This is a genomic window from Streptomyces sp. SID14515 (assembly GCF_010548505.1).
Classification (GTDB): Bacteria; Actinomycetota; Actinomycetes; order Streptomycetales; family Streptomycetaceae; genus Streptomyces; species Streptomyces caviscabies.
Genome location: NZ_JAAGMH010000005.1, coordinates 1 through 57671, shown reverse-complemented (window position 1 = coordinate 57671; position 57671 = coordinate 1). Strand labels below are relative to the sequence as shown.

Below are 57671 nucleotides of genomic sequence, written 5' to 3'. Positions count from 1 at the left end.
GATGCCCTGGGTGGTCAGCCGGTGGCACTTGGTGGCGTCGAAGTAGCCCTTGTCGGCGAGCGCCTTGAAGGAGTTCGTCGTCTCCGGGGTCTTCGCCGCGTCCATCGAGAACGCGATGTCGCCCTGGCTCGTCTTGAGCGACATCGTGTACTTCGCCTTTTTGTCGATCTTCATCGGAGGCGTGGGAGCCTTGCTCTCGCTCTCCGAAGGCTCCGGAGCGGGGCTCTGGCTGGAGGCGGCCTCGGTCTTCTTGTCCTTGTCGTCGTCCTTGCCCGATACGACGAACGCGCTCACGCCCACGACGGCGACCACGGCCACCGAGGCCGCGACGATCGCGGTGATGCGCCTGGTCCTGCGGCGGGCCTCCTCCCGGCGCTTCTGCTGGCGCTCGAACTTTTCCCGGGCGAGCTGCCGCCGCCGCTGTTCGCTGCTGGACACCGGTTGGGCTCCTTGTTACGTCGTGAAATGAGGGCCTGAGTTGCCCGTACCGTATATGGGTTACCTGTGTCATGAGGAGCGCCGGTAGGCTCTGATCTGCTGCATCCTTCGCTGCGGCCGCATCCTCCGGACGAACATTAAGGACGATCGTGCTCATTGCCGGGTTCCCCGCCGGGGCCTGGGGGACCAATTGCTACCTGGTCGCCCCCGCCGCCGGTGAGGAGTGCGTGATCATCGACCCGGGCCACCAGGCCGCCCAGGGCGTCGAGGAAGCGCTGAAGAAGCATCGGCTCAAGCCCGTCGCCGTCGTGCTCACCCACGGCCACATCGACCATGTCGCCTCGGTCGTCCCCGTCTGCGGCGCCCACGACGTCCCCGCCTGGATCCACCCCGAGGACCGCTACATGATGAGCGACCCGGGGAAGGCGCTCGGGCGCTCGATCGGGATGCCGCTCATGGGCGAGCTGACCGTGGGGGAGCCGGACGACGTCAAGGAGCTGGCCGACGGCTCGAAGCTGACCCTGGCCGGTCTGGAGTTCGGCGTCTCGCACGCGCCCGGCCATACCAAGGGGTCGGTGACGTTCGGGATGCCCGAGGCCGCGGACATTCCGCCGGTCCTCTTCTCGGGCGACCTGCTCTTCGCCGGCTCCGTCGGACGCACCGACCTGCCCGGCGGCGACCACGCCGAGCTGCTCGAGTCGCTGGCCCGTGTGTGCCTGCCGCTCGACGACTCGACCGTGGTGCTGTCCGGCCACGGCCCCCAGACGACCATCGGCCGCGAGCGCGCCTCCAACCCGTTCCTGAACGGTCTGGACGCGGCGCCGCGCCGAGGAATGTAAACGAGAGACGTAAACGTGAGCACCTTCCAGGCCCCCAAGGGCACGTACGACCTGACCCCGCCCCGCTCCGCGACGTTCCTCGCGGTGCGCGAGGCCATCGCGGCCCCGCTGCGCGACTCCGGCTACGGCTACATCGAGACGCCCGGCTTCGAGAACGTCGAGCTCTTCGCGCGCGGTGTCGGCGAGTCCACCGACATCGTCACCAAGGAGATGTACACCCTCACCACCAAGGGCGGCGACCAGCTGGCGCTGCGTCCCGAGGGCACCGCTTCCGTGCTGCGCGCGGCCCTGGAGGCCAACCTCCACAAGGCGGGCAACCTCCCCGTCAAGCTCTGGTATTCCGGCTCGTACTACCGTTACGAGCGCCCGCAGGCGGGCCGCTACCGCCACTTCTCGCAGGTCGGCGCCGAGGCCATCGGCACCGAGGACCCGGTCCTGGACGCCGAGCTGATCATCCTCGCCGACCAGGCGTACCGCTCGCTGGGCCTGCGGCAGTTCCGCATCCTGCTGAACTCGCTGGGCGACAAGGAGTGCCGCCCGGTCTACCGCGAGGCGCTCCAGACCTTCCTGCGCGACCTCGATCTCGACGAGGAGACCCGCCGCCGCATCGAGATCAACCCGCTGCGCGTCCTGGACGACAAGCGGGCCGACGTACAGAAGCAGCTCACCGACGCCCCGAAGCTCCGCGACTACCTCTGCGACGCGTGCAAGGCGTACCACGAGGAGGTCCGGGCGCTCCTCACGGCCGCGGGCGTGGTCTTCGAGGACGACGAGAAGCTGGTGCGCGGCCTCGACTACTACACCCGCACCACCTTCGAGTTCGTCCACGACGGTCTCGGCGCCCAGTCCGCGGTGGGCGGCGGCGGCCGCTACGACGGACTGTCCGAGATGATCGGCGGCCCCGAGCTGCCGTCCGTCGGCTGGGCGCTCGGCGTGGACCGCACGGTCCTCGCGCTGGAGGCCGAGGGCATCGAGCTCGACCTGCCCTACACCACCAGCGTGTACGCGGTCCCGCTCGGCGAGGAGGCCCGCCGGGTGCTGTTCGGCGTCGTCACCGGGCTGCGCCGCGCGGGGATCGCCGCCGACTTCGCGTTCGGCGGCCGCGGGCTGAAGGGCGCGATGAAGAGCGCCAACCGCTCGGGCGCGCGCTACACCCTGGTGGCGGGCGAGCGCGATCTCGCCGAGGGCGTCGTCCAGCTCAAGGACATGGAGTCCGGCGAGCAGAACGCGGTGCCGCTGACCGAGGTCGCGGCCGAGCTGGCGAAGCGCCTCGGCTGACAGAGCCGTGAACGGGGCGCGGGCGGCAGGACTCCAGATCCTGCCGCCCGCGCCTTTTCCGTCCGCTCACAGCAGCCCGTGGCGCATCGCCCCGGTCACCGCGGCGGTCCGGTCGCCGACGCCCAGCTTGCCGAAGACCCGCAGCAGATGGGTCTTCACCGTCGACTCGCCGATGAACAGCCGCCGCCCGATCTCCGCGTTGGTGCACCCCTCCGCCACCAGCCGCAGCACCTGCGTCTCGCGCTCCGAGAGCCGGGGCACCTCCGGGGCTTCGCGCAACTGGTCCACCAGCCGGGTCGCCACCGTCGGCGCGAGCACGGTCTCGCCCCGGGCCGCGGCCCGGATCGCGTCCGCCAGCTCCGCCCGGCCCAGGTCCTTGAGCAGATAACCGGACGCGCCGGCCTCCACCGCGCGCAGGATGTCGCTGTCGCTCTCGTACGTGGTCAGCACGACGACCCGGCACGGCAGCCCGGCCGCCCGGATCCGGCGGATCGACTCGACGCCTCCGCCGCCCGGCATCCGCAGGTCCATCAGCACGATGTCCGGCAGCAGTTCGGCGCAGAGCGCCTCGGCGCGCGGACCGCTGGACGCCTCACCCACCACATCGAGGTCCGGCTCGGCGTCCAGCATCCCGCGCAGCCCCTCCCGTACGACGGGGTGGTCGTCGGCCAGCAGGACTCGGATCATCACAAACTCCTTCTAGGGGGCGCGGGTGGCGCCCGCGGACGGGGCGGCCGGGGGCAGCGGCAGGGTCACGGTCACGGAGGTCCCGGCGCCCGGCGCACTGCGGATCGCCGCGCCGCCGCCCGCCTCCTCGGCCCTGGCCCGTACGCCGTCGAGACCGTAGCCCTCGCGCGGCGCCCGGGGGTCGAAGCCGCACCCCTCGTCCCGTACGGAAAGGGTCAGGGCGTCGGAGGCGTACGTCAGCACGACGGTCACCGGGACGGACGGGCCCGCGTGTTTACGGGTGTTGGCGAGGGACTCCTGGCAGGCGCGCAGGACGACGACCTCGTACGCGGTCGGCAGCGGGCGGACGCCGCCGGCCACCGTCAGCCGGGCCGGGGCACCGGTCTGCGCGGTGTGCCGGTCGGTCAGCCGGTTCAGGGCGTCCGCCAGCGAGTTGCCGGCCAGATCGGCCGGAGAGCCACCGGCCACCAGCGCCCGTGCCTCGGCGAGGTTCTCCCGCGCGGTCCGGGTCATCAGCGCCACATGGAGCCGGGCCTGCGGCAGATCGTGGTCGAGCTCGGACTCGACGGCCTGGGAGAGCATCAGCAGGCTGGTGAAGCCCTGGGCCAGCGTGTCGTGGATCTCCCGCGACATCCGTTCCCGCTCCGCCAGCGCCCCGTGCGCCGTGGACAGCCGGGCGATCTCCTCGCGGCCCGCCTCCAACTCGGCGATCAGCGCGGCCCGGCCGCGGCTCTGGGCGATGATCCGCGTCGTCCACCGGCCCAGGAACGCGCTGAACGCGAAGGTCGCCACCGCCAGCAGCAGCCGGAACGCACTCTCGCCCGCCGTCGGATGCCACAGCAGCGTCCAGCCGACGAACGGCACCGCGCCCATGCCGCCGAGCACCCACAGCGCGTCCCGCAGCCGCAGCAGCATGAAGCACTGCGGGGCCAGCGCGAACGTGACGAGCTGCGTCTCGCCGACCAGCATCGCGGTGGGCAGGAAGAGCAGCAGCGCCCCCACCACGTAGCGGCGGGCCGGCCCCTCGGACCCGCTGTCGTCCAGCATGGCCGGCCGGCCGACCAGGACGTACCACGGCAGATTCAGCGCCACGATCGCGGCAGCCGTCACACGGACCGGCCACGACGGTTCGGCGGCCCCGAGCACCACGGCGAGGGTGACCGCCCAGACCACGGCGAAATACCCGTCCCAGGGAGGCAGCGACCGGACCCAGACGTCGGAGTCACGAGCCCCGCCCGCTCCGGTCAGCCGTCGCGCCGGCTCTTCCAGCGGAACGTCAGCAGACACAGCAGCAATCCTCCGATGCACCACGCGCCCAGCACCAGGGCGATCCGTCCGAACTCCCAGCCGCCCGCCTGCTCCAGCACGGCGGCCGACTCGGGCAGAAAGACCCCGCGAAAGCCCTGGCACATCCACTTCAGCGGGAACAGGGCGCCGATGTTCAGCATCCAGTCCGGGAGTTCGCTCGCCGGGATGTAGACGCCGGAGATGAACTGGAGCACCAGGAACGGCAGGATGACCACCGAGCCCGCGCTCCGGCCCGACCCGGGCAGGCTGCTGATCGCGATGCCGAGCAGCGCGCAGGCCGCCGTCCCGAGCAGGAAGATCCAGCCGAACGTCAGCCAGGTGGACACGTCCCTGGGCAGCTCAAGATCGTACAGTCCCACCCCGACCGCCAGCAGGACGGCCGCCTCCAGGGCCCCGGTGACCAGGACCAGCCACACCTTCCCCAGGAAGTAGGCGGCGGGCGGCATCGGTGTGGAGATCAGCCGGCGCAGCAGCCGCTCGTCGCGCTCGATCGCGATGGAGATGCCGAGCGACTGGAAGCTGGTCGCCATGATGCCCGCCCCGAGCATCGCGGCCACATAGATCTGCGAGACGGGGACCTCGCCGTCCGCCACCTCACCGCCGAAGATCGAGGCGAGCAGCACCAGCAGGACGACGGGGAAGGCGAGCGAGAAGACGACCTGGTCGCGCAGGCGGAAGAACTGCTTCAGTTCCAGACCGCCGCGCAGCAGACCCAGGCGCCACGCACCGGGCAGTCCGGTGGTGTCCGGGGCGGTCATCGGACGGCCTCCGACTGTCCGGTGAGCCGCAGATAGACGTCTTCGAGCGTGGGCCGGGTGACCAGCAGCCCCGGGACCTCGCCGCCGAAGCGGTCGGCGAGCGCGGTGACCGTACGGGTCGGCGTCCCGGTCTCCTCGGAGCGCGGCGATCCGTCGGGCCCCGTCCACCGGACCGTGGCGTGTGTGCCGTACCGGGCCCGTAGCTCCCCGGGAGTTCCCTCGGCGACCGCGGCGCCCGCGGCGACGACCACGAGCCGGTCGGCGAGCGCCTCGGCCTCCTCCAGATAGTGCGTGGTGAGGAGGATGGTGGTGCCGCCGTCCGCGAGCAGCCGGATCAGCTCCCAGAACTGCCGCCGGGCCGCCGGATCGAAACCGGTGGTCGGCTCGTCGAGCAGGAGGAGTTCGGGGGAGCCGATCACCCCGAGCGCCACATCGAGGCGTCGGCGCTGACCACCCGAGAGGGCCTTGGTCCGGGATCCCGCCTTGGCCTCCAGACCGACCAGGGCGATGGTCTCGTCGGGGTCGCGCGGGTGCGGGTAGTAGCGGGCGAAGTGCCGGACCGTCTCCCGTACCGTCAACTCGGCGGGCGTGGATTCATCCTGCCAGACGATCCCGACCCGGGAGCGTTGACGGCGGTCGGCCGTCGCGGGGTCGACGCCGAGGACCTCCACGCTGCCGCCGTCCCGGTCCCGCTGCCCCTGGAGCACGCCCACGCAGGTGCTCTTCCCGGCGCCGTTCGGGCCGAGCAGTCCGCACACCTCGCCGCGCCGGATGCCCAGGTCCAGGCCGTCCAGCGCGGTCACACCGCCGTATCGCTTGCGCAGTCCGCGCACGTTCACCACGAGTTCCGTCATGGGTCCGAGCATCCCGTGGGAGCGACGATCCGCTGCCCACCGGACGTACACCTTTATGTCCATCGAACGGTTGACCCGGACAGGGGTGCGGCACAATGACCTTGCCCGGCTGACCACTCGGTGACGGAACGGCGATATGACGACTGCTGCGGTAGACCACGACCTCTCCTCCGACCAGGACGAGGGCGGCGGCAAGCGCACCTTCGGGGCCGGACGCGGTCTCGCCCTGCTTCTGGTGATCACCGGCGCGGCCGGACTGCTGGCCTCCTGGGTCATCACGATCGACAAGTTCAAGCTGCTGGAGGACCCCTCCTTCACCCCCGGCTGCAGCCTCAACCCCGTCGTCGCCTGCGGCAACATCATGAAGAGCGAGCAGGCCTCGGCGTTCGGGTTCCCCAACCCGATGCTGGGCCTGGTCACGTACGGCATGGTCATCGCGATCGGCATGGGCCTGCTCGCCGGCGCCCGCTACCGCAGCTGGTTCTGGCTGGGGCTGAACGCCGGCACGCTGTTCGGCGTCGGCTTCTGCACCTGGCTCCAGTACCAGTCGCTCTACAACATCAACTCGCTCTGCCTGTGGTGCTGCCTGGCCTGGGTCGCCACCATCGTCATGTTCTGCTACGTGACCACGCACAACGTCAAGCACCGCATCCTCCCGGCCCCGGCCTGGCTGCGCAGCGGGCTCACCGAGTTCCCCTGGGTGCTCCCGGTGATGTGGATCGGGATCATCGGCATGCTGATCCTGACCCGCTGGTGGGACTTCTGGACCAGCTGACGGCCCCCTACCGATCTCGTGGGCGGTCTGCCCGCGGCGGCGCTGTCAGTGGGGTCGCTTAGGCTTCATGACGTGGAGCCCGACCTCTTTACCGCAGCCGCCGAAGACCGCCAGGAGAAGGACCCGTCCAGCAGCCCCCTCGCTGTCCGGATGCGTCCGCGCATCCTCGACGAGGTCGTCGGCCAGCAGCATCTGCTGAAGCCGGGCTCGCCGCTGCGCCGGCTCGTCGAGGGGAGCGGCGGTCCGGCCGGGGCGTCGTCGGTGATCCTGTGGGGCCCGCCCGGCACCGGCAAGACGACCCTGGCGTACGTGGTCAGCAAGGCGACCAACAAGCGCTTCGTGGAGCTCTCCGCGATCACCGCGGGCGTCAAGGAGGTCCGGGCCGTCATCGAGAGCGCGCGCCGCGCCACCGGTGGCTTCGGCAAGGAGACCGTCCTCTTCCTGGACGAGATCCATCGCTTCTCCAAGGCCCAGCAGGACTCCCTGCTGCCCGCCGTGGAGAACCGCTGGGTGACGCTCATCGCCGCCACCACGGAGAATCCGTACTTCTCGATCATCTCCCCGCTGCTCTCGCGCTCCCTGCTCCTCACCCTGGAGCCGCTCACCGACGACGATCTGCGCGATCTGCTGCGCCGGGCGCTCACCGACGAGCGCGGGCTCGGCGGAGCCGTCGCCCTGCCCGAAGACGCGGAGGCCCATCTCCTGCGCATCGCGGGCGGCGACGCGCGCCGGGCCCTGACGGCGCTGGAGGCCGCGGCGGGCGCGGCCATCGCCACGGGGGAGGCGGAGATCACCCTGGAGACGGTCGAGGCGACCGTCGACCGCGCCGCCGTGAAGTACGACCGCGACGGCGACCAGCACTACGACGTGGCCAGCGCGCTCATCAAGTCGATCCGCGGCTCCGACGTGGACGCCGCTCTGCACTACCTGGCCCGGATGATCGAGGCGGGGGAGGACCCGCGGTTCATCGCCCGGCGGCTGATGATCTCGGCCAGCGAGGACATCGGCCTGGCCGATCCCACCGCGCTGCCGACCGCCGTGGCCGCCGCCCAGGCTGTGGCCATGATCGGTTTCCCGGAGGCCGCGCTCACCCTCAGCCACGCCACCATCGCGCTGGCGCTCGCGCCCAAGTCCAACGCGGCGACGCTGGCGATCTCCGCGGCGCAGGAGGATGTCCGCAAGGGGCTCGCGGGCCCCGTCCCGGCCCATCTGCGCGACGGTCACTACAAGGGCGCGGCCAAGCTCGGCCATGCCCAGGGCTATGTCTATCCGCACGACGTGCAGGGCGGCATCGCCGCCCAGCAGTACGCCCCGGACGCGGTCCGCGACCGGCAGTACTACACCCCCACCCGCTACGGCGCCGAGGCGCGGTACGCGGACGTCGTCGAGCGGGTCCGCGAACGCCTGGGCCGCTCCGGCGAGAGCGGCGAGCAGACGTAGGGGTCTTCAAGCCGCCCGGTCAGGACGCGGCCGCCTCGAAGAGGGTGTGCATCGCCCGGCGCAGCTCGGTGACGTCGCGCACCGGCTCCGGGAATTCGAAGCGGGCGTCGAAGCAGGACCCCTGGCCCTCGACGAAGCGGACCCGCAGCCCGAAGCGGTCCAGCGCGACCGGCACGGCCCTGGGCTGGTGCGAGGAGCAGGCGCGGGCGGTGCGCTCGCCCAGCAGTCCGCACAGGGTGCGCATCTGCTCGTCGTGGGCGGAGTGCAGATGCTGGAGCAGCTCCGCCTCGTGGAAGGCCAGCGGGTCGGGGGCCGCGTCCCGGAAGTCCTCCGCCTCGATGTCCTCGGCGCCCCAGAGGTCGTCCACGTACGCCTCGCCGAACTCCAGGCGCAGCATCATCCGGCCGGGCTCGGCGATACCGGGCACGGAGGTGAGCCAGCCGGAGACCCACGCGCGGCCGCGGATCCGGTGCGGTACGGAGACCGGAGCGACGTCCGTGATCTCCAGCACGGCGGTCAGATCGTCGCCCTGCGCGTGCGTCGCGGCCCGGACCGCCGGGGAATCCGCGGGGAATTCGAGGAACAGATCGCCCTCGGGTCCCACGCTCCTGCTGTCCGGAACCAGTGGCTCCGCACGGGCCAGATCGAGCCCCGGTACGACGAGCAGCGCGGAGCAGGTACTCTGTACGAGAGTTCGTGTGCGCTCGGCTGCTGACGGCATCCGAGTGTTTTCAAGCCCGCTGGGACGCGGCTGACCACGATCAGATCGGCCTTCCGTCGTAGCAGCACCTTCTGGTGTGCTGCCGCTGTCTGTGCTGTCCGTGACGTGAGTGGTGTTCCCAGGGCGAGACATGCGATCTCCTTGAGTAAGGTAAGCCTAACCTAACCTACAACGGAGGTCTGGAGAACGTGCCTAACCAGTCGCGTCCCAAGGTCAAGAAGTCGCGTGCTCTCGGCATCGCCCTGACGCCGAAGGCTGTCAAGTACTTCGAAGCTCGTCCGTACCCGCCGGGCGAGCACGGCCGTGGCCGCAAGCAGAACTCGGACTACAAGGTCCGTCTGCTGGAGAAGCAGCGCCTGCGTGCGCAGTACGACATCAGCGAGCGCCAGATGGCGCGCGCCTACGACCGCGCCAAGAAGGCCGAAGGCAAGACGGGCGAGGCGCTGGTCGTCGAGCTCGAGCGTCGCCTCGACGCCCTGGTCCTGCGTTCGGGCATCGCCCGCACCATCTACCAGGCCCGCCAGATGGTCGTCCACGGCCACATCGAGGTCAACGGTGGCAAGGTCGACAAGCCGTCCTTCCGCGTGCGCCCCGACGACGTCGTCCAGGTCCGCGAGCGCAGCCGCTCCAAGGTCCCCTTCCAGGTGGCCCGCGAGGGTGGTTACGACACCGACGGTGAGACCCCGCGCTACCTCCAGGTGAACCTGAAGGCCCTGGCCTTCCGCCTGGACCGGGACCCGAACCGCAAGGAGATCCCGGTGATCTGCGACGAGCAGCTCGTCGTCGAGTACTACGCCCGCTGATCCAGGCGTAGCCGCTCTCACCAGCGCTCCGGCCCGCCCCTCCCTGTCATCCGGGAGGCGGCGGGCCTTCGAGTTCCCCCGGGCCCGCCCGGCACCCCGCCCGCGCCCGGCGTGTCCAACGCCGAGCCCGGACCGCCCGCCAGCGCCCGGGCCACCGCGGTGTCCGGATCCAGCCGCCGGCCCGCCCGCAGCCCCTCCTCGTACGCCGCGTTCCCCAGCTCCCGGCGCGCCTGCTCCTCGCACTCCGCCCGCGGCCGCCCGTAGAACGCCGAGCCGAACAGCTGCAGACCCACCGACGGCCAGATGCCCTCCGCCGCGCCCTGGAGCACGGCGGCCTCCCCGGCGTCCCCCTCCACCACCGTCACCAGGGCCAGCAGCTCCAGCGACAGCACCGTGCCCAGCAGATCGTTGAAGGTCCGGCCGATCGTCAGGCACTCCCCGAGCATCTGCCGCGCCCGGGCCGGCCGCCCCCGCCGCAGCGCCGCGTACGCCAGGACGTACAGCGCGTACGCCAGCGCCCACCGCTCCCCGTGGTCCTCGCAGATCTCCCGGACCTCGTCGCAGATCACCGCCGCCGCTTCCAGATCGCCGAGGAACGCCACCGCCATGGCCAGCTCGACCTGCGCCATCAGCACATTGCTGTTCAGCTCGCCGACCTCGCGGTACCGGCCGAGCGCGTCGCGGAGCAGCTCCTCGGCCCGCTCCATGTCGTCCGTCACGATCGCCAGACACCCCGTGCGGTGCACCGCGTACGCCAGCGCCGTCGCGTCCCCGGAGCGCTCGGCCTCCTCCCGGCACTCCTGGAGCGCCGAGATCGCGCCGACCGCGTCGCCCTGCAGCACCGCCACATAGCCCAGCACCCACAGCACCTTCAGCCGTGCGGCATCGTGCGGCGTCGGCTCCTCCAGGACGTGGTCCAGCCAGTGCCGCCCCTCGGACAGCCGGCCGCAGCCCGCCCAGTAGAACCACAGGGTGCCCGCCAGATGCTGCGCCAGATGCACCTCGTCGGGGCTCTCCATCGAACATTCCATCGCCCGGCGGAGATTGGGCAGCTCGCTGTCGATCCGCGCCGCCACCTCCGCCTGGCGCGGACTGAACCAGTCCAGCTCGCACCAGGTCGCGAGCCCCAGGAACCAGTCCCGGTGCCGTCGCCGCAGCCGCTGGGCGTCGCCGGTGGCCGCCAGCCACTGCGCCCCGTACTCGCTGACCGTGTCCAGCAGCCGGTAGCGGGCACCGGCCGGCCCGTCCTCGCGCTCCACCACCGACTGGGCGAGCAGCTCGTCCAGCACATCGAGCACCGCGTCGGCCGGCAGATCCGCCCCGCCGCAGATGTACTCCGCGGCCTCCAGGTCGAACTGCCCGGCGAACACCGACAGCCGCGCCCACAGCAGCCGCTGCTCGGGCGTGCACAGCTCATGGCTCCAGCCGATCGCCGTACGCAGCGTCTGGTGGCGCGGCGGCGCGCCGCGACGGCCGCCGGTCAACAGCCGGAACCGGTCGTCCAGCCGCAGGAGCACCTGCTCCACCGAGAGGGCGCGCAGCCGCCCGGCCGCCAGCTCCAGGGCCAGCGGGATTCCGTCGAGGCGGCGGCAGAGGTCCAGCACGGCCGTCCGCTCGCCCGCCGTCGGCTGCCAGCCCGGCCGCACCCCGCGCGCCCGTTCGGTGAAGAGCTCCACCGCGTCCCCGTCGGACATCGGGGCGAGCGGGTACGTCCGTTCCCCGTCCACCCGGAGCGGGCAGCGCCCGGCCGCGAGCACCTGGAGGCGCGGAGCCCGGCGCAGCAGTTCGGTGACGAGGTCGGCGCAGGCGTCGACGAGGTGCTCGAAGCCGTCGATCACCAGCAGCGTCCGGCGCTCGGAGAGGTGTTCGACGAGGACGGCGCGTGGCGGCCTGCTGGTGTGGTCGGTCAGGCCCAGTGCGTCGACCAGGGCGTGTTCCAGCAGGTCGGGATGGCGTACGGCGGACAGCTCGGCCAGCAGGACCCCGTCGCAGTACCGTTTCTCCCGGAGGGCGGCGACCCGGATCACGCACCGGGTCTTGCCCACGCCCGCCACCCCGGAGACGGTGACGAGCCGGGACTTTTCCAGCAGCTCGCCCAGCTCGGCCAGTTCGTCCTCACGTCCCACGAACGTGTTCAGTTCGGCCGGGAGGTTGCCGGGCGCGGCCGCGGCGCGGGCGTCCGGATCATCGGGATGGGGGGAGGGGTCCTGCAGGCGTCGCATGAAACACGCAGAGTACTGGCTTGAAAGCTCTCCGTACAATCTCGTCGGGCAACTCCCGCCCGGCCCGCGGGGAATGCGGTAGGGGAGGAGATGCGCGGCGCGATAGGCTCGTGGGACAAGGCCCGGTAGGGCCCGAGCGACGAGCAGAGAGCGGTGCACAGTGTCCGGTGGAGAGGTGGCCGGGATCCTCGTGGCCGTCTTCTGGGCGATCCTGGTCTCGTTCCTCGCCGTGGTGCTGGTGAGGCTCGCCCAGACGCTCAGGGCGACCACCAAGCTGGTGGCGGACGTGACCGACCAGGCCGTTCCGCTGCTGGCCGACGCCTCGGCGACGGTGCGCTCCGCGCAGACCCAGCTGGACAAGGTCGACGCCATCGCGAGCGACGTCCAGGAAGTCACCTCCAACGCCTCGGCGCTCTCCACCACCGTCGCCTCCACGTTCGGCGGCCCCCTCGTCAAGGTCGCCGCCTTCGGCTACGGCGTACGGCAGGCCCTCGGCCGCCGCACCACGCCCGAGCCCGAACCGGAACCGGCACGGGGCCGTGGCTCCGCCCGCCGCACGGTGATCGTCGGCCGGACCGTACCCTCGGCGCGCGGACGCAGGCGCGAACGCCGAAACGCCCGCGGACAGAAGGACTGATCCAGCGATGTTCCGCCGCACGTTCTGGTTCACCGCCGGCGCAGCCGCCGGCGTGTGGGCCACCACCAAGGTCAACCGCAAGCTCAAGCAGCTGACCCCCGAAAGCCTCGCGGCGCAGGCCGCGGACAAGGCGGTCGAGGCCGGTCACAAGCTCAAGGACTTCGCCCTCGACGTACGGGAGGGCATGGTCCGCCGCGAAGCCGAACTGGGCGGCGCCCTGGGCCTGGACGCACCGGTAGACCCCGACCTTCCCGTACAGCGGCACTTCGCCGTCGAAGCGGCCGAGCCCGCGAACACGTACCGCACGCTTCCCTACAAAACGAACAACCGGAATGAGGACCACTGATGGAGTCGGCTGAAATCCGCCGCCGCTGGCTGAGCTTCTTCGAGGAGCGCGGTCACACCGCCGTGCCTTCGGCGTCGCTCATCGCGGACGACCCGACTCTGCTGCTGGTCCCCGCGGGCATGGTCCCCTTCAAGCCGTACTTCCTCGGCGAGGTCAAGCCGCCCGCCCCGCGCGTCACCAGCGTGCAGAAGTGCGTGCGTACGCCGGACATCGAAGAGGTCGGCAAGACGACCCGCCACGGCACCTTCTTCCAGATGTGCGGCAACTTCTCCTTCGGGGACTACTTCAAGGAAGGCGCCATCCAGCTCGCCTGGGAGGCGCTGACCAACTCCGTCGAGGACGGCGGCTACGGCCTCGACCCCGAGAAGCTCTGGATCACCGTCTACCTCGACGACGACGAGGCCGAGCAGATCTGGCGCGACAAGATCGGCGTCCCGGCCGAGCGCATCCAGCGCCTGGGCAAGAAGGACAACTTCTGGTCCATGGGCGTCCCCGGACCCTGCGGCCCCTGCTCCGAGATCAACTACGACCGCGGCCCCGAGTTCGGCGTCGAGGGCGGCCCGGCCGTCAACGACGAGCGCTACGTGGAGATCTGGAACCTGGTCTTCATGCAGTACGAGCGCGGCGCCGGCGACGGCAAGGAGGACTTCCCGATCCTCGGGGACCTGCCGTCGAAGAACATCGACACCGGTCTCGGCCTCGAACGCCTGGCGATGATCCTGCAGGGCGTACAGAACATGTACGAGACCGACACCCTGCGCGTCGTCATGGACAAGGCCACCGAGCTGACCGGCGTGCGCTACGGCGCCGAGCAGGGCACCGACGTCTCGCTCCGCGTCGTCGCCGACCACATCCGTACGTCGGTGATGCTCATCGGCGACGGCGTCACCCCCGGCAACGAGGGCCGCGGCTATGTGCTGCGCCGCATCATGCGCCGCGCCATCCGCAACATGCGCCTGATGGGCGCCACCGGATCGGTCGTCAAGGACCTGGTCGACGTCGTGATCGACACGATGGGCCTCCAGTACCCGGAGCTGATCACCGACCGCAAGCGCATCGAGACGGTCGCGCTCGCCGAGGAGGCCGCCTTCCTCAAGGCCCTCAAGGGCGGCACCAACATCCTGGAGACCGCCGTCACCGAGACCAAGGCCGCAGGCGGCCAGGTCCTCGCCGGCGACAAGGCGTTCCTGCTCCACGACACCTGGGGCTTCCCGATCGACCTGACCCTGGAGATGGCCGCCGAGCAGGGGCTCTCCGTGGACGAGGACGGCTTCCGTCGCCTCATGCAGGAGCAGCGCGACAAGGCCAAGGCCGACGCCCGCGCCAAGAAGACCGGTCACGCCGACCTGTCCGCCTACCGCGAGGTCGCCGACACCTCCGGCGCCACCGAGTTCACCGGCTACACCTCCACCGCCGGCGAGTCCACCATCGTCGGTCTGCTGGTCGACGGCGTGCCCTCGCCCGCCGCCACCGAGGGCGACGAGGTCGAGGTCGTCCTCGACCGCACCCCCTTCTACGCCGAGGGCGGCGGCCAGCTCGCCGACACCGGCCGCATCCGGCTCGACACCGGCGCCGTGATCGAGGTCCGCGACGTCCAGAAGCCGGTCCCCGGCGTCCATGTCCACAAGGGCGTCGTCCAGGTCGGCGAGGTGACGGTCGGAGCCTCCGTCTTCGCCTCCATCGATAACACCCGCCGTCGCGCCATCGCCCGCGCCCACAGCGCCACGCACCTCACGCACCAGGCGCTGCGCGACGCGCTCGGCCCGACGGCCGCCCAGGCCGGTTCGGAGAACTCGCCGGGCCGCTTCCGCTTCGACTTCGGTTCGCCCGCCGCCGTTCCCGGCACGGTCCTCACCGACGTCGAGCAGCGGATCAACGAGGTCCTCTCGCGGGAACTCGACGTCCAGGCCGAAGTCATGTCCATCGACGAGGCCAAGAAGCAGGGCGCCATCGCCGAGTTCGGCGAGAAGTACGGCGAGCGGGTCCGCGTCGTCACCATCGGCGACTTCTCCAAGGAGCTGTGCGGCGGCACGCACGTCCACAACACCGCCCAGCTGGGTCTGGTGAAGCTGCTCGGCGAGTCCTCCATCGGCTCCGGCGTGCGCCGCATCGAGGCCCTCGTCGGCGTCGACGCGTACAACTTCCTCGCCAAGGAGCACACGGTCGTCGCCCAGCTCCAGGAGCTGGTCAAGGGCCGCCCCGAGGAGCTTCCGGAGAAGATCGCGGGCATGCTCGGCAAGCTGAAGGACGCCGAGAAGGAGATCGAGAAGTTCCGCGCGGAGAAGGTCCTCGCGGCCGCCGCCGGGCTCGTCGAGTCCGCCAAGGACGTCCGTGGCGTCGCCCTGGTCACCGGCCAGGTGCCCGACGGCACCTCCGCCGACGACCTGCGCAAGCTGGTCCTGGACGTGCGCGGCCGCATCCAGGGCGGCCGGCCCGCTGTCGTGGCCCTGTTCACCACGGCCAACGGCCGCCCGCTCACCGTCATCGCCACCAACGAGGCGGCCCGCGAGCGCGGCCTCAAGGCCGGTGACCTCGTGCGTACGGCCGCGAAGACCCTCGGCGGCGGTGGCGGCGGCAAGCCGGACGTCGCCCAGGGCGGCGGCACGAACCCGGCCGCCATCGGCGACGCCGTGGCCGCCGTCGAACGCCTCGTCACCGAGACGGCGTGACGAGCGAGATGACAGCGATGCGCCGAGGCCGACGGCTCGCCGTCGACGTCGGGGACGCCCGGATCGGGGTCGCCTCGTGCGACCCCGACGGGATCCTGGCCACGCCGGTGGAGACCGTGCCGGGACGCGATGTCCCGGCCGCCCACCGGCGGCTCCGCGGACTCGTCGAGGAGTACGAGCCGATCGAGGTCATCCTCGGTCTGCCGCGCTCCCTCGGCGGCGGCGAGGGCCCCGCGGCCGCCAAGGTCCGCGAGTTCGCGCAGGTGTTCGCTCGTTCGATCGCGCCCGTTCCGGTGCGACTGGTGGACGAGAGGATGACCACAGTGACGGCTGCTCAGGGGATGCGCGCCTCGGGCGTGAAGTCCAAGAAGGGCCGGTCTGTCATCGACCAGGCTGCCGCTGTGGTGATCCTTCAGAACGCTCTGGAGTCCGAACGGGCGTCTGGCAATCCCCCCGGTGAGGGCGTCGAAGTGGTTGTCTGATCGCGATACGGTAACGTTCCGCGCGATGCGGCGGTGTTCGAACAAACACCGCACAGCGAAGCGAAGAGACGGAACGTCGTCTCGCGGCTCTAGGGGATCGATGACTGAGTATGGCCGGGGCCCCGGCTCCGAACCGTGGCATCCCGAGGACCCCTTGTACGGGGACCAGGGATGGGGAGGCCGGCAGGCCGCCCACGGCCAGGGCCAGTACGGCGACCAGCAGCAGTCCTATCCGCAGGACCCGTACGCCCAGCAGCACCAGAACCACCAGCAGTACCCGCCGCAGCCGTACGACCAGCAGCAACACCAGCATCAGCAGCAGTACGGGCAGCAGCCGCAGCAGAATCATCAGCAGCAGTACGGCACGCCCCAGCAGGACCCGTACGCCCAGCAGTCGGGTGCCCAGCCGCAGTACAACGGCGGCTGGGGCACCGGGCAGCAGGCCGCCATGCCGTACGGGGCCGAGCCCCAGGACCCGTACGCGCAGCAGTCCGGCGGCTACGACGCGACGCAGGACTACTACGGCACCCCCGAGGCCTACCCCCCGCCGCAGCCCCCGGGCCGCCGCGAGGCCGCGCCCGAACAGCAGGAACAACACCAGCACCAGCAGCAGCCGTCGACGGACTGGGACCCGGACGAGCCGCAGGAAGAGACGCATCCTTTCTTCACCGGTGCGGACGATCCGGCCGGCCGTGAGCCGCGTGACGGCGACGACGACCCGGACGACGACGGATCGCGCGCCTCGCGCCGGGGCGGCAAGGGCAAGAAGAAAAAGAGCCGCAGCGGCTGTGCCTGCCTGGTGGTCTCCGTCGTCCTGCTCGGCGGCCTCGGCGGAGTCAGCTACGTCGGCTACACCTTCTGGAAGAAGCAGTTCGGCGCTCCGGCCGACTTCGCGGGGTCCGGCACCGGTGAGGTCGAGGTCGAGATCCCGGAAGGCTCGCTCGGCTACGACATCGCCAACATCCTGCGCAAGAAGGGCGTCATCAAGTCCTCCGACGCCTTCGTCGCGGCGCAGAACGACAACCCCAAGGGCAAGCTGCTCCAGGCCGGCGTCTACCTCATGAAGAAGGAGATGTCCGCCGCCAGCGCGATCGACCTGATGCTCGACCCCAAGAGCCAGAACGCGTTCGTGATCCCGGAGGGGACCCGTAACATCAAGGTCTATGCCGAGATCGACAAGCGGCTGGAGCTGGAGAAGGGCACCACGGCGAAGATCGCCAAGACCAAGGCGGAGTCGCTGGGCCTGCCCGACTGGGCGGACGACAACCCGGATGTGAAGGACCCGCTGGAGGGCTTCCTCTACCCGGCGGCCTACCCGGTCGCCAAGGGGTCGAAGCCCGAGGACGCGCTGAAGCGCATGGTCGCGCGGGCCAACAAGGAGTACGAGAACATCGACTTCAAGGCCACGGCCAAGAAGTACAACCTCGACGGCCCGTGGCAGGTGCTCACGGTGGCGAGCCTGGTGCAGGCGGAAGGTCTCACGCACGACGACTTCCGCAAGATGGCCGAGGTCGTCTACAACCGGCTCGAACCCGACAACACGATCACCAATCGCAAGCTCGAATTCGACTCGGCGTTCAACTACCTCAAGAACCAGAGCAAGATCACGATCGGCTCCAAGGAGATCCGGACCAACCCGGACCCCTACAACACCTACTACCACACGGGTCTCCCGCCGGGGCCGATCGGCAACCCGGGCATGGACGCCATCAAGGCGTCGCTCAACCCGACCGGGAAGGGCTGGATGTTCTTCATCTCGCTCGACGGCAAGAAGACCGAATTCACGAAGACCGTCGAGGAACACGAGAAGCTGAACGAGAAGTGGAAGGAACAGCAGGGACTTGGCTGATATTCGCCGCCGGGCCGCCGTCCTCGGCTCGCCCATCGCCCACTCCCTCTCCCCGGTCCTGCACCGCGCCGCGTACGCCGAACTCGGCCTCGACGACTGGTCCTACGACCGGTTCGAGGTCGACGAGGCGGCGCTGCCCGGATTCATCCAGGGGCTGGACGGTTCCTGGGCCGGGCTGTCGCTGACCATGCCGCTCAAGCGCGCGATCATCCCGCTGCTCGACGAGATCAGCGCGACGGCCGCCTCCGTGGAGGCCGTCAACACGGTCGTGTTCACCGAGGACGGCCGACGGGTCGGTGACAACACCGACATCCCCGGCATGATCGCGGCCCTGCGCGAGCGCGGCGTCGACAAGGTCGAGACCGCCGCCGTCCTCGGCGCCGGCGCCACCGCCTCCTCCGCGCTGGCCGCGCTCGCGGCGATCTGCGCCGGACCGGTCACCGCCTATGTACGCAGCCCCGAGCGCGCGGCCGAGATGCGGGCCTGGGGGGAGCGGCTCGGCGTCGACGTCGTGATCGCCGACTGGGCGGACGCGGCAGCGGCACTGAGCGCGCCACTGGTCATCGCCACCACCCCGGCCGGCGCCACCGACGCCCTGGCCGGATCCGTACCGGAAGCCCCGGGCATCCTCTTCGACGTGCTGTACGAGCCGTGGCCCACCGCGCTCGCCGCCGCCTGGTCGGCGAACGGCGGGGCGGTGGTCGGCGGGCTCGACCTGCTGGTGCACCAGGCCCTGCTCCAGGTCGAGCAGATGACCGGCCGCGTTCCTGCCCCGCTGGCCGCCATGCGGCAGGCCGGGGAAGCGGCTCTCGCCGCCCGCTGACGGGCCGCCCACCGGGCGTTCTCCGTCCGTCTGCTGGACCGGCGGCCGGATCGTGCCCCGGGTCGTGGGAGGATCGGAGGCGGCGGGCCAGGGCCGCGCACCCGGTGGCGCCGTTGGATTTCAGGCGCGAGCATGAGGAGCACCGTTGAGCAGGTTGCGCTGGCTGACCGCAGGCGAGTCGCACGGCCCCGCACTGGTGGCGACGCTGGAGGGGCTTCCCGCCGGTGTCCCGATCACCACGGAGATGGTGGCGGAGGCGCTGGCCCGGCGACGGCTCGGTTACGGCCGCGGTGCGCGGATGAAGTTCGAGAAGGACGAGGTCACCTTCCTCGGCGGCGTACGCCACGGCCTCACCATGGGCTCCCCGGTCGCCGTCATGGTCGGCAACACCGAGTGGCCCAAGTGGGAGCAGGTCATGTCGGCCGACCCGGTCGATCCCGACGAGCTGGCGAAGCTCGCCCGTAACGCCCCGCTGACCCGGCCGCGCCCCGGCCACGCCGACCTCGCGGGGATGCAGAAGTACGGTTTCGACGAGGCCCGGCCGATCCTGGAGCGCGCCAGCGCCCGGGAGACCGCCGCACGCGTCGCCCTCGGGACCGTCGCCCGCTCCTACCTCAAGGAGACCGCGGGCATCGAGATCGTCAGCCATGTCGTCGAGCTGGCCGCCGCCAAGGCGCCCTACGGCGTCCTCCCGGTCCCCGCCGACGTGGAGAAGCTGGACGCCGACCCGGTCCGCTGCCTGGACGCCGACGCCTCCAAGGCGATGGTGGCCGAGATCGACCAGGCCCACAAGGACGGCGACACCCTCGGCGGCGTCGTCGAGGTGCTGGCGTACGGCGTGCCCGTCGGGCTCGGCTCGCACGTCCACTGGGACCGGCGCCTGGACGCCCGGCTCGCCGCCGCGCTCATGGGCATCCAGGCCATCAAGGGCGTCGAGGTCGGCGACGGCTTCGAGCTGGCCAGGGTCCCCGGCTCGAAGGCGCATGACGAGATCGTCGCCACCGACGAGGGCATCCGGCGCACCTCCGGGCGTTCCGGCGGCACCGAGGGCGGCCTCACCACCGGCGAACTGCTGCGCGTCCGCGCCGCGATGAAGCCCATCGCGACCGTGCCGCGCGCGCTGGCCACCGTGGACGTCACCACCGGCGAGGCCACCAAGGCCCACCACCAGCGCTCCGACGTCTGTGCCGTCCCGGCGGCGGGCATCGTCGCGGAGGCGATGGTCGCCCTGGTGCTGGCCGACGCGGTCGCGGAGAAGTTCGGCGGCGACAGCGTGGCCGAGACCCACCGCAACGTCCAGTCGTACCTCGACCACCTCCAGATCCGATGAGCGGCCCCCTGGTCGTCCTCGTCGGCCCGATGGGCGTCGGCAAGTCCACCGTCGGCGAACTGCTCGCCGCACGACTCGGCACCACCTACCGGGACACCGACGCGGACGTCGTCGCCGAGGCGGGCAAGCCGATCGCGGAGATCTTCTACGACGAGGGCGAGGAGCACTTCCGCGCCCTGGAGCGCCGGGCCGTCGCCGCGGCCCTCACCGGGCACACGGGCGTCCTCTCCCTCGGCGGCGGGGCCGTCCTGGACGGGGCGACCAGGGGGTTGCTGGCAGGCCGGCCGGTCGTCTACCTCTCCATGGACGTGGACGAGGCCGTCCGCCGTGTCGGCCTCGGCGCCGCCCGCCCGCTGCTCGCGGTCAACCCGCGCCGGCAGTGGCGCGAGCTGATGGACGCCCGCCGCCACCTCTACGAAGAGGTCGCCCGTACCGTCGTCGCCACCGACGAACACACCCCCGAAGAGGTCGCCCAGGCGATCATCGACGCACTGGAACTGCCGGAGGGCCAAGCCGCCCCCGGCGTGGAGAACACCGGTATGACGCAGCAGGGCCCCACCCGTATCCAGGTCGCAGGCTCCGCGGGCTCCGACCCGTACGAGGTCCTCGTCGGCCACCAGCTCCTCGGTGAGCTGCCCCAGCTGATCGGCGACCGCGCCCGGAGGGTCGCCGTGCTGCACCCCGAGGCGCTCGCCGAGACCGGTGAGGCGGTCCGCCAGGACCTCGCCGACCAGGGGTACGAGGCCATCGCCGTCCAGCTGCCGAACGCGGAGGAGGCCAAGACCGTCGAGGTCGCCGCCTACTGCTGGAAGGCGCTCGGCCAGACCGGCTTCACCCGCACCGACGTCATCGTCGGCATCGGCGGCGGCGCCACCACGGACGTCGCCGGGTTCGTCGCGGCCAGCTGGCTGCGCGGGGTCCGCTGGATCGCGATCCCGACCACCGTGCTCGGCATGGTCGACGCGGCCGTCGGCGGCAAGACCGGCATCAACACCGCCGAGGGCAAGAATCTGGTGGGCGCCTTCCACCCGCCCGCCGGGGTTCTCTGCGACCTCGCCGCGCTGGACTCGCTGCCGGTCAACGACTACGTCTCCGGCATGGCCGAGATCATCAAGGCCGGCTTCATCGCCGACCCGGTCATCCTCGACCTGGTCGAGGCCGACCCCGAGGGCGCGCGCACCCCGGCCGGTCCGCACACCGCCGAGCTGATCGAGCGCTCCATCCGGGTCAAGGCCGAGGTCGTCTCCAGCGACCTCAAGGAGTCCGGACTCCGCGAGATCCTCAACTACGGCCACACCCTCGCCCACGCCATCGAGAAGAACGAGCGCTACAAGTGGCGCCACGGCGCGGCCGTCTCCATCGGCATGGTCTTCGCCGCCGAGCTGGGCCGGCTCGCCGGCCGCCTCGACGACGCCACCGCCGACCGGCACCGCAGCGTCCTGGAGTCGGTGGGCCTGCCGCTCGCCTACCGCGGCGACCAGTGGCCCAAGCTGCTGGAGAACATGAAGGTCGACAAGAAGTCCCGCGGCGACCTGCTGCGCTTCATCGTCCTGGACGGCATCGGCAAGCCCACCGTCCTGGAGGGCCCCGACCCGGCCGTGCTGCTCGCCGCCTACGGGGAGGTCTCCGCGTGACCCGCAGGGTCCTCGTCCTGAACGGCCCCAACCTCGGCCGGCTCGGCTCGCGCGAGCCCGACGTCTACGGGGCCACCTCCTACGCCGGACTCGTCGAGACCTGTACCGCACTCGGCAAGGAGCTCGGCTTCGACGTCGAGGTGCGCGAGACCAACGACGAGGGCGAGCTGATCCGCTGGCTCCACGAGGCGGCGGACGGATCAATTCCGGTCGTTCTCAACCCAGGCGCCTTCACGCACTACTCGTACGGGATGCGGGACGCGGCGGCCCAGCGCACCGCCCCGCTGATCGAGGTGCACATCTCCAACCCGTACACCCGCGAGGAGTTCCGGCACACGTCCGTGGTCGCCGCGGTGGCCACGGGTACGGTGGCCGGGTTCGGCATCGGCTCCTACCGGCTCGCCCTGCGCGCCCTGGCCGACGAACTGACGGACTGACCGACACCTTCGCGATTCCCGTCGGCCCTCAGGGCGGCCGGCGGGCACTTCGCACCCTCCTGGGCCGTTCACCCGAGGGCGGCCCGGGAAGGTACGGTAGCCGTCCCATCAGCGTCAGTTGCGGTTACGAGACGGAGTGGCACCGGATGCAGCACGCAGTGGGGGCCCCGCTGCCGCCGCCCCACGGACCCGGTATCGGGCACGTCGGACGGCCGTACCAGGCCCAGCACCCCGGCCGGCCCCCGATACCCCCGCCGCCCCCGGCCCCCGGCCAAGGCCCGCCGCCTCCCGCGCCCGGCCAGGCCCCGCCTCTCCAGGGTCCCGGCCAGACGCCGCCTGCGGCTCCGGGCCAGGCGCCGCCTCCGCAGGCTCCCGGCCAGGCCCCGCAGCACGGCTGGAGCGGCACCGGCCCCACGCCCCCCGCCATGGAGGCCGTCGGGCACACCGGGCATGTCCAGCTGCCCCCGGGCGGCCCCGTACCGCTGCCCGCGCTCCCCGCCGAGCCCGGCACCGGCGGCGCGACGCTCGCCGTGCTGCTCATCGGCCCGGCCGGGGCGGGCAAGACCACCGTCGCCAAGCTCTGGGCGGCCCGCCGCCGGGTGCCCACCGCGCATGTCTCCCTCGACGACGTCCGCGAGTGGGTCTGCTCCGGCTTCGCCGACCCACAGGCCGGCTGGAACGACCACTCCGAGGCCCAGTACCGCCTGGCCCGCCGCACCTGCGGCTTCGCCGCCCGTAACTTCCTCGCCAACGGCATCTCCTGCATCCTCGACGACGCCGTCTTCCCCGACCGCCCGGTCGTCGGCCTCGGCGGCTGGAAACGCCATGTGGGCCCCGGCCTGCTGCCCGTGGTCCTGCTGCCCGGCCTGGAGATCGTCCTGGAGCGCAACGCCGCCCGCAGCGGCAACCGCAGGCTCTCCGACGAGGAGGTCGCCCGCATCCACGGCCGGATGGCCGGCTGGTACGGCTCCGGCCTCCCGATCATCGACAACTCCACGTACGACGTCGAGACCACCGCCCGCGTCCTGGACGACGTGCTGGCCCGCTCCATCGCGAGCCCGCCCGCCTGGTAGCCGTCCGGAGCCGGTAGCCGCCGGGGCGGGCAGGAGACCGCCCCGTGCCAGTCGCGGGACCGGCCTGTGGCCGTCGCGCTCCGGCGTCCCGGCCCCCCGGTCGGGTGCGCTGGCCGGGCGGGCCTCCGCCCCCGCTCGTACGCTCGAACCATGTCAGAGGTGCACGCCGTCCGACGCGGGCTGCTCCGCGACCGGTGCGCCGCCGCGGGCTCCGCGGCCGCCCTGGTCTCCCGCCCCGCCAACGTCCGCTATCTCGCGGGCGGAGCGCCCCCCGGCGCCGTGCTGCTGCTCGGCCCCGGCGAGGACGTTCTGCTCTGCCCGCGCGCCCCGACCGGTGAGTCCGCCCACGGGCGGCCCGACGAGGCGCTCCGGATCGACCTTCTGCCCGCCCCGGACGGGGACCCGGTGGTCGCCGCCGCGGGCCTCGCCGCCGCGTCCGGCGCGGGTTCGCTCGCCGTCGAGGAGCACGATCTGACCGTGGCCCGGCACCGCGCCATGGGGAAGGCCGCCCCGCGCCTGGACCTGGCCGATCTGGGCTTCACCGTGGAGCAGCAGCGGATCGTCAAGGACGAGGAGGAGATCGGCTGCCTCCGGATCGCCGCCGAGATCACCGACCAGGCCCTCGGCGAACTCCTCGAATCGATCCTGGTCGGCCGCACCGAGCGGCATCTCGCCCTCGAACTGGAGCGCCGCCTGGTCGACCACGGGGCGGACGGCCCCGCCTTCGCCACCTCCGTGGCCACCGGCCCCAACTCCGGCCAGGGCCGCCACCGGCCCTCCGACCGCAGGGTGGAGGAGGGGGATTTCCTCTCCGTCCGCCTGGGCGCGAGCTACCACGGCTACCGCTGCGAGATCGGCCGGACCTTCGTCATCGGCACCGCGCCCGCCGAGTGGCAGATCGAGCTCTACGACCTCGTTTTCGCCGCTCAGCGGGCCGGCCGGGAAGCCCTGGCGCCCGGGGCCGCCTACCGGGACGTGGACCGCGCCGCCCGGCACCTGCTGGAGTCCGCGGGGCACGGAGAGGGCCTTCAGCCGAGGACCGGGCACGGTGTGGGGCTCGAAATCGAGGAGGACCCGCAACTGGCACCGACAGCCATGGGTAAACTGGACGCTTGTGTGCCGGTCACCGTCGAACCGGGGGTCCACCTCCCGGGCCGGGGCGGTGTCCGGATCGATGACACGCTCGTCGTGCGCCCCGAGGCGGACGGCGGACCCGAGCTACTCACCATGACGACCAAGGAGCTGCTCGCGCTCTAGCGCGCATCCTCGGTCGTTCCACCAGCTTCAGTCCAGGAGATTCCGCAACCGTGGCTTCCACGAACGACCTCAAGAACGGCCTGGTGCTCAAGCTCGACGGAGGCCAGCTCTGGTCCGTCGTCGAGTTCCAGCACGTCAAGCCCGGCAAGGGCCCCGCCTTCGTGCGCACCAAGCTCAAGAACGTGCTCTCCGGCAAGGTCGTCGACAAGACGTTCAACGCCGGCGTGAAGGTCGATACGGCCACCATTGACCGCCGTGACATGCAGTTCTCGTACATGGACGGCGAGTACTTCGTCTTCATGGACATGGACACGTACGACCAGCTCATGGTCGACCGCAAGGCCGTCGGCGACGCCGCCAACTTCCTGATCGAGGGCTTCACCGCCTCCGTCGCCCAGCACGAGGGCGAGGTGCTCTACGTCGAGCTGCCCGCCGCCGTCGAGCTGACGATCCAGCACACCGACCCGGGCGTGCAGGGCGACCGCTCCACCGGCGGCACCAAGCCCGCCACCCTGGAGACCGGTTACGAGATCGGCGTGCCGCTCTTCATCAGCACCGGCGAGAAGATCAAGGTCGACACCCGCTCGGGCGACTACCTCGGCCGGGTGAACAGCTAACCGTGGCTGCCCGGAACAAGGCCCGCAAGCGCGCCTTCCAGATCCTCTTCGAGGCCGACCAGCGCGGTGAGTCCGTGCAGAGCGTCCTCGCGGACTGGGTTCGGCACTCGCGGACCGACGACCGTCAGCCGCCGGTCGGCGAATTCACGATGGAGCTCGTCGAGGGGTACGCGCAGTACGCGGACCGGATCGACGACCTCATCGTCACCTACGCCGTGGACTGGGAGATCGACCGCATGCCGGTCGTCGACCGGAGCATCCTGCGGCTCGGTGCGTACGAGCTGATCTGGATGGACGAGACCCCGGACGCCGTGGTGATCGACGAGGCCGTCCAGCTCGCCAAGGAGTTCTCCACCGATGACTCCCCGTCCTTCGTGAACGGCATGCTGGCCCGTTTCAAGGACCTCAAGCCGAACCTCCGCCGGGAGCAGTAGCCCCCGGCCGCGGCGGTTCGGTCGCACACACCACGAAGGGCCCACGGTCAGCCGACCGTGGGCCCTTCGGTGTACGCGGGCGAGAACGTGGGGCACACGAACGCCGGGCGGGCGGGAACCCGAAGGTCCCCGCCCGCCCGGCGGCACGTTTCTGCTGTGGGGTCCGGCCCCGCTCGCTCAGCCCTCGTCGTGGGCGACCGCGCGGCGCGCGTCCGCGTCCAGCACGCCCCAGCTGATGAGCTGCTCCGTGAGCACGGAAGGCGACTGGTCGTAGATCACGGCGAGCGTGCGCAGGTCGTCCTGGCGGATCGAGAGCACCTTGCCGTTGTAGTCACCGCGCTGGCTCTGGATGGTCGCCGCGTAGCGCTGCAGCGGACCGGCCTTCTCCGGCGGGACGTGGGCGAGGCGCTCCAGGTCCAGGACGAGCTTCGGCGGCGGCTCGGCGGCTCCGCCCGGCGTCGTACCGGGCAGCAGCTCCTGCACCGGGACCCCGTAGAAATCCGCCAGCTCGGCGAGGCGCTGCACGGTCACGGCACGGTCGCCGCGCTCGTACGAACCGACCACGACGGCCTTCCAGCGACCCTGGGACTTCTCCTCCACGCCGTGGAGGGAAAGGCCCTGCTGGGTGCGGATGGCACGGAGTTTGGCCCCGAGCTGTTTTGCGTATTCGCTGGACATATGGCTCCCCGGACGCTGGAACAGTGTGCGGCTCCGCCGCGTGGCTGGTAACTCACTGTGAGGTTACGCAGCGTTACTTGGATGCGTCAAGCCGAATGGTCCGGACCGGCACCTCCCGGGGGCGGGGTCAGGGCCGAGCACAAGCCCTGGTAGCGTGGATGACGCAATTTCGACGTCCTTTAACGATCCGTCCCGTGAGGCGGAGAAGGAGGTCCGTTTCTTATGGACGCACAGCACGACGACACCGGCAACGCGGCGCGCCCCGTTCTCGAGGCCCCCGACATCGCCCGTGTTCTGACCCGTATCGCCCACGAGATCGTCGAACGCGCCAAGGGCGCCGACGACGTGGTGCTGCTCGGCATCCCGACGCGGGGCGTCTTCCTCGCCCGTCGGCTCGCCGACAAACTCGAACAGATCACCGGCCGGAAGACGCCGGTCGGATCGCTCGACATCACGATGTACCGCGACGACCTGCGGCTGCGCCCGGCGCGCGCCCTGGCCCGCACCGACATCCCCGGCGAGGGGATCGAGGGCAGCCTGGTCGTCCTGGTCGACGACGTGCTCTTCTCCGGCCGCACGATCCGCGCCGCCCTCGACGCGCTCGGCGACATCGGCCGCCCGCGCGCGGTGCAGCTCGCCGTCCTCGTCGACCGCGGCCACCGGGAACTCCCGATCCGCGCGGACTACGTCGGCAAGAACCTCCCCACGTCGCTGCGGGAGACGGTCAAGGTCCAGCTCGCCGAGGAGGACGGCCGCGACGCCGTGCTGCTCGGCGTCAAGCAGGCCGCCCCCGCGGACGCGCAGTAGCCCGAGCCCTCCCGTACGCCCTTGTGGGGGCGTACGGCGCCCTTCTGCGCGCCCGCATGCCTGAAACTCCCTCCAGCCACCCGGAGAACCCCCAGATGAAGCGTCACCTCATCTCGGCCGCCGACCTCACCCGCGACGACGCCGTCCTGATCCTCGACACCGCCGAGGAGATGGCCCGGGTCGCGGACCGGCCGATCAAGAAGCTCCCCACCCTGCGCGGCCGTACCGTCGTCAACCTCTTCTTCGAGGACTCGACCCGTACCCGCATCTCCTTCGAGGCGGCCGCCAAGCGGCTGTCCGCCGACGTCATCAACTTCTCCGCCAAGGGCTCCTCCGTCTCCAAGGGCGAGTCCCTGAAGGACACCGCGCTGACCCTGGAGGCGATGGGCGCCGACGCCGTCGTCATCCGGCACGGCGCATCCGGCGCCCCCTACCGGCTCGCCACCTCCGGCTGGATCGACGGGGCCGTGGTCAACGCCGGGGACGGCACCCACGAGCACCCCACCCAGGCCCTGCTGGACGCCTTCACGATGCGCCGCCGGCTCGTCGGCGCCGACGCCGGGCTCGGCCGCGACCTGGACGGCCGCCGCATCACGATCGTCGGCGACATCCTGCACAGCCGCGTCGCCCGCTCCAACGTCCACCTGCTGACCACGCTCGGCGCGCACGTCACCCTGGTGGCCCCGCCCACCCTCGTGCCGGTGGGCGTCGAACAGTGGCCCTGCGACGTCAGCTACAGCCTCGACGACGTGCTGGCGAAGTCGGATGCGGTGATGATGCTGCGTGTGCAGCGCGAACGGATGAACGCCGCGTACTTCCCGACCGAGCGCGAATACTCCCGCCGCTACGGCCTGGACGGCGAGCGGATGGCGAAGTTGCCCGAACACGCCATCGTCATGCACCCCGGCCCGATGGTCCGCGGCATGGAGATCACCGCCGAGGTCGCCGACTCCGACCGCTGCACGGTCGTCGAGCAGGTCGCCAACGGCGTCTCCATCCGCATGGCCGTGCTCTACCTGCTGCTCGGCGGCTCCGACACCGCGCTGTCCGCCGCCCCCGCCCGTACCGAGGAGAACAAGCAACCATGAGCAAGATTCTTATCCGCGGTGCGCGGATCCTCGGCGGCGAGCCGCAGGACGTACTGATCGACGGCGAGACCATCGCCGAGGTGGGCACCGGCATCGACGCCGACGGCGCCACCGTGATCGAGGCCGAGGGGCGGATCCTGCTGCCCGGCCTGGTCGACCTGCACACCCATCTGCGCGAGCCCGGCCGCGAGGACTCCGAGACCGTCCTCACCGGCACCAGGGCCGCGGCCGTCGGCGGCTTCACCGCCGTGCACGCCATGGCCAACACCTTCCCCGTCGCCGACACCGCCGGCGTCGTCGAGCAGGTCTGGCGGCTCGGCAAGGAGTCCGGCTACTGCGACGTGCAGCCCATCGGCGCCGTCACCGTCGGCCTGGAGGGCAAGCAGCTCGCCGAGCTCGGCGCGATGCACGACTCCGCCGCCGGGGTGAAGGTCTTCTCCGACGACGGCAAGTGCGTCGACGACGCGGTGATCATGCGCCGCGCCCTGGAGTACGTGAAGGCCTTCGACGGCGTCGTCGCCCAGCACGCCCAGGAGCCCCGCCTCACCGAGGGCGCCCAGATGAACGAGGGCATCGTCTCCGCCGAGCTCGGACTCGGCGGCTGGCCCGCCGTCGCCGAGGAGTCGATCATCGCGCGCGATGTGCTCCTCGCCGCCCACGTCGGCTCCCGCGTCCACATCTGCCACCTCTCCACCGCCGGCTCCGTGGAGATCGTCCGCTGGGCCAAGTCCAAGGGCTGGAACGTCACCGCCGAGGTCACCCCGCACCACCTCCTCCTCACCGACGAGCTGGTCCGCAGCTACAACCCGGTCTACAAGGTGAACCCGCCGCTGCGCACCGAGGCCGACGTCATGGCCCTGCGCGAGGCGCTCGCCGACGGCACGATCGACTGCGTCGCCACCGACCACGCCCCGCACCCGCACGAGGACAAGGACTGCGAGTGGGCCGCGGCCGCCATGGGCATGGTGGGCCTGGAGACCGCGCTCTCGGTCGTCCAGCAGACGATGGTGGACACCGGTCTGATCGACTGGGCGGGCGTCGCCGACCGCATGTCCTTCCGCCCCGCGGCCATCGGCCGCCTCGAAGGACACGGCCGGCCCGTCTCGGCGGGTGAGCCCGCCAACCTCACGCTGGTCGATCCGGCATACCGTGGAGCAGTGGACCCCGCGGGCTTCGCGTCCCGCAGCCGCAACACCCCCTACGAGGGACGTGAGCTGCCGGGCCGTGTCACCCACACCTTCCTGCGGGGCCGTGCCACGGTCGTCGACGGGAAGCTCGCGTGACAACTCTGATCCCCCTGTACCACCTGGCCGCCGAGCAGAAGTCGGCGGAAGTGACGGACTGGGCCGCCCGCATCGCCTGGGTGGTCGGCCTGTTCGTCTTCGTCGCCCTGGTCTACTGGCTGATGCGCCAGGGCTGGAAGTGGCGCGGCAGCCTCCAGTCGGACCTGCCGGAGCTCCCGGCCACCCCTGAGGGCTTCGCCGACGACGAGACGCTGCTGACCCTTCAGGGGCGCTACCACGCCTCCACCACCGCCGGGCACTGGCTCGACCGGATCGTCGCGCACGGCCTCGGCACCCGCAGCCGTACCGAGCTCAGGCTCACCGCACGCGGTCTGGACGTCGTACGCCCCGGAGCGGCCGACTTCTTCATCCCGGCCGCGTCCCTGCGCGAGGCCCGCCTCGACAAGGCGCTCGCGGGCAAGGTCCTGCCCGAGGGCGGCCTGCTGATCGTCACCTGGCAGCACGGGGAGACGATGATCGACTCCGGCTTCCGCTCCGACCGCGCCGCCGAGCACCAGGCCTGGGTCGACGCCGTCAACCAGCTCGCCGGCACCACGGAACTCACCAGCACCACGACGGAAGGCACCGCACGATGACGATCTCCACCCGGGGGACCCACACCCCCGCCGTTCTCGTCCTGGAGGACGGCCGCGCTTTCCGCGGCCGTGCCTACGGGGCCGTGGGGGAGACCTTCGGCGAAGCGGTGTTCTCCACCGGCATGACCGGCTACCAGGAGACGCTGACGGACCCCTCGTACCACCGCCAGGTCGTCGTCATGACGGCCCCGCACGTCGGCAACACCGGCGTCAACGACGAGGACCCCGAGTCCGGCCGCATCTGGGTCTCCGGCTACGTCGTCCGCGACCCCGCCCGCAAGCCCTCCAACTGGCGCTCGCAGCGCTCGCTGGACGAGGAGCTGGCGAAGCAGGGCGTCGTCGGCATCAGCGACGTCGACACCCGCGCCCTCACCCGCCACCTGCGTGAGCGCGGCGCGATGCGCGTCGGGATCTTCTCCGGCAACGCGATCCCCGACGAGGGCACCCTCCTCGCCAAGGTCCGCCAGGCGCCCGAGATGACCGGCGCCGACCTCTCCGCCGAGGTCGCCACCAAGAAGACCTACGTCGTCCCCGCGATCGGCACGAAGAAGTTCACCGTCGCCGCGATCGACCTCGGCATCAAGGGCATGACCCCGCACCGGATGGCCGAGCGCGGCATCGAGGTGCACGTGCTGCCCGCCACCGCCACCCTGGAGGAGGTGTACGCGGTCCAGCCCGACGGCGTCTTCTTCTCCAACGGCCCCGGCGACCCGTCCACCGCCGACCACCCGGTCGCCCTCATGCGCGGCGTCCTGGAGCGCTCCACCCCGCTCTTCGGCATCTGCTTCGGCAACCAGATCCTCGGCCGCGCGCTCGGCTTCGGCACCTACAAGCTGAAGTACGGCCACCGCGGCATCAACCAGCCGGTGCAGGACCGCACCACCGGCAAGGTCGAGGTCACCGCGCACAACCACGGCTTCGCCGTCGACGCCCCGCTGGACCAGGTCTCCGACACGGAGTTCGGCCGCGCCGAGGTCTCCCACGTCTGCCTCAACGACCAGGTGGTCGAGGGCCTCCAGCTGCTGGACCGGCCCGCCTTCAGCGTCCAGTACCACCCCGAGGCCGCCGCGGGCCCGCACGACGCCGCGTACCTCTTCGACCGCTTCGTTTCCCTGATGGAGGGCCAGCGTGCCTAAGCGCTCCGATATCCAGTCCGTCCTGGTCATCGGCTCCGGCCCGATCGTCATCGGCCAGGCCGCCGAGTTCGACTACTCCGGCACCCAGGCCTGCCGCGTACTCAAGGCCGAGGGCCTGCGCGTCATCCTGGTGAACTCCAACCCGGCGACGATCATGACCGACCCGGAGATCGCCGACGCCACCTACGTCGAGCCGATCACCCCCGAGTTCGTCGAGAAGATCATCGCCAAGGAGCGCCCCGACGCGCTCCTGCCCACCCTCGGCGGCCAGACCGCGCTGAACACCGCGATCTCCATGCACGAGAACGGCGTCCTGGAGAAGTACGGCGTCGAGCTCATCGGCGCCAACGTCGAGGCGATCAACAAGGGCGAGGACCGCGACCTCTTCAAGGGCGTCGTCGAGGCCGTCAAGGCGAAGATCGGATACGGCGAGTCCGCCCGCTCCGTCATCTGCCACACGATGGACGACGTCATCGCCGGCGTCGACACCCTCGGCGGCTACCCCGTCGTCGTCCGCCCCTCCTTCACCATGGGCGGCGCCGGCTCCGGCTTCGCCCACGACGAGGAGGAGCTGCGCCGTATCGCCGGACAGGGCCTCACGCTCTCCCCGACCACCGAGGTGCTCCTGGAGGAGTCCATCCTCGGCTGGAAGGAGTACGAGCTGGAGCTGATGCGCGACAAGAACGACAACGTCGTGGTCGTCTGCTCCATCGAGAACTTCGACCCGATGGGCGTCCACACCGGCGACTCGATCACCGTCGCCCCCGCCATGACGCTCACCGACCGCGAGTACCAGCGGCTGCGCGACATCGGCATCGCGATCATCCGCGAGGTCGGCGTCGACACCGGCGGCTGCAACATCCAGTTCGCGATCGACCCCGCCGACGGCCGGGTCATCGTCATCGAGATGAACCCGCGCGTCTCCCGCTCCTCGGCGCTCGCCTCCAAGGCCACCGGCTTCCCGATCGCCAAGATCGCCGCCAAGCTGGCCGTCGGCTACACCCTGGACGAGATCCCCAACGACATCACCGAGAAGACGCCGGCCTCCTTCGAGCCGACCCTCGACTACGTCGTCGTCAAGGCCCCGCGCTTCGCCTTCGAGAAGTTCCCCTCCGCCGACTCCACCCTCACCACCACCATGAAGTCGGTGGGCGAGGCCATGGCGATCGGCCGGAACTTCACCGAGGCCCTCCAGAAGGCCCTGCGCTCGCTGGAGAAGAAGGGCTCGCAGTTCGCCTTCACCGGCGAGCCCGGCGACAAGGCCGAGCTCCTCGCGGAAGCGGTCCGCCCGACCGACGGCCGGATCAACACCGTCATGCAGGCGATCCGCGCCGGAGCCACCCAGGAGGAGGTCTTCGACGCCACGAAGATCGACCCCTGGTTCGTCGACCAGCTCTTCCTGATCAAGGAGATCGCCGACGAGCTGGCCACCGCCGAGCGCCTGGACGCCGACCTGATCGCCGACGCCAAGCGGCACGGCTTCTCCGACGCCCAGATCGGCGAGATCCGCGGCCTGCGCGAGGACGTCGTCCGCGAGGTCCGGCACGCGCTCGGCATCCGCCCGGTCTACAAGACGGTCGACACCTGCGCCGCCGAGTTCGCCGCGAACACGCCGTACTTCTACTCCTCCTACGACGAGGAGAGCGAGGTCGCGAGCCGCACCAAGCCGGCCGTGATCATCCTCGGCTCGGGCCCCAACCGCATCGGCCAGGGCATCGAGTTCGACTACTCCTGTGTGCACGCCTCCTTCGCCCTGAGCGACGCCGGCTACGAGACCGTCATGGTCAACTGCAACCCGGAGACCGTCTCCACCGACTACGACACCTCCGACCGGCTCTACTTCGAGCCGCTCACCCTGGAGGACGTCCTGGAGATCGTGCACGCCGAATCGCTGGCGGGCCCGATCGCCGGAGTCATCGTGCAGCTCGGCGGCCAGACCCCGCTCGGCCTCTCGCAGGCGCTCAAGGACAACGGCGTGCCCGTCGTCGGCACCTCCCCGGAGGCCATCCACGCCGCCGAGGACCGGGGCGCCTTCGGCCGGGTCCTGGCCGAGGCCGGACTGCCCGCGCCCAAGCACGGCACCGCCACCACCTTCGGCGAGGCCAAGGCCATCGCCGACGAGATCGGCTACCCCGTCCTCGTACGGCCGTCCTACGTCCTCGGCGGGCGCGGCATGGAGATCGTGTACGACGAGACGCGCCTGGCCTCGTACATCTCCGAGTCCACCGAGATCAGCCCCACCCGGCCGGTCCTGGTCGACCGCTTCCTCGACGACGCCATCGAGATCGACGTGGACGCCCTCTACGACGGCACCGAGCTGTACCTCGGCGGCGTCATGGAGCACATCGAGGAGGCCGGCATCCACTCCGGCGACTCGGCCTGCGCCCTGCCCCCGATCACCCTCGGCGGCTTCGACATCAAGCGGCTGCGCGCCTCCACCGAGGGCATCGCCAAGGGCGTCGGCGTCCGCGGACTGATCAACATCCAGTTCGCGCTCTCCGGCGACATCCTCTACGTCCTCGAAGCCAACCCGCGCGCCTCCCGCACGGTCCCCTTCACCTCGAAGGCGACCGCCGTCCCGCTCGCCAAGGCCGCCGCCCGCATCTCGCTGGGCGCGACCATCGCCGAGCTGCGCGAGGAGGGCCTGCTGCCGAAGACCGGCGACGGCGGCACCCTGCCGCTGGACGCGCCGATCTCCGTCAAGGAGGCCGTGATGCCGTGGTCGCGCTTCCGCGACATCCACGGCCGGGGCGTCGACACCGTCCTCGGCCCGGAGATGCGCTCCACCGGCGAGGTCATGGGCATCGACTCGGTCTTCGGCACGGCGTACGCCAAGTCGCAGGCCGGCGCCTACGGGCCGCTGCCCACCAAGGGCCGCGCGTTCATCTCGGTCGCCAACCGGGACAAGCGCTCGATGATCTTCCCGGCCCGCGAGCTGGTCGCCCACGGCTTCGAGCTGATGGCCACCTCCGGCACCGCCGAGGTCCTCAAGCGCAACGGCATCAACGCCACCATCGTGCGCAAGCAGTCCGAGGGCGCCGGTCCGAACGGCGAGAAGACCATCGTCCAGCTCATCCACGACGGCGAGGTCGACCTCATCGTCAACACGCCGTACGGCACCGGCGGCAGGCTCGACGGTTACGAGATCCGCACCGCGGCCGTCGCCCGCTCCGTACCGTGCCTGACCACGGTCCAGGCGCTCGCCGCCGCCGTCCAGGGCATCGACGCACTCAACCACGGCGACGTGGGCGTCCGTTCCCTCCAGGAACACGCCGAGCATCTGACAGCGGCGCGCGACTAGCCGCCCGAGAGGGGGACACCGGAAACGGTGTCCCCCTCTTTGCGAGCCCTGTCGAGCACACCGAGCACCAAGGACATCTCTTCATGTACAAGCTCTTCTTCCGGCTGGTCTTCAAGCGGATGGACCCCGAGCAGGCCCACTACACCGCCTTCCGCTGGATCCGCCTCGCCGCCCGGACCCCTGTGCTGCGCACCTTCGTCGCCGCCGCCCTCGCCCCCCGCCACAAGGAGCTGCGCACCGAGGCCCTCGGCCTGCGGATGCACGGCCCCTTCGGGCTCGCCGCCGGCTTCGACAAGAACGCCGTCGCGATCGACGGCATGGCGATGCTCGGCTTCGACCACATCGAGATCGGCACCGTCACCGGCGAACCGCAGCCCGGCAACCCCAAGAAGCGCCTCTTCCGGCTCGTCGCCGACCGCGCGCTGATCAACCGCATGGGCTTCAACAACGAGGGCTCCGCCGCCGTCGCCGCCCGCCTGGCCGCCCGTAACCCGGTCTTCCGCACCACGGTCGGCGTCAACATCGGCAAGACCAAGGTCGTGCCCGAGGCCGAGGCCGCCGCCGACTACGTGAAGTCCACCGAGGAGCTCGCCGGCCACGCCGACTACCTGGTCGTCAACGTCTCCTCGCCCAACACCCCCGGCCTGCGCAACCTCCAGGCCACCGAGTCCCTGCGCCCGCTGCTCACCGCCGTACGCGAGGCAGCCGACCGCACCGTCACCACCCGGCGCGTCCCGCTGCTCGTCAAGATCGCCCCGGACCTCGCGGACGAGGACGTCGACGCCGTCGCCGACCTCGCCGTGGAGCTGGGCCTGGACGGCATCATCGCCACCAACACCACCATCGCCCGCGAGAGCCTGGGCCTGAAGTCCGCCCCCGAGCTGGTGGGGGAGACCGGCGGACTGTCCGGCGCACCCCTCAAGGAGCGCTCGCTGGAGGTCCTGAGCCGTCTGTACGCCCGCGTGGGGGACCGGATCACCCTGGTGGGCGTCGGGGGCGTCGAGACCGCCGAGGACGCCTGGCAGCGCATCCTCGCCGGGGCCACCCTCGTCCAGGGCTACAGCGCCTTCATCTACGAAGGTCCCGGCTACGCCCGCGCGATCCACAAGGGCCTCGCCGCCCGGCTCGCCGCCTCCCCGTACGCCACCCTCGCCGAGGCCGTCGGCGCCGAGACCCGGAAGAAGGCCGCCCTGTGACCACCGAACCCTTCGGCGCCCGCCTGCGCCACGCCATGGACACCCGTGGGCCGCTCTGCGTCGGCATCGACCCGCACGCCTCGCTGCTCACCTCCTGGGGCCTGAACGACGACATCGCGGGCCTGGAGCGCTTCACCCGGACCGTCGTGGAGGCGCTGGCCGACCGGGTCGCCGTCCTCAAACCGCAGTCCGCGTTCTTCGAGCGCTTCGGATCGCGCGGCGTCGCCGTCCTGGAGAAGGCCGTGGAGGAGGCACGGGCGGCCGGCGCGCTCGTCCTGATGGACGCCAAGCGCGGCGACATCGGCTCCACCATGGGCGCCTACGCGGCGACCTACCTGGACAAGGACTCGCCGCTCTTCTCGGACGCGGTCACCGTCTCCCCGTACCTGGGCTTCGGCTCGCTGCGCCCGGCGCTGGACGCGGCCGCCGTCTCCGGCGCGGGCGTGTTCGTCCTCGCCCTCACCTCCAACCCGGAGGGCGCCGAGGTCCAGCGGGCCACGGCGGCCGACGGCCGCTCGCTCGCCCAGCTGATGCTCGACCACATGGCGGCGGAGAACGAGGGGGCGACTCCGCTCGGCTCGGTCGGCGCGGTGGTCGGCGCGACGCTCGGCGACGCGGGAGTGAACCTGGCGATCAACGGACCGCTCCTCGCGCCCGGCATCGGCGCCCAGGGCGCGACCCCCGCGGATCTGCCGACGGTGTTCGGCGACGCGGTGGGCAATGTGGTGCCCAGCGTGAGCCGGGGCGTGCTGCGCCACGGCCCGGACGTGTCCGGGCTGCGCGAAGCGGCCGAGCGGTTCGCGGACGAGGTCCGGCGTGCCGTATCCGGCAGCTGACCCTGACACGTTTACAGCGTGTTGACGAATTACTGACGGGAAACCTGGTCGATATGTCGGGAAAATCCTGGTCGGCCACAGCTGACCAGGACTTTTCGTCTGTTCTCGCTGACTACAGCGGCCCTTGCCGCTAGTCTCCGTCGAAGAGCGGCCGAGCACAGTGTGTTCGTCGCTCACCTGGTGGGGTGGCGTCCAGCTTCCCCGCCGGTCCGTATCCGACAGATCGACATCCGAGGTGACGTAGGCGTGGCTCTTCCGCCCCTTACCCCTGAACAGCGCGCAGCCGCGCTCGAAAAGGCCGCCGCGGCTCGCCGGGAGCGGGCCGAGGTCAAGAATCGACTCAAGCACTCCGGCGCCTCCCTCCACGAGGTCATCAAGCAGGGCCAGGAGAACGACGTCATCGGGAAGATGAAGGTCTCCGCACTGCTGGAATCCCTGCCGGGCGTCGGCAAGGTCCGCGCCAAGCAGATCATGGAGCGTCTCGGCATCTCCGAGAGCCGCCGGGTCAGGGGTCTTGGCTCCAATCAGATCGCATCCCTGGAGCGTGAGTTCGGCGGCAGCCCCGCCTGACGTTCTCAGGCACTCCTGAGAACCTGGATAATCGCCCCATGGCTGCAACATCCCGGGGGACGTCCCCCGTACCCCCGGACGTACGTCCGCGGCTGACCGTGCTCTCCGGCCCTTCGGGCGTCGGCAAGAGCACGGTCGTCGCTCATATGCGCACCGTGCACCCCGAGGTCTGGCTCTCCGTGTCGGCGACGACCCGCAAGCCGCGCCCCGGGGAGCGCAACGGTGTCCACTACTTCTTCGTGGACGACGAGGAGTTCGACAAGCTCATCGCCAACGGTGAGCTGCTGGAGTGGGCCGAGTTCGCGGGCAACCGCTACGGCACGCCTCGCCGCGCCGTGCTGGACCGCCTGGAGGCGGGCGAGCCGGTCCTGCTGGAGATCGACCTCCAGGGCGCCCGGCTGGTCCGCCAGTCGATGTCCGACGCCCGCCTGGTCTTCCTGGCTCCGCCGAGCTGGGAGGAGCTGGTGCGCCGGCTCACCGGCCGGGGCACCGAGGCGCCCGAGGTCATCGAGCGCCGGCTCGCCGCCGCGAAGGTCGAACTGGCCGCCGAGGCGGAGTTCGATACGACGCTCGTCAACACCTCCGTCGAGGACGTGGCGCGTGAGCTGCTAACGTTGATGCTTCAGGCCTAGATCTCCGCGATCGTCCAGATCTCCCGGATCTTTGATCTACACCCCCTTCGGAAGGCAGAGAGTGTCCTCTTCCATCACCACGCCCGAGGGCATCATCAACCCGCCGATTGATGAGCTCCTCGAGGCCACCGACTCGAAGTACAGCCTGGTGATCTACGCGGCCAAGCGCGCCCGCCAGATCAACGCGTACTACTCGCAGCTCGGCGAGGGTCTCCTCGAGTACGTCGGTCCGCTCGTCGACACCCACGTCCACGAGAAGCCGCTGTCGATCGCGCTCCGCGAGATCAACGCGGGCCTGCTGACCTCCGAGGCCATCGAGGGCCCCGCGCAGTAATTCAGCAGCACCACGGCACCTTGCACTCCAGGCCCGGCGGCCCGTCCGCCGGGCCTGAGGTGTGTCCGGGGCCGGGTGAACGCGCTCCACGCGGTGAGGCAGCATGGGACGCATACGTTGCCGTGACGTTGCCGAGTGCGGGGAGACGCAGTGGACAAGCCGAAGGTGGTCCTGGGGGTCAGCGGGGGCATCGCCGCCTACAAGGCGTGCGAGCTGTTGCGCCGGCTGACCGAGTCCGGCCATGACGTACGGGTCGTCCCGACCGCCGCCTCGCTGCACTTCGTGGGGGCCGCCACCTGGTCGGCGCTCTCCGGACACCCGGTCTCCGACGAGGTCTGGCAGGACGTCCACGAGGTCCCGCACGTGCGGATCGGGCAGGGCGCCGGCCTCGTCGTCGTCGCTCCGGCCACCGCCGACATGCTGGCCAAGGCCGCCCACGGGCTCGCCGACGACCTGCTCACCAACACGCTCCTGACCGCCCGCTGTCCGGTGGTCTTCGCGCCCGCCATGCACACCGAGATGTGGGAGCACCCGGCCACCCAGGAGAACGTCGCCACCCTGCGCCGCCGGGGCGCGATCGTCATCGAGCCCGCCGTCGGGCGGCTCACCGGCGTCGACACCGGCAAGGGCCGGCTGCCCGACCCGGGCGAGATCTTCGAGGTCTGCCGCCGGGTGCTGGCGCGCGGGGTCACCGAGAGCGACCTAGCGGGCCGCCATGTGGTGATCAGCGCGGGCGGCACCCGCGAGCCGCTGGACCCGGTGCGCTTCCTGGGCAACCGCTCCTCCGGCAAGCAGGGCTACGCGCTGGCGCGCACCGCGGTGGCCCGGGGGGCCCGGGTCACCCTGATCGAGGCCAACACCGGGCTGCCAGACCCGGCCGGGGCCGACGTCCTGCGGGTCGGCACGGCCGTCCAGCTGCGCGAGGCCGTGCTGAAGGCCGCCTCCGACGCGGACGTCGTGGTGATGGCGGCCGCGGTGGCCGACTTCCGCCCCGCCGAGTACGCCACCGGCAAGATCAAGAAGAAGGACGGCGAGGAGGCCCCCGCGGTCACCCTGGTCCGTAACCCCGACATCCTCGCCGAGGTCTCCGCCGAGCGGGCCCGGCCGGACCAGATCGTCGTCGGATTCGCCGCCGAGACCGACGATGTGCTGGCCAACGGCCGGGCCAAGCTCCGCCGCAAGGGCTGCGACCTTCTCGTCGTCAACGAGGTGGGGGAGCGCAGGACCTTCGGCTCGGAGGAGAACGAAGCGGTCGTCCTCGCCGCCGACGGCCAGGAGACCCCGGTGCCGTACGGGCCGAAGGAAGCGCTTGCCGACACGGTCTGGGATCTGGTTTCAGGAAGGTTCCAGCCGATTTCATAATCAACCCTCCGGGCGAGCAAAATCGCCCCATAAGGCCCAAAATGGCGGCCGGGAAGGGTGGATTGTCCTACTGGTGACCCACGTGGCACACGTCACGAACCTCCCAAAGGGCGAGACACCTGGCCCGGTCGCCGGGCGCGACCGATAAACTGGCCGACGGTACGAACCGAGCGCAGCTCTCGGTCGTGCCACCCATGATCAGCCAGCAGCCGCTGCAACCCCAGGGAGCGATGTGTCCCGCCGTCTCTTCACCTCGGAATCTGTCACCGAGGGTCACCCCGACAAGATCGCTGACCAGATCAGCGACACGATTCTCGACGCGCTCCTGCGCGAGGACCCTTCCTCGCGCGTCGCCGTCGAGACCTTGATCACCACCGGTCTGGTGCATGTCGCGGGCGAGGTCACCACCAAGGCCTACGCCGACATTCCCAACCTCGTGCGCAACAAGGTTCTGGAGATCGGTTACGACTCCTCCAAAAAGGGCTTCGACGGTGCTTCCTGTGGCGTCTCGGTGTCGATCGGCGCGCAGTCGCCGGACATCGCCCAGGGCGTCGACACCGCGTACGAGAAGCGGGTCGAGGGCGACGAGGACGAGCTCGACAAGCAGGGCGCGGGCGACCAGGGCCTGATGTTCGGGTACGCCTGCGACGAGACCCCGGAGCTGATGCCGCTCCCGATCCACATCGCGCACCGCCTCTCCCGGCGGCTGTCCGAGGTGCGCAAGAACGGGACTATCCCCTACCTGCGTCCCGACGGCAAGACCCAGGTCACCATCGAGTACGACGGTGACAAGGCGGTCCGGCTGGACACGGTGGTCGTCTCCTCGCAGCACGCCTCCGACATCGACCTGGACTCGCTGCTCGCGCCCGACATCCGCGAGTTCGTCGTCGAGCACGTGCTCGGCCAGCTTGTCGAGGACGGCATCAAGCTGGACACCGAGGGCTACCGCCTCCTGGTGAACCCGACCGGCCGCTTCGAGATCGGCGGCCCGATGGGCGACGCGGGTCTGACCGGCCGCAAGATCATCATCGACACCTACGGCGGCATGGCCCGTCACGGTGGCGGCGCCTTCTCGGGCAAGGACCCGTCCAAGGTCGACCGCTCGGCCGCGTACGCGATGCGCTGGGTCGCCAAGAACGTGGTGGCCGCCGGTCTCGCCGCGCGCTGCGAGGTCCAGGTCGCCTACGCGATCGGCAAGGCCGAGCCGGTCGGTCTCTTCGTCGAGACCTTCGGCACCGCCGCCGTCGACACGGAGAAGATCGAGAACGCGATCGGCGAGGTCTTCGACCTCCGCCCGGCCGCGATCATCCGTGACCTCGACCTGCTCCGCCCGATCTACGCCCAGACCGCCGCATACGGCCACTTCGGCCGCGAGCTGCCCGACTTCACCTGGGAGCGCACCGACCGCGTCGACGCCCTGCGCGCCGCCGCCGGTCTGTAGCGAACCCACCCGCGTACGACAGCGGGGCGGTCGGCATCGAGTACGACAGCGGGGCCCGGACACCGAACGCGGTGGCCGGGCCCCGCTGCCGTGCACCCGCCGCTGTCAGTGGTCTCTGGTAGGAATTCAGCTGTGAGCAGCGAGAACGAGCAGTCCGCCGAACCCGGCGCCGGGGCGCCGGAGCAGCTTGCGCTGATCCGGGAGACCGTCCGCCGGGCGAAGGTGCCGCGCGCCAAGCCGCGGACCTGGCGCGGCGCGCCCCTCGCCCAGGAGCTGCCCGTCGCCCGCGTCCTGGTCAACAAGGGCGTCCTCCACCTCGACCAGTATTTCGACTACGCGGTCCCCGAGGAGCTGGACGCCGACGCCCGGCCCGGCGTCCGGGTGCGGGTCCGCTTCGGAGCCGGCGGGCGCAATGTCCAGGGCGGGCGGCGCGAGGGCGGCGGGCTGATCGACGGCTTCATCGTCGAGCGCCGCGCCGACTCCGACTATCAGGGAGCACTGGCCGCCATCGCTTCGGTGGTCTCCCCGGAGCCGGTCCTCGGACCCGAGCTGCTCGCCCTCTGCCGCGCCGTCGCCGACCGGTACGCGGGCAGCCTCGCCGACGTCCTCCAGCTCGCCGTACCGCCGCGCAACGCCCGCGCCGAGTCCAAGCCCTCCCCGGACCCGCTGCCTCCGCCGCCGCCCCCGGAGCCGGGCAGCTGGGAGCGGTACGGCCAGGGCCCGGCCTTCCTGCGCGCACTGGCCGAGGGCGGTGCGCCGCGCGCCGTGTGGACCGCCCTGCCCGGCCCGCACTGGCCCGCCGAGATCGCCGGGGCCGTCGCGGCGACGCTCTCCTCAGGGCGCGGCGCCCTCGTCGTCGTGCCGGACGGGCGGGCCGCCGGCCGGGTCGACGCGGCCCTGACCGAGGCGCTCGGCGCGGGGCGGCACGCCCTGCTGACCGCCGACTCCGGCCCCGAGAAGCGCTACCGCCAGTGGCTCGCCGTACGCCGGGGCTCGGTGCGGGCGGTCGTGGGGACCCGGGCCGCCATGTTCGCCCCCGTCCAGGACCTCGGGCTGGTCGTCGTCTGGGACGACGGGGACTCCAGCCACAGCGACGACAACGCCCCCTTCCCGCACGTCCGCGAGGTCCTGGAGCTGAGGGCGGCGCAGGGCCGCTGCGGCTTCCTGCTCGGTGGGACCAGCTGCACGGTCGAGGCCGCCCAGCTCGTGGAGAGCGGCTGGGCGCTGCCGCTCCTCGCGGACCGCGAGCGACTGCGCCGGGCCGCGCCCCTCATCCGTACGGTCGGCGACGGCGAGCTGGCCCGGGACGGCGCCGCCCGGTCCGCCCGGCTGCCCAGCCTCGCCTGGCAGACCGTGCGCGACGGACTGCGCAGCGGTCCGGTGCTGGTCCAGGTGCCCCGGCGGGGTTACGCCCCCCGCCTCGCCTGCGAACGCTGCCGCACGCCCGCCCGCTGCCGGCACTGCGCGGGCCCGCTCCAGGCCCCGGACCAGCAGGATCTGAACTGCGCCTGGTGCGGGCGGGCCGAGCACTCCTGGCACTGCGCTCAGTGCGGCGCCACCCGGCTGCGCGCCCAGATCGTCGGCGCCCGCCGCACCGCGGAGGAGCTGGGTCGGGCCTTCCCCGCCGTGCCCGTCCGCACCTCGGGGCGCGACCACATCCTGGACGCGGTGCCCGACGCCCCGGCCCTGGTCGTCTCCACGCCCGGCGCGGAGCCCCTGGCCGAGGGCGGCTACGCGGCCGCCCTGCTGCTGGACGGCTGGGCCATGCTCGGCCGCCCCGATCTGCGGGCGGGCGAGGAGGCGCTGCGCCGGTGGACGGCGGCGTCGGCGCTGGTGCGCGGGCAGGACGAGGGCGGCACGGTGGTGATCGTGGCCGAGCCGACGGAGCGTGCGGTGCAGGCGCTGGTCCGCTGGGACCCGGCGGGGTTCGCCCGGCGGGAGCTGGCGGAGCGGGCCGAGCTGGGCTTCCCGCCGGTCTCCCGGATGGCCTCGGCGACCGGCCCGGCCGAGGCCCTGGCCGCCTTCCTCCGGACCGCCGGGCTGCCGCCGGAGGCGGAGATCCTGGGCCCGGTGCCGGTCCCGTCCGCCGAGCCCGGCAGGCCCCGGCGACCGGGGGACGCCCCGCCTGGTGAGACCTGGGAGCGGGCTTTGGTCCGGGTGGTCCCGGGGCGCGGGGCGGCGCTCGCCCGCGCCCTGAAGACGGCGCTCGCGGCCCGTATGGCCAAGGGCGCGACCGACCCGATACGCATCAGGATCGACCCACCGGACATCGGCTGAGGCCGGTCCGAGGCCGGCCGAGGCCCGCCCGACGACCCCGGGATCGGCCGAGGCGGGGCCGGTTGTACCGGCCCCGCCTCCAAGAGACCTCGCGGCCGCGCGGGAGACCCCGCGGCCTCCGGGCCCGGACATGGGACTGCCCCGCCGTGCGACCGGCACGGTGGGGCAGAGGGGCGGCGTACGGTCAGCCGTTGCGGGGGCCCGGGAAGGCGCCGGGGCGCAGTTCCTCGCGGACCGGCTGCTGGGCCGACGAGGGCTGCGGCGGCATCGAGCGGGCCGCCGGGACGGAGGGCACCGGGGAGCCGGACCCTCCGGCGGAGGTCCCGGTCAGACCGGGACCGACGGAGACGGGACGCGGCACGGCCGTCGTCTCGCCGGCCGCCTCGGCGGCGGGCTGCGGTGTGGCCCGGCGCGTCCCGTAACGGCGGTGCACGGCCTGCTTGGTGACGCCGAGGGCGGAGCCCACCGCGTCCCAGGAGAAGCCCAGCGAGCGGTCGAAGTCCACCGCGGCGGTGACCAGGGTCTCGACGCTGTCCCGCAGTTCCTGGGCGAGGCGGACGGTGGGGGCCGGGGCCCTGCCGTAGACGACGAAGCCCGCGGAGGGGCCGGAGCGGCGCGGACGGTAGACGTTGCCCAGCTGGGCGGTGAGGGTGCGCAGCGCGTCCACCTGCCGCCGGACCCGCTCGATGTCCCGCACCAGAAGATGCAGACTGGCCCGCGCTTGGGCGTCGTGGGTTGCGTGGTCGGCCATGAAGAAGCCTCTCGAACCGGCGTTGAAAGGGATCGGGCCGCATCGGGGCGGCCCGCTTCGGTCAATCTCCTTTGACCAACGCCCGAGCCGGGTATGTGGTCACGCTATCGGGGCGTATGTGCATATGCACGGGGCGTGCGCGGCGCGCGTACGCCCCCTGGGCGGCGCGCTTCCGTAAGGGCGGCAGCGCTCTTCCGCAAGGGTGGGGGCCGGGGCCCGGCCTGGGCGGAGACCCTAGACTGGTGTGCTGCTCGTCACCGTACGTCTTGGCCCGAGAGGCAGTCAGCCACCATGAAGCTCGTCTTCGCCGGCACCCCCGAAGTCGCCGTCCCCGCCCTGGACGCCCTGATCGCCTCCGACCGCCATGAGGTGGCCGCCGTGGTGACCCGTCCCGACGCCCCCGCCGGGCGGGGCCGCCGACTCGTCGCGAGCCCGGTGGCCGAGCGGGCGGAGGAGGCCGGGATCGAGGTGCTCAAGCCCGCGAAGCCCCGGGACGAGGAGTTCCTCGCCCGGCTGCGCGAGATCGCCCCGGACTGCTGCCCGGTGGTCGCGTACGGTGCCCTGCTGCCCAAGGCCGCCCTGGACGTGCCCGCCCGGGGCTGGGTCAACCTGCACTTCTCGCTGCTGCCGGCCTGGCGCGGCGCGGCGCCGGTGCAGCACTCGGTGATGGCCGGCGACGAGGTGACCGGCGCTTCGACCTTCCTGATCGAGGAGGGCCTGGACTCCGGACCGGTCTACGGCGTCCTCACCGAGGAGATCCGCCCCACCGACACCAGCGGCGACCTGCTCACCCGGCTCGCCTTCGCCGGAGCCGGGCTGCTGGCGGCCACCATGGACGGCATCGAGGACGGCACCCTGCACGCCGTGCCCCAGCCGCACGACGGGGTCACCCTGGCCCCGAAGATCACCGTCGAGGACGCGCAGATCCAGTGGTCCGCGCCGGCACTGCGCGTCGACCGCGTCGTACGCGGCTGCACCCCGGCCCCCGGCGCCTGGACCCTGTTCCGCGGCGAGCGGCTCAAGCTGATCCAGGCCACGCCGGTCCTGGACCGCACCGACCTGGCCCCCGGTGAGCTGTCGGCCGCCAAGAACAACGTGTACGTGGGCACCGGATCGCACGCGGTCGAGCTGCTCTGGGTCCAGCCGCAGGGCAAGAAGCCGATGAAGGCCGCCGACTGGGCGCGCGGCGTCCGCATCGTCCACGGCGAGCTTCTGGGCCTGTAGCGGGCGTCCGGGGCCCGGGGCGGCGTTCGCGGGCCCCGGGCTGCCGTTCGGGCGTCCGGGGGCGGCGACGTACGCTGGGAGGGTTCGCCCTTCTCACCATCAGCGGAGCACCTTTCACGTGAACGACCAGCCGCGTCGCCGTCCCGCCAAACCTCACCGCCGTCCGCAGAAGGACCCGGTCCGTTTTCTCGCCTTCGAGGCGCTCCGGGCCGTCGACGAGCGCGACGCGTACGCCAACCTGGTGCTGCCCCCGCTGCTGAAGAAGGCCCGAGCCAAGGGCGACTTCGACGGCCGGGACGCTGCGCTGGCGACCGAGCTGGTCTACGGGACGCTGCGCCGGCAGGGCACGTACGACGCGATCGTGGCGGCCTGCATCGACCGGCCGCTGCGCGAGGTCGACCCGCCGGTCCTGGACGTCCTGAACATGGGCGTCCACCAGCTGCTCGGCACCCGCATCCCCACCCACGCGGCCGTCTCCGCCAGTGTGGAGCTGGCCCGGGTGGTGCTGGGGGAGGGGCGCGCGAAGTTCGTCAACGCGGTGCTGCGCAAGGTCAGCGCGCACGACCTCGACGGCTGGGTGGAGAAGGTCGCCCCGTCGTACGACGAGGACGCCGAGGACCATCTGTCCGTCGTGCACTCCCACCCCCGCTGGATCGTCTCCGCCCTCTGGGACGCGCTGGGCGGCGGCCGGGCGGGCATCGAGGACCTCCTGGAGGCCGACAACGAGCGGCCCGAGGTGACGCTGGCCGCCCGCCCCGGCCGCTCCACCACCGACGAGCTGGTCAAGGCCCTGGGCGAGGACAACTCCCTGCCGGGCCGCTGGTCCCCGTACGCCGTCCGGATGGCCGAGGGCGGCGAGCCCGGCGCGCTGGAAGCCGTCCAGGAGGGCCGGGCGGGCGTCCAGGACGAGGGCAGTCAGCTCGTCGCCGCCGCCCTGGCCGCCGCTCCCGTCGAGGGCCGCGACACCCGCTGGCTGGACGGCTGCGCGGGCCCCGGCGGCAAGGCCGCCCTGCTCGCCGCCCTCGCCGCCGGGCGGGGCGCCACCCTGCTCGCCGCCGAGAAGCAGCCGCACCGGGCCCGGCTGGTCGAGCGGGCGCTCGCCGGCAACCCCGGCCCGTACCAGGTGATCACCGCCGACGGCACCCGCCCGCCGTGGCTGCCCGGCACGTTCGACCGCATCCTGATGGACGTGCCCTGCTCCGGCCTGGGCGCGCTGCGGCGTCGTCCGGAGTCCCGCTGGCGGCGCCGGCCCGAGGACCTGGAGGGCTTCGCCCCGCTCCAACGCGGCCTGCTGCGCGAGGCGTTGAAGGCGGTGCGGATCGGCGGCGTGGTCGGCTACGCGACCTGCTCGCCGCATCTGGCGGAGACCCGCGTGGTGGTCGAGGACGTCCTCAAGGGCCGGGGCGGGGAGCCGGTGGAGGCGGAGTGGATCGACGCCCGCCCGCTGATGCCCTCAGTGCCCGCGCTGGGAGAGGGGCCCGACGTCCAGCTCTGGCCGCATCTGCACGGCACGGACGCGATGTATCTGGCTCTGCTGCGCCGGACCGGCTGAATATCGCCGCGTCAGCGAGCCTGCTCGTACGGCAAAAGAAAAGTAAAGCGCTGGCAAAATGCCCAGAATGTGCGGACTGTGATGGCCGTGTGAGGCTTCGGAGGGCATCGAGGCGGGGAACCGGCCGGAGACGTGGCAGGCTTGGGTCATGGCGCAGATCAACCCCAGCATCCTGTCCGCCGATTTCGCGCGTCTCGCCGAGGAGGCGAAGGCCGTCGAGGGCGCGGACTGGCTCCACGTCGATGTCATGGACAACCACTTCGTGCCCAACCTGACCCTCGGCGTGCCGATCGTCGAGGCGCTCAGCAAGGCCACGGACACCCCGCTGGACTGCCACCTCATGATCGAGGACGCGGACCGCTGGGCCCCGAGTTACGTAGAGGCGGGGGCCGGGTCCGTCACCTTCCACGCGGAGGCCGCGGCGGCTCCGGTGCGCCTGGCGCGGGAGATCCGGGCGAAGGGGGCGCGCGCCTCGATGGCGCTCAAGCCCGCGACGCCCATCGAGCCGTACGAGGACCTGCTCCCCGAGCTGGACATGCTGCTGATCATGACGGTCGAGCCGGGCTTCGGCGGCCAGGCCTTCCTGGACATCATGCTGCCGAAGATCCGCCGTACCCGGGAGCTGATCAGCAAGCACGGTCTCGAACTGTGGCTCCAGGTCGACGGCGGCGTCTCGGCCACCACCATCGAGCGCTGCGCCGAGGCCGGCGCGGATGTCTTCGTGGCCGGATCCGCGGTCTACGGAGCGGCGGACCCGGCGGCGGCGGTGCGCGAGCTGCGGGCGCAGGCGGACGCGGTCACGGCCGTCGCCCCCTGGGCGTGCGGCCACTGAACCAAGGGCAGATGAACGCGGTCCGACAGGGCCGATCAAGGATCGCCGGATCTGACAGGATGAACGGCGTATCGGGCGTGTGAACAGCAGTGAGGAGATCGCGGTGTCTGGCATCTCGGCGGGTCGGTCAGCCATGCGGATGGGACCCGCGGAGCTGGTGCAGGCGGCGGCCATGGCCCGCCGGTTCTACCTGGAGGGCAAGTCCAAGATCCAGATCGCCGAGGAGTTCGGCGTGAGCCGCTTCAAGGTGGCCCGGGTCCTGGAGACCGCCCTCGAACGCGATCTCGTACGCATCGAGATCCGGGTACCGGCCGAGCTGGACGCCGAACGCTCCGACGCGCTCCGGGCCCGTTACGGGCTGCGCCACGCGGTCGTCGTGGAGTCCCCGGCCGAGGAGCAGGAGGACGCCCCCGACCCGGAGAACCTCGGCGAGGTCGCGGCCGACCTCCTCGGCGAGCTGGTGGCCGAGGGCGATGTGCTCGGTCTGGCCTGGGGCCGCTCCACCATCCACATGGCGGCCGCCCTCGACCGGCTCCCGCCGTGCACGGTGGTCCAGCTGACCGGGGTGTACGACGCGGGCACCGCCGAGCGCGGCTCGGTCGAGGCGGTCCGCCGGGCGGCCCAGGTGTCCGGCGGCGAGGCGCACCCCATCTACGCCCCGATGCTGCTGCCCGACCCCGCGACGGCCGCCGCGCTGCGCGAGCAGACGGGCATCGCCCGCGCCTTCGAGTACTTCGACAAGGTGACGGTCGCCGCCGTCTCCATCGGCTCCTGGGAGCCGGGCATCTCCACGGTCCACGACATGCTCTCGGACACGGAGCGCGCCCACTACGCCTCGCTCGGCGTCGCCGCCGAGATGTCCGCGCACCTCTTCGACTCCGACGGCCGCCGGGTCGGCCGCGACCTCGGCGAGCGCTGCATCACCGTGGAGGCGGACCGGCTGCGCCGGATCCCCGAGGTGGTCGCGATCGCGGGCGGCCAGCGCAAGGCGGCGGCGATCGGCGCGGTGCTCCGCTCCGGCCTGGTCACCAGCCTGGTCACGGACACCGCGGCGGCCGACTATCTGCTCACCGAGTCCGCCGCGGGCGTCCGCCCGGCGCTGGAGCGGGCCGACCCCGACGGGGAGTGATACACCCCCTGGCGGACATGGTGAGGGCCGTGCACCCCGCGGGGTGCACGGCCCTCACCATGTCCATCGGCCCTCAGCCGGCCGGTGGAGCCTTCGCCGCGCACGGGGCGGGGGCGGCCGCCTCGGTACGCGCGGGCGGGACGCCCAGCACGGTCTCCTCCAGATACTCCTCGGGCTCCTCGTACTGGCCCACGTCGGCGGGGTTGTAGCGGGGCGTCTGGCGCGACCAGTCCAGATTGCCGCGCATCCAGCTCCGCATCCCGTCGAGGTAGGGCACCAGCAGCCCGGACAGCTCCGGATACAGCTCCAGCAGCTCGTCCTCGGCGGTCAGGAACCGTTCGGTCTCCATCGCGAGCCGCTCCGCGACATGGTCCAGCGCCTGCTGCTCCCCGAAGCCCCGGTGGTGGCGGACCAGGTGGACGAGGTTGTGGATCTCGCCGAGCACCTGCTCCTTCTCGAAGGAGTACACGTCGTTGGCCCAGCACACGTGGTTGCACGCGGCTTCCAGCGCGGTGATGAAGCGGGGGTCGTTGTGGAGCGACTCCGGGGCCTCGATGCCCGCCACGATCTCTATGAGGTCCATGCAGACGTGGATGGCCCCGGTGTGCCGCCGCTTGGCGATGTACGTGTCCTCCGAGGGCACCACGTCCTCGGCGCGGTTCCCCGCCTCCCAGGTCGTGGCGGTCGTGAGGTAGGTGATCAGATGCCAGGCGAACCGGGTGCGCCAATGGGGCGCGGCGTTCGGCGTCGTACGTTTCCACAGATCGGCCAGCGCGATCACGGCCGCCGGGACCTCTTCGCCGGGCAGCGGCTCGGGGGCGGAGCCGTCGACCACCGCGCGCATCCGGTCGACGACATCTCTCACCCGATCGGGTGAACGGCCGAGGTGGCCGTCGTCGAGCTGGTCGTCGACCAGGAAGAGCCAGACGAACCAGTCGGCCACCAGATCGAGGTGTTCCTCGTCGGCCGTCGGGTAGACCATGCCGACGAACGCCCCGAAATCGGCTTGTTCGAATCGGTTTCTCGCGGACTCGCGGTGGACCAGACCCGTCCGTCTGGTCCAGGCGTCCAGATGCCCCCGGGTGTGTCCCACGTGCGGGTTGGTCCGCTGCGGGAACGGGCAGTAGATGTCCGGCAGTTCGCTGTCCACAGGCGGATCTGGATCCTCTCCGGTCAAACGGTGTGCCCAGGGTTTCCGATGAGCCGGATCGACGCTTCGGACACCCCCGAGACCTGCGGGTTTGAAGCTACCTGACCCCTTGTCACCCGGTCCAGGGATGGTGATCACGAATGATTCGAATCCCGTTCGGGTAGGGTCCGTGGGCAAGGCAGGTTCCACTTGCCCGGAGCCCCCGGCCGCCTCTTCGGAGGAAGCGACGAACGCGGGGGTCTTTTGTTGTGTCTTCGTGGAAACGACCTGCACCGTTTCGTATGAAAAAATGAGTGTTATGCGTTTTCTTGAGCCGGGCACCGGTCGCTACACAGAGTCCCCCGCGGTCCCGTACGACCTCACGTACGACGACGTCTTCATGGTTCCGGGCCGCTCCGCGGTCGGCTCCCGGCAGGGTGTGGACCTCTCGTCGCCGGACGGAACCGGCACCACCATCCCGCTCGTGGTCGCCAACATGACCGCCATCGCGGGCCGCCGGATGGCCGAAACCATCGCCCGCCGCGGCGGGCTCGTCGTCATCCCCCAGGACATCCCGATCGAGGTCGTCACCGACGTCATCTCCTGGGTCAAGACGCGCCACCTCGTCCTCGACACCCCGATCGAGCTGGCCCCCGGCCAGACCGTCGCCGACGCGCTGTCGCTGCTGCCCAAGCGCGCCCACGGCGCGGGCGTCGTCGTCGACGCCGACCGCCGCCCCGTGGGCGTCGTCACCGACCACGACCTCACCGGCGTCGACCGCTTCACCCAGCTCTCCGAGGTCATGTCCAAGGACCTGGTGCTGCTCGACGCCGACATCGACCCGCGCGACGCCTTCAACAAGCTCGATGGCGCCAACCGCAAGCTGGCCCCCGCCGTCGACGCGGAGGGACGCCTCGTCGGCATCCTCACCCGCAAGGCCGCCCTGCGCGCCACGCTCTACACCCCCGCCACCGACGCCGAGGGCAAGCTGCGTATCGCGGCCGCCGTCGGCATCAACGGCGACGTGGCCGGCAAGGCCAAGCAGCTCCTGGACGCGGGCGCCGACGTCCTCGTCGTGGACACCGCCCACGGCCATCAAGAGTCCATGATCAGCGCGGTGAAGGCCGTGCGGGCTCTCGACCCGCAGGTGCCGATCGTCGCGGGCAACATCGTCGCCGCCGAGGGCGTGCGCGACCTGATCGAGGCGGGCGCGGACATCATCAAGGTCGGCGTCGGCCCCGGCGCCATGTGCACCACCCGGATGATGACGGGCGTCGGCCGCCCGCAGTTCTCCGCCGTCCTGGAGTGCGCCGCCGAGGCGAAGAAGCACGGCAAGCACGTCTGGGCGGACGGCGGCGTCCGGCACCCGCGCGACGTCGCGATGGCGCTCGCCGCCGGCGCGTCCAACGTGATGGTCGGCTCCTGGTTCGCGGGGACGTACGAGTCGCCCGGCGACCTCCAGCAGTCCGCCGACGGCCGCTTCTACAAGGAGTCCTTCGGGATGGCCTCGGCCCGCGCCGTCAAGAACCGCACCTCGGACGAGTCCGCGTACGACCGCGCCCGCAAGGCGCTCTTCGAGGAGGGCATCTCCACCTCGCGGATGTTCCTCGACCCGACCCGTCCGGGCGTCGAGGACCTGATCGACTCGATCATCGCGGGCGTCCGCTCCTCCTGCACCTACGCCGGCGCCGGCTCCCTCGCGGAGTTCGCCGAGAAGGCCGTTGTCGGCGTCCAGAGCGCCGCCGGTTACGCCGAGGGCAAGCCGCTGCACGCCAGCTGGAGTTGATCCCGTATCACCGTGACGACCCCGCCCCCTTCGGCCATTTCGAGCCGGAGGGGGCGGGGTCGTTTCCGGCCTTCCGCAGTGGCCGGGGGCGCGCTTCAACTCTGTTGAAATATAAGTAATATGAAGCGCACTCAGCTGCCTGCCTCTCTGCGGTAAGGGATCTCATGTCCTTCTTCACTGACCTGGCCCATCAGTACATCGACGGCGAGTGGAGGCCGGGGAAGGGGTCCTGGGACATCATCGACTTCAACCCGTTCGACGGGGAGAAGCTCGCCTCGATCCCGGTCGCCACCGCCGACGAGGTCGACCAGGCCTACCGCGCCGCCGAGCGCGCCCAGCAGGCGTGGGCGGACACCAACCCGTACAGCAGGCGGGCCGTCCTGGAGAAGGCGCTGCACCTCGTCGAGGAGCGCGAGCCGGAGATCGGCGAGGCCATCGTCGCCGAGCTCGGCGGCACCCGGCTGAAGGCCGCCTTCGAACTGCACCTGGCCAAGGAGTTCCTCCGCGAGGCGATCCAGCTCGCCCTGCGCCCCGCCGGACAGATCCTCCCCTCGCCCACCGAGGGCAAGGAGAACCGCGTCTACCGCGTGCCCGTCGGGGTCGTCGGCGTGATCAGCCCGTTCAACTTCCCCTTCCTGCTCTCCCTCAAGTCCGTGGCGCCCGCGCTGGCCCTCGGCAACGCCGTCGTCCTCAAGCCGCACCAGAACACCCCGATCTGCGGCGGCACCCTGCTGGCCAAGATCTTCGAGGACGCCGGGCTGCCCGCCGGGCTGCTGAACGTCGTGATCACCGACATCGCGGAGATCGGCGACACCCTGCTGGAGCACCCCGTGCCGCAGGTCATCTCCTTCACCGGCTCGGACAAGGTCGGCCGCCACGTCGCCACCGTCTGCGCCCGGAACCTCAAGCGCGCCGTCCTCGAACTCGGCGGCAACAGCGCCCTGATCGTGCTCGACGACGCCGATGTGGACTACGCCGTCGACGCGGCGGTCTTCAGCCGGTACGTCCACCAGGGCCAGGTCTGCATGGCCGCCAACCGCATCCTGGTCGACCGCGCCGTCGAGGCGGAGTTCACCGAGAAGTTCGTCGCCAAGGTCGCCTCGCTCACCGTCGGCGACCCCGCCGACCCGGCCACCCAGATCGGCCCGCTGATCAACTCCTCGCAGGCCGAGTCCGTCTCCAAGCTCGTCGACCAGACCGTGGCGGCCGGCGCGACGGCCCTCCTGCACGGCCGCGCCGACGGCAACCTGGTCAGCCCCTCCGTGCTGACCGGCCTCGCCGCCGACTCGCCCGTCCTGCACCAGGAGATTTTCGGCCCCGTCGCCCTGCTGATCCCCTTCGACGGCGAGGACGAGGCCGTCCGCATCGCCAACGACACCCCGTACGGACTCAGCGGCGCCGTCCACACCGGCAACATCGAGCGCGGGGTGCGGATCGGGCAGCGCATCCACACCGGCATGATCCACATCAACGACGGCACCGTCCACGACGAGCCGATCGTCCCCTTCGGCGGCGAGAAGAGCTCCGGCCTCGGCCGGCTGAACGGCGACTCGATGATCGACGCCTTCACCACCCAGAAGTGGATCTCCATCCAGCACGGCCGCTCGCAGTTCCCCTTCTGACGGCTTGCCCCGCTGCACGGGTCGCCGCCCAGGGCGGCGACCCGTGGTCTACTGCGGGAGGCGGCACACACCGCCTCCCGCCGCCGACCCACCGCAGAGAAGTGAACCGCCCGACGTGCGCCTGAACGACCTCGACGAACGCATCGTCCACGCCCTCGCCGAAGACGCCCGGCGCTCCTACGCCGACATCGGCGCCATCGTCGGCCTCTCCGCCCCCGCCGTGAAACGCCGCGTCGACCGGCTGCGCGCCGAGGGCGCGATCACCGGCTTCACCGTGCGGGTCGATCCGGCGGCGCTCGGCTGGGAGACCGAGGGGTTCATCGAGATCTACTGCAGCCGCAACACCTCCCCGGAAGCGATCAAGCAGGGCCTCGCCCGCTACCCGGAGATCGCCTCGGCCTCCACGGTGACCGGCGAGGCGGACGCGGTGGTGCAGGTCTTCGCCGCCGACATGCGCCACTTCGAACAGGTCCTGGAGCGGATCGCGGGGGAGCCGTACGTCGAGCGTACGAAGTCGGTGCTGGTGCTCTCGCCGCTGCTGCGCCGGTACTCCGCGGAGGCCCCGCCGGCCTGAAACGGGTGGCGCACATCACCCCGCTGACCTGCGGTGATGTCGGACGCAACGATTCGCCGTCCGGAGCCCTTCCCGCGCAACGAATCAACGGTCGACGCGCAACACTCGCGCCTTGTCCGGGCCGATCCGGGCCACGTACCTTCGATACGTCTCCCCACCCCGCCCGCACCGCCCGAGGTCAGCCATGCCGTCGTTGCGTACCGCCCTGCTCCAGAGCTCCGGACGGCCCGGCGCCGTCGCCGAGAACCTGAAGGCGCTCGACGAGGCCGCCGCGCGGGCCGCCGGGGCCGGAGCCCGGCTGCTGGTCTCGCCCGAGCTGTTCCTCACCGGTTACGCCATCGGCGACGCCGTTCCCGTACTGGCCGAGCCCGCCGACGGCCCCGGCGCGGAGGCCGTCGCCGAGATCGCCGTACGCCACGGCCTCGCCGTCCTCTACGGCTACCCGGAGCGCGACGGGGAGCGGATCTTCAACGCCTCCCAGCTCATCGGCGCCGACGGCACGCGGCTGGCGAACTACCGCAAGACCCACCTCTTCGGCTGCTTCGAGCAGGAGTGGTTCACCCCCGGCGAGCAGGCCGTCGTCCAGGCCGAGCTCGACGGTCTCCGTATCGGCCTGCTGATCTGCTACGACGTCGAGTTCCCGGAGAACGTCCGGGCGCACGCCCTGGCCGGCACCGACCTGCTGCTGGTGCCCACCGCGCAGATGCATCCCTTCCAGTTCGTCGCCGAATCCGTCGTCCCCGTACGGGCCTTCGAGAGCCAGATGTACGTGGCGTACGTCAACCGCACCGGCCCGGAAGGCGAGTTCGAGTTCGTCGGGCTCAGCTGCCTGGCCGGACCCGACGGCACCGTGCGCACCCGGGCCGGCCGCGGCGAGGAGCTCGTCGTCGGCGAGGTGGACCCGGAGTTCCTGGCCGCTTCCCGCGCCGCCAACCCCTATCTGCACGACCGCCGCCCCGGTCTGTACGGCTCCCTCGCCTGAGCCCGCCCCCTCGACCTCCCCTTCCCAGAGTCATCGCGCAAGGAGTCCGTACCCCATGACGTCCACGGTGCCCAACGCCGTCCAGCACACCGACGCGGCCGCCCCGCCGATCACCATGTTCGGGCCGGACTTCCCGTACGCGTACGACGATTTCCTCGCCCACCCGGCGGGTCTCGGGCAGATACCGGCGACCGAGCACGGCCAGGAGGTCGCCGTCATCGGCGGCGGGCTCTCCGGGATCATCGCCGCGTACGAGCTGATGAAGATGGGCCTCAAGCCCGTCGTGTACGAGGCGGACCAGATCGGTGGCCGGCTGCGTACCGTCGGCTTCGACGGCTGCGACGGCGACCTCACCGCCGAGATGGGCGCGATGCGCTTCCCGCCGTCCTCCACGGCGCTCCAGCACTACATCGACCTGGTGGGTCTGGAGACCCGGCCCTTCCCCAACCCGCTCTCCCCGGCCACGCCCTCGACCGTCGTGGACCTCAAGGGCGAGTCGCACTACGCCGAGACCATCGACGACCTGCCGCAGGTCTACCGCGACGTGGCCGAGGCCTGGAACGCCTGTCTGGAGGAGGGCGCCGACTTCTCCGACATGAACCGGGCGCTGCGCGAGCGCGACGTCCCGCGCATCCGCGAGATCTGGTCGCAGCTCGTCGAGCGGCTCGACAACCAGACCTTCTACGGCTTCCTCTGCGAGTCCGAGGCCTTCAAGTCCTTCCGCCACCGCGAGATCTTCGGCCAGGTCGGCTTCGGCACCGGCGGCTGGGACACCGACTTCCCCAACTCCATCCTGGAGATCCTGCGCGTCGTCTACACCGAGGCCGACGACCACCACCGCGGCATCGTCGGCGGCAGCCAGCAGCTCCCGCTGCGCCTGTGGGACCGTGAGCCGCAGAAGATCGTCCACTGGCCGCTCGGCACCTCGCTGTCCTCCCTGCACGACGGCGAGCCGCGCGGCGCGGTGACCCGGCTGACCCGTACCGCGGGCAACCGCATCACCGTCACCGACGCCACCGGCGACATCCGCACCTTCCGGGCGGCGGTCTTCACCGGCCAGTCCTGGCTGCTGCTCTCCAAGATCGACTGCGATGACGCGCTCTTCCCGATCGACCACTGGACGGCGATGGAGCGCACCCACTACATGGAGTCGTCCAAGCTGTTCGTACCGGTCGACCGGCCGTTCTGGCTGGACAAGGACGAGACCACCGGCCGCGACACCATGTCGATGACGCTCACCGACCGGATGACCCGCGGGACGTACCTCCTGGACGAGGGCCCGGACAGGCCCGCCGTCATCTGCCTCTCCTACACCTGGTGCGACGACAGCCTGAAGTGGCTGCCGCTCTCCCCGAAGGAGCGCATGGAGGTCATGCTCAAGTCGCTCGGCGAGATCTACCCGAACGTCGACATCCGCAGCCACATCATCGGCAACCCGGTCACCGTCTCCTGGGAGAACGAGCCGTACTTCATGGGCGCGTTCAAGGCGAACCTGCCCGGCCACTACCGCTACCAGCGGCGGCTGTTCACCCACTTCATGCAGGACAGGCTGCCCGCCGACAAGCGGGGCCTGTTCCTGGCGGGCGACGACATCTCCTGGACGGCCGGCTGGGCCGAGGGCGCCGTGCAGACCGCGCTGAACGCCGTGTGGGGCGTCATGCACCAGTTCGGCGGAGCGACCGACGCGACCAACCCCGGCCCCGGCGACGTCTTCGACGAGATCGCCCCGGTGGAGCTCCCGGAGGACTGAAGCCAGGTCGCACCGACGCGGGCGTCAGCGGCAGGGCGTGAGCAGGAAGCGCCCCACCAGTCCCGCGCCCGCGTCGGTCCGCTGCCTGAACTCCTCGGCCAGCGACGGGAATCCGCGCAGCCGCCAGAGCACCCTGGCCGCCGACCAGGCCGCCTCGCGGGCCCGCTCCAGGCTCCAGGAACTCACCAGATGCGTCACCGGGTCCGCGATCTCCAGCAGCTCGGGGCCCGGCATCAGATCGTCGTGGATCCGCTCCTCCAGCAACACGAGGAGATCGCCCACGCGCTCGAACTCCCCTTCAAGGTCCGGCGGAGCGCAGCCGAGCGTACGACAGGCGTCCACCACCGCCAGGACCAGATCGTGCCCGACGTGCGCCTGCAGACCGCTCAGCGCGAACTGCAGCGGGCGTACGCCGGGATGGCGGCGGTACTGGAGCAGCGGGCGCCAGCACTGCGGCGGCCGGCCGCCCGCCGTCGCCGTCTCCACGGCCGACAGATAGCGCTCCGCGCAGCGCACGCCCAGCGGAACAGCGGCCTCCCGGTCGTCGAAGCCACCCCTGCCGAGGCCCGGGCCGACCCTCTCGACGACCTCCAGATAGGCCTCGTTGAAGACCGCCACCCCGTCCCCGGACGGCCACCGGGAACGCAATTCCCGCATACGTTCGATCACCGGGGATTCGGCTGTCGGCCGGTCGCCGCCTCTGCCCGGTGCCGCGGACTGCTCGATCTGCGTCATGCGCGGAGCGTCCCAGCCATAGGCTCGCCACGGCGCCGACCGGCCGGAGGTTCATCGGAACGGACGAACGACGGTGTCGGAAAAGGGGATCGAGGAGTGCCGGGTTCACGCGCGCAACGCCGTATCGCACACCGGGAACGCCGGCGTGCCACCCGCCGCCACGCCGTGCTGGCCGTGGCCTCGGCGGTCGTGGCGATCGGCGCCACCGCCGGGCTGATCGACGCGGGCCAGGGCGACGGGCGCAACACCGCCCGCCCCGAGCCGACGCCCCCGCCGGTCCTCCAGCCCCTCCCCGCAGTGCCGACGCCCACGGCCCCCTCGCCCGCCCCGCCCCCGCCCTCCGCGACCCCCGCCGCG

52 protein-coding genes and 1 pseudogene (1 of these 53 running past the window's edge) are annotated in these 57671 nt (G+C 71.5%); 42 read left to right on the top strand and 11 right to left on the bottom strand.

Annotated elements, in window-relative coordinates; translation table 11 throughout:
- On the bottom strand, positions 1–438 hold the 5' portion of the coding sequence (locus tag G3I54_RS01150; RefSeq protein ID WP_164610149.1) for a peptidylprolyl isomerase. 354 nt of this gene lie to the left of the window's left edge; only the first 438 of its 792 coding nucleotides appear in the window; the start codon lies at positions 436–438; its stop codon lies off the left edge, out of view.
- A 149-nt stretch (positions 439–587) separates the two neighbouring features.
- Here G3I54_RS01150 and G3I54_RS01145 point away from each other — a divergent pair, with 149 nt between their 5' ends.
- Positions 588–1277 (top strand): MBL fold metallo-hydrolase, encoded by a 690-nt coding sequence (locus G3I54_RS01145; protein WP_164610147.1) that lies wholly within the window; start codon positions 588–590, stop codon positions 1275–1277.
- Positions 1278–1292: 15 nt separating this feature from the next.
- Positions 1293–2555, top strand: a complete 1263-nt coding sequence (gene hisS, locus G3I54_RS01140) for a histidine--tRNA ligase (protein WP_164610145.1) — start codon at positions 1293–1295, stop codon at positions 2553–2555.
- Between the two features lie 66 nt (positions 2556–2621).
- On the opposite strand, the gene G3I54_RS01135 is transcribed toward hisS, so the two are convergent.
- The 4 genes from G3I54_RS01135 to G3I54_RS01120 are packed head-to-tail and all read right to left on the bottom strand — an operon-like array spanning position 2622 to position 6162.
- A complete protein-coding gene (locus tag G3I54_RS01135) occupies positions 2622–3242 on the bottom strand; it encodes a response regulator transcription factor (RefSeq protein ID WP_164610143.1) in 621 nt (206 codons plus the stop codon).
- Between the two features lie 12 nt (positions 3243–3254).
- Positions 3255–4529, bottom strand: a complete 1275-nt coding sequence (locus G3I54_RS01130; RefSeq protein WP_164610141.1) for a sensor histidine kinase — start codon at positions 4527–4529, stop codon at positions 3255–3257.
- A complete protein-coding gene (locus G3I54_RS01125; protein WP_164610139.1) occupies positions 4487–5308 on the bottom strand; it encodes an ABC transporter permease in 822 nt (273 codons plus the stop codon). The genes G3I54_RS01130 and G3I54_RS01125 overlap by 43 nt, the downstream gene beginning before the upstream one ends.
- On the bottom strand, positions 5305–6162 hold the full coding sequence (locus tag G3I54_RS01120; protein WP_164610136.1) for an ABC transporter ATP-binding protein: 858 nt from the start codon (positions 6160–6162) through the stop codon (positions 5305–5307). Before G3I54_RS01120 ends, G3I54_RS01125 begins: the two co-directional genes overlap by 4 nt.
- Positions 6163–6298: 136 nt before the next feature.
- Here G3I54_RS01120 and G3I54_RS01115 point away from each other — a divergent pair, with 136 nt between their 5' ends.
- Both G3I54_RS01115 and G3I54_RS01110 read left to right on the top strand, forming a co-directional pair.
- A complete protein-coding gene (locus tag G3I54_RS01115; RefSeq protein WP_103512196.1) occupies positions 6299–6937 on the top strand; it encodes a vitamin K epoxide reductase family protein in 639 nt (212 codons plus the stop codon).
- Positions 6938–7009: 72 nt separating this feature from the next.
- Complete coding sequence (locus G3I54_RS01110) at positions 7010–8377, top strand: replication-associated recombination protein A (protein WP_164610134.1); 1368 nt, start codon at positions 7010–7012, stop codon at positions 8375–8377.
- A gap of 19 nt (positions 8378–8396) precedes the next feature.
- Here the strand turns inward: G3I54_RS01110 and G3I54_RS01105 are convergent, their stop codons facing one another.
- Positions 8397–9098 carry a DUF2470 domain-containing protein gene (locus G3I54_RS01105; RefSeq protein ID WP_164610132.1) on the bottom strand — a complete coding sequence of 234 codons (702 nt, stop codon included), beginning with the start codon at positions 9096–9098 and terminating at the stop codon, positions 8397–8399.
- A 188-nt stretch (positions 9099–9286) separates the two neighbouring features.
- Between G3I54_RS01105 and rpsD the strand changes: the two genes are divergently transcribed.
- On the top strand, positions 9287–9901 hold the full coding sequence (rpsD, locus tag G3I54_RS01100) for a 30S ribosomal protein S4 (RefSeq protein WP_018524225.1): 615 nt from the start codon (positions 9287–9289) through the stop codon (positions 9899–9901).
- Positions 9902–9918: 17 nt separating this feature from the next.
- Here rpsD and G3I54_RS01095 read toward each other — a convergent pair whose 3' ends face one another.
- Positions 9919–12123 (bottom strand): AAA family ATPase, encoded by a 2205-nt coding sequence (locus G3I54_RS01095; RefSeq protein ID WP_164610130.1) that lies wholly within the window; start codon positions 12121–12123, stop codon positions 9919–9921.
- Positions 12124–12298: 175 nt separating this feature from the next.
- Between G3I54_RS01095 and G3I54_RS01090 the strand changes: the two genes are divergently transcribed.
- The 13 genes from G3I54_RS01090 to nusB all read left to right on the top strand — a co-directional run bounded on the left by G3I54_RS01090 (position 12299) and on the right by nusB (position 25711).
- Entirely contained in the window at positions 12299–12760 is a 462-nt protein-coding gene (locus G3I54_RS01090) for a DUF948 domain-containing protein (protein ID WP_164610128.1), read from the top strand.
- A 7-nt stretch (positions 12761–12767) separates the two neighbouring features.
- Entirely contained in the window at positions 12768–13106 is a 339-nt protein-coding gene (locus G3I54_RS01085) for a DUF6167 family protein (protein ID WP_164610126.1), read from the top strand.
- Positions 13106–15775 carry an alanine--tRNA ligase gene (gene alaS / locus G3I54_RS01080; RefSeq protein WP_164610124.1) on the top strand — a complete coding sequence of 890 codons (2670 nt, stop codon included), beginning with the start codon at positions 13106–13108 and terminating at the stop codon, positions 15773–15775. The genes G3I54_RS01085 and alaS overlap by 1 nt, the downstream gene beginning before the upstream one ends.
- A gap of 8 nt (positions 15776–15783) precedes the next feature.
- A complete protein-coding gene (gene ruvX, locus G3I54_RS01075) occupies positions 15784–16257 on the top strand; it encodes a Holliday junction resolvase RuvX (RefSeq protein ID WP_181011087.1) in 474 nt (157 codons plus the stop codon).
- Positions 16258–16357: 100 nt separating this feature from the next.
- Positions 16358–18106, top strand: a complete 1749-nt coding sequence (mltG, locus tag G3I54_RS01070) for an endolytic transglycosylase MltG (RefSeq protein WP_164610120.1) — start codon at positions 16358–16360, stop codon at positions 18104–18106.
- A complete protein-coding gene (locus G3I54_RS01065) occupies positions 18099–18929 on the top strand; it encodes a shikimate dehydrogenase (protein WP_164610118.1) in 831 nt (276 codons plus the stop codon). Before mltG ends, G3I54_RS01065 begins: the two co-directional genes overlap by 8 nt.
- A 145-nt stretch (positions 18930–19074) precedes the next feature.
- A complete protein-coding gene (gene aroC / locus G3I54_RS01060; RefSeq protein ID WP_164610116.1) occupies positions 19075–20259 on the top strand; it encodes a chorismate synthase in 1185 nt (394 codons plus the stop codon).
- On the top strand, positions 20256–21893 hold the full coding sequence (gene aroB / locus G3I54_RS01055) for a 3-dehydroquinate synthase (RefSeq protein ID WP_164610113.1): 1638 nt from the start codon (positions 20256–20258) through the stop codon (positions 21891–21893). The genes aroC and aroB overlap by 4 nt, the downstream gene beginning before the upstream one ends.
- Complete coding sequence (gene aroQ / locus G3I54_RS01050; RefSeq protein ID WP_003970353.1) at positions 21890–22330, top strand: type II 3-dehydroquinate dehydratase; 441 nt, start codon at positions 21890–21892, stop codon at positions 22328–22330. Before aroB ends, aroQ begins: the two co-directional genes overlap by 4 nt.
- A gap of 146 nt (positions 22331–22476) precedes the next feature.
- On the top strand, positions 22477–23403 hold the full coding sequence (locus G3I54_RS01045; RefSeq protein WP_164610111.1) for a Pro-rich N-terminal domain-containing protein: 927 nt from the start codon (positions 22477–22479) through the stop codon (positions 23401–23403).
- Between the two features lie 150 nt (positions 23404–23553).
- On the top strand, positions 23554–24660 hold the full coding sequence (locus G3I54_RS01040; protein WP_164610109.1) for a M24 family metallopeptidase: 1107 nt from the start codon (positions 23554–23556) through the stop codon (positions 24658–24660).
- Between the two features lie 50 nt (positions 24661–24710).
- Positions 24711–25277 (top strand): elongation factor P, encoded by a 567-nt coding sequence (efp, locus tag G3I54_RS01035; protein WP_018515205.1) that lies wholly within the window; start codon positions 24711–24713, stop codon positions 25275–25277.
- A gap of 2 nt (positions 25278–25279) precedes the next feature.
- Complete coding sequence (gene nusB, locus G3I54_RS01030) at positions 25280–25711, top strand: transcription antitermination factor NusB (RefSeq protein ID WP_164610107.1); 432 nt, start codon at positions 25280–25282, stop codon at positions 25709–25711.
- 177 nt (positions 25712–25888) lie between these two features.
- Here the strand turns inward: nusB and bldD are convergent, their stop codons facing one another.
- The gene (bldD, locus tag G3I54_RS01025) at positions 25889–26389 is read right to left on the bottom strand and encodes a transcriptional regulator BldD (protein WP_014157378.1); all 501 of its coding nucleotides are present in this window, start codon (positions 26387–26389) and stop codon (positions 25889–25891) included.
- A gap of 222 nt (positions 26390–26611) precedes the next feature.
- Here bldD and pyrR point away from each other — a divergent pair, with 222 nt between their 5' ends.
- The 14 genes from pyrR (at position 26612) to G3I54_RS00955 (ending at position 43248) form a co-directional block, all read left to right on the top strand.
- Positions 26612–27196 (top strand): bifunctional pyr operon transcriptional regulator/uracil phosphoribosyltransferase PyrR, encoded by a 585-nt coding sequence (gene pyrR, locus G3I54_RS01020; protein ID WP_069737333.1) that lies wholly within the window; start codon positions 26612–26614, stop codon positions 27194–27196.
- A gap of 95 nt (positions 27197–27291) precedes the next feature.
- Positions 27292–28284, top strand: a complete 993-nt coding sequence (locus G3I54_RS01015) for an aspartate carbamoyltransferase catalytic subunit (RefSeq protein ID WP_164610105.1) — start codon at positions 27292–27294, stop codon at positions 28282–28284.
- The gene (locus G3I54_RS01010; RefSeq protein WP_164610103.1) at positions 28281–29567 is read left to right on the top strand and encodes a dihydroorotase; all 1287 of its coding nucleotides are present in this window, start codon (positions 28281–28283) and stop codon (positions 29565–29567) included. The genes G3I54_RS01015 and G3I54_RS01010 overlap by 4 nt, the downstream gene beginning before the upstream one ends.
- Complete coding sequence (locus G3I54_RS01005) at positions 29564–30163, top strand: hypothetical protein (protein ID WP_164610101.1); 600 nt, start codon at positions 29564–29566, stop codon at positions 30161–30163. The genes G3I54_RS01010 and G3I54_RS01005 overlap by 4 nt, the downstream gene beginning before the upstream one ends.
- On the top strand, positions 30160–31299 hold the full coding sequence (gene carA, locus G3I54_RS01000; protein ID WP_164610099.1) for a glutamine-hydrolyzing carbamoyl-phosphate synthase small subunit: 1140 nt from the start codon (positions 30160–30162) through the stop codon (positions 31297–31299). The genes G3I54_RS01005 and carA overlap by 4 nt, the downstream gene beginning before the upstream one ends.
- Positions 31292–34600 carry a carbamoyl-phosphate synthase large subunit gene (gene carB / locus G3I54_RS00995; RefSeq protein WP_164610097.1) on the top strand — a complete coding sequence of 1103 codons (3309 nt, stop codon included), beginning with the start codon at positions 31292–31294 and terminating at the stop codon, positions 34598–34600. The genes carA and carB overlap by 8 nt, the downstream gene beginning before the upstream one ends.
- 83 nt (positions 34601–34683) lie before the next feature.
- The gene (locus G3I54_RS00990; protein ID WP_164610095.1) at positions 34684–35796 is read left to right on the top strand and encodes a quinone-dependent dihydroorotate dehydrogenase; all 1113 of its coding nucleotides are present in this window, start codon (positions 34684–34686) and stop codon (positions 35794–35796) included.
- The gene (pyrF, locus tag G3I54_RS00985) at positions 35793–36632 is read left to right on the top strand and encodes an orotidine-5'-phosphate decarboxylase (protein ID WP_164610092.1); all 840 of its coding nucleotides are present in this window, start codon (positions 35793–35795) and stop codon (positions 36630–36632) included. The genes G3I54_RS00990 and pyrF overlap by 4 nt, the downstream gene beginning before the upstream one ends.
- Before the next feature lie 246 nt (positions 36633–36878).
- Positions 36879–37202 (top strand): integration host factor, encoded by a 324-nt coding sequence (locus tag G3I54_RS00980; RefSeq protein ID WP_003970367.1) that lies wholly within the window; start codon positions 36879–36881, stop codon positions 37200–37202.
- 38 nt (positions 37203–37240) lie between these two features.
- Positions 37241–37834, top strand: coding sequence for a guanylate kinase (gmk, locus tag G3I54_RS00975; RefSeq protein ID WP_103508894.1), 594 nt, complete (start codon positions 37241–37243; stop codon positions 37832–37834).
- Positions 37835–37895: 61 nt separating this feature from the next.
- Positions 37896–38168: a DNA-directed RNA polymerase subunit omega gene (rpoZ, locus tag G3I54_RS00970; RefSeq protein ID WP_003970369.1), complete on the top strand. Its 273-nt coding sequence runs from the start codon at positions 37896–37898 to the stop codon at positions 38166–38168.
- A gap of 150 nt (positions 38169–38318) precedes the next feature.
- A complete protein-coding gene (gene coaBC, locus G3I54_RS00965; RefSeq protein ID WP_164610090.1) occupies positions 38319–39530 on the top strand; it encodes a bifunctional phosphopantothenoylcysteine decarboxylase/phosphopantothenate--cysteine ligase CoaBC in 1212 nt (403 codons plus the stop codon).
- A gap of 232 nt (positions 39531–39762) precedes the next feature.
- Positions 39763–40971 carry a methionine adenosyltransferase gene (metK, locus tag G3I54_RS00960; RefSeq protein ID WP_164610088.1) on the top strand — a complete coding sequence of 403 codons (1209 nt, stop codon included), beginning with the start codon at positions 39763–39765 and terminating at the stop codon, positions 40969–40971.
- Positions 40972–41103: 132 nt separating this feature from the next.
- Positions 41104–43248 (top strand): primosomal protein N', encoded by a 2145-nt coding sequence (locus G3I54_RS00955; RefSeq protein WP_164610086.1) that lies wholly within the window; start codon positions 41104–41106, stop codon positions 43246–43248.
- A gap of 184 nt (positions 43249–43432) precedes the next feature.
- Here the strand turns inward: G3I54_RS00955 and G3I54_RS00950 are convergent, their stop codons facing one another.
- The gene (locus tag G3I54_RS00950; protein ID WP_164610084.1) at positions 43433–43999 is read right to left on the bottom strand and encodes a hypothetical protein; all 567 of its coding nucleotides are present in this window, start codon (positions 43997–43999) and stop codon (positions 43433–43435) included.
- Between the two features lie 291 nt (positions 44000–44290).
- On the opposite strand from G3I54_RS00950, the gene fmt reads away from it, so the two are divergent.
- The 4 genes from fmt to G3I54_RS00930 all read left to right on the top strand — a co-directional run bounded on the left by fmt (position 44291) and on the right by G3I54_RS00930 (position 48736).
- Positions 44291–45223, top strand: coding sequence for a methionyl-tRNA formyltransferase (gene fmt, locus G3I54_RS00945; protein WP_164610082.1), 933 nt, complete (start codon positions 44291–44293; stop codon positions 45221–45223).
- Positions 45224–45341: 118 nt separating this feature from the next.
- Entirely contained in the window at positions 45342–46775 is a 1434-nt protein-coding gene (locus G3I54_RS00940; protein ID WP_164610080.1) for a transcription antitermination factor NusB, read from the top strand.
- Positions 46776–46923: 148 nt separating this feature from the next.
- The gene (rpe, locus tag G3I54_RS00935; RefSeq protein WP_164610078.1) at positions 46924–47607 is read left to right on the top strand and encodes a ribulose-phosphate 3-epimerase; all 684 of its coding nucleotides are present in this window, start codon (positions 46924–46926) and stop codon (positions 47605–47607) included.
- 133 nt (positions 47608–47740) lie between these two features.
- On the top strand, positions 47741–48736 hold the full coding sequence (locus G3I54_RS00930; RefSeq protein ID WP_164610076.1) for a sugar-binding domain-containing protein: 996 nt from the start codon (positions 47741–47743) through the stop codon (positions 48734–48736).
- Positions 48737–48809: 73 nt separating this feature from the next.
- Here the strand turns inward: G3I54_RS00930 and G3I54_RS00925 are convergent, their stop codons facing one another.
- Entirely contained in the window at positions 48810–49886 is a 1077-nt protein-coding gene (locus G3I54_RS00925) for a terpene cyclase (RefSeq protein ID WP_164610074.1), read from the bottom strand.
- Positions 49887–50184: 298 nt separating this feature from the next.
- On the opposite strand from G3I54_RS00925, the gene G3I54_RS00920 reads away from it, so the two are divergent.
- The 5 genes from G3I54_RS00920 (at position 50185) to G3I54_RS00900 (ending at position 56579) form a co-directional block, all read left to right on the top strand.
- Positions 50185–51651 carry a GuaB1 family IMP dehydrogenase-related protein gene (locus G3I54_RS00920; RefSeq protein ID WP_164610072.1) on the top strand — a complete coding sequence of 489 codons (1467 nt, stop codon included), beginning with the start codon at positions 50185–50187 and terminating at the stop codon, positions 51649–51651.
- A 164-nt stretch (positions 51652–51815) separates the two neighbouring features.
- Entirely contained in the window at positions 51816–53273 is a 1458-nt protein-coding gene (locus G3I54_RS00915) for an aldehyde dehydrogenase family protein (protein ID WP_164610070.1), read from the top strand.
- Between the two features lie 115 nt (positions 53274–53388).
- Positions 53389–53847, top strand: a complete 459-nt coding sequence (locus G3I54_RS00910; RefSeq protein ID WP_093439645.1) for an Lrp/AsnC family transcriptional regulator — start codon at positions 53389–53391, stop codon at positions 53845–53847.
- Positions 53848–54031: 184 nt separating this feature from the next.
- Positions 54032–54829 (top strand): carbon-nitrogen hydrolase family protein, encoded by a 798-nt coding sequence (locus G3I54_RS00905; protein ID WP_164610068.1) that lies wholly within the window; start codon positions 54032–54034, stop codon positions 54827–54829.
- A 55-nt stretch (positions 54830–54884) separates the two neighbouring features.
- Entirely contained in the window at positions 54885–56579 is a 1695-nt protein-coding gene (locus tag G3I54_RS00900; RefSeq protein ID WP_164610066.1) for an NAD(P)/FAD-dependent oxidoreductase, read from the top strand.
- A 24-nt stretch (positions 56580–56603) separates the two neighbouring features.
- On the opposite strand, the gene G3I54_RS00895 is transcribed toward G3I54_RS00900, so the two are convergent.
- Entirely contained in the window at positions 56604–57314 is a 711-nt protein-coding gene (locus G3I54_RS00895) for a DUF5995 family protein (protein ID WP_164610064.1), read from the bottom strand.
- 96 nt (positions 57315–57410) lie between these two features.
- Here G3I54_RS00895 and G3I54_RS00890 point away from each other — a divergent pair.
- A pseudogene (locus tag G3I54_RS00890) lies at positions 57411–57671 on the top strand (endoglucanase); the annotation flags it as partial.

Coding starts and splice junctions, on each gene's coding strand:
- pyrR (WP_069737333.1), top strand. CDS start 26,612: ATGGACGCACAGCACGACGACACCGGCAACGCGGCGCGCCCCGTTCTC.
- alaS (WP_164610124.1), top strand. CDS start 13,106: ATGGAGTCGGCTGAAATCCGCCGCCGCTGGCTGAGCTTCTTCGAGGAG.
- G3I54_RS00905 (WP_164610068.1), top strand. CDS start 54,032: ATGCCGTCGTTGCGTACCGCCCTGCTCCAGAGCTCCGGACGGCCCGGC.
- carA (WP_164610099.1), top strand. CDS start 30,160: ATGACGATCTCCACCCGGGGGACCCACACCCCCGCCGTTCTCGTCCTG.
- G3I54_RS01125 (WP_164610139.1), bottom strand. CDS start 5,308: ATGACCGCCCCGGACACCACCGGACTGCCCGGTGCGTGGCGCCTGGGT.
- G3I54_RS00990 (WP_164610095.1), top strand. CDS start 34,684: ATGTACAAGCTCTTCTTCCGGCTGGTCTTCAAGCGGATGGACCCCGAG.
- G3I54_RS00900 (WP_164610066.1), top strand. CDS start 54,885: ATGACGTCCACGGTGCCCAACGCCGTCCAGCACACCGACGCGGCCGCC.
- fmt (WP_164610082.1), top strand. CDS start 44,291: ATGAAGCTCGTCTTCGCCGGCACCCCCGAAGTCGCCGTCCCCGCCCTG.
- G3I54_RS00950 (WP_164610084.1), bottom strand. CDS start 43,999: ATGGCCGACCACGCAACCCACGACGCCCAAGCGCGGGCCAGTCTGCAT.
- G3I54_RS01085 (WP_164610126.1), top strand. CDS start 12,768: ATGTTCCGCCGCACGTTCTGGTTCACCGCCGGCGCAGCCGCCGGCGTG.
- G3I54_RS00895 (WP_164610064.1), bottom strand. CDS start 57,314: ATGACGCAGATCGAGCAGTCCGCGGCACCGGGCAGAGGCGGCGACCGG.
- mltG (WP_164610120.1), top strand. CDS start 16,358: ATGACTGAGTATGGCCGGGGCCCCGGCTCCGAACCGTGGCATCCCGAG.
- ruvX (WP_181011087.1), top strand. CDS start 15,784: ATGACAGCGATGCGCCGAGGCCGACGGCTCGCCGTCGACGTCGGGGAC.
- G3I54_RS00915 (WP_164610070.1), top strand. CDS start 51,816: ATGTCCTTCTTCACTGACCTGGCCCATCAGTACATCGACGGCGAGTGG.
- G3I54_RS01115 (WP_103512196.1), top strand. CDS start 6,299: ATGACGACTGCTGCGGTAGACCACGACCTCTCCTCCGACCAGGACGAG.
- G3I54_RS01040 (WP_164610109.1), top strand. CDS start 23,554: ATGTCAGAGGTGCACGCCGTCCGACGCGGGCTGCTCCGCGACCGGTGC.
- G3I54_RS01015 (WP_164610105.1), top strand. CDS start 27,292: ATGAAGCGTCACCTCATCTCGGCCGCCGACCTCACCCGCGACGACGCC.
- G3I54_RS01045 (WP_164610111.1), top strand. CDS start 22,477: ATGCAGCACGCAGTGGGGGCCCCGCTGCCGCCGCCCCACGGACCCGGT.
- G3I54_RS00920 (WP_164610072.1), top strand. CDS start 50,185: ATGCGTTTTCTTGAGCCGGGCACCGGTCGCTACACAGAGTCCCCCGCG.
- G3I54_RS01120 (WP_164610136.1), bottom strand. CDS start 6,162: ATGACGGAACTCGTGGTGAACGTGCGCGGACTGCGCAAGCGATACGGC.
- gmk (WP_103508894.1), top strand. CDS start 37,241: ATGGCTGCAACATCCCGGGGGACGTCCCCCGTACCCCCGGACGTACGT.
- bldD (WP_014157378.1), bottom strand. CDS start 26,389: ATGTCCAGCGAATACGCAAAACAGCTCGGGGCCAAACTCCGTGCCATC.
- G3I54_RS01135 (WP_164610143.1), bottom strand. CDS start 3,242: ATGATCCGAGTCCTGCTGGCCGACGACCACCCCGTCGTACGGGAGGGG.
- rpe (WP_164610078.1), top strand. CDS start 46,924: ATGGCGCAGATCAACCCCAGCATCCTGTCCGCCGATTTCGCGCGTCTC.
- G3I54_RS01010 (WP_164610103.1), top strand. CDS start 28,281: ATGAGCAAGATTCTTATCCGCGGTGCGCGGATCCTCGGCGGCGAGCCG.
- aroB (WP_164610113.1), top strand. CDS start 20,256: ATGAGCGGCCCCCTGGTCGTCCTCGTCGGCCCGATGGGCGTCGGCAAG.
- G3I54_RS01095 (WP_164610130.1), bottom strand. CDS start 12,123: ATGCGACGCCTGCAGGACCCCTCCCCCCATCCCGATGATCCGGACGCC.
- G3I54_RS00930 (WP_164610076.1), top strand. CDS start 47,741: ATGCGGATGGGACCCGCGGAGCTGGTGCAGGCGGCGGCCATGGCCCGC.
- G3I54_RS01105 (WP_164610132.1), bottom strand. CDS start 9,098: ATGCCGTCAGCAGCCGAGCGCACACGAACTCTCGTACAGAGTACCTGC.